This window comes from Halogranum gelatinilyticum (assembly GCF_900103715.1).
Classification (GTDB): domain Archaea; phylum Halobacteriota; class Halobacteria; order Halobacteriales; family Haloferacaceae; genus Halogranum; species Halogranum gelatinilyticum.
In genome coordinates this window covers 661,279-715,643 of the sequence record NZ_FNHL01000001.1, presented here as the reverse complement: position 1 = coordinate 715,643, position 54,365 = coordinate 661,279, and the positions used below count along the sequence as shown (strand labels likewise).

The following is a 54,365-nucleotide window of genomic DNA, read 5'->3' as shown; positions in this document are numbered from 1 at the left end:
AACGTCAGCTGCGAGATGCGCATCCCCGGCGTGAGCGCGACGGGGGCGGAGCCGAGATTCGAGAGTTCGAGGGTGATCTGCCCCTTGTAGCCGGGGTCACAGAGACCGGCCGTGGCGTGGACGACGACGGCCAGTCGGCCGAGCGAGGAGCGGCCCTCGACGTGGGCGACGAGGTCCGGCGGAATCTCGACGCGCTCTTCGGTCGTTCCGAGCACGAAGTCGCCGGGATGGAGGATGAACTCCTCGCCTTCTTCGACGACCGTCTCACGGATGTACTTCGAGACCTCGTCCTCGCGGTTGGGATGGATACAGGAGATGTTGGTCCGCTGGAACTCCAAGAACTCCGCGCCAAGGCGGAGGTCGATGCTGGACGGCTGGACCTGCATATCGATGTCCTCCAGGGGTTCGACGACGAGGTCACCCCGTTCGAGCCGCTTCAAGAGGTCGGTGTCCGACAGTATCATGTCCGAGGGAGGGAGGGGGAGGTGGTAAAAACTCCCGGTCACCCTCGGTACTCCCGCTCACCCCGCGAGTGTCAAGAGGAACGACACGGCTCCGACCAGCCCCGCACTGGCGAGTGCCGCGTCGAAGCTCACGTTCCGGGCGCGATGCAGGCCGTGCGTCCAGATGGAGACCTGCCACGCGGTGACGACGAGCGCGAGCACCACGAGCGGCAGCCGGTTCCCGAACGTCGTCAGCGTCGCCAGCCGCTCGACGGCCGCCTCGGGTTGGCTCGGCAGTGCGAGTCGCTGGATGCGGAAGACCGTGTACCCGACGCCAGCCACCGTCTGGACGACGAGTGGCGTCGCACCCCAGGCGGTCACGGCGAGCGTGTCGCCGAACGACCCCTCGCCGTCAGCGAGGGCGGTCAGGACGTGGAAGGTGACGGCCGTCCCGAGCCCGGCGAGCAGCCCGCCGACGAACACCCACGGCAACAGGCCGACGAACTCGTCCCAGACCAGTTCGCCGAGGTCGCGCTCGACCGTCTCGGGGACGTCGTCGCCGCAGCCGCTCGGGGTTGGCATATCGGTGAACATCTCGGCCTGCTGCTCGCAGACCCAGTCGGGGGAATGTGCGGGGTTGTCGACGGTGACGGTCACGTCGAGCGCGTCGACGAAGGCCCAGCCGACGAGGCCGGCTCCGGCGGTCGTGACGAGTGCGAGCAGGAGTCCGAGGACGAGCGCGCGGCCGACGTCGAGGTTCGGGACGCGCTCGTCGAAGAACGCACCGGGGTGGAGGAGGGGCGTACGGGGCACGCGTCGCCGTTCAAACGCCTCGGATAAGTGTCTTTTCGGCTCTCCGTCGGTTGCGATGACAGGAGATTTACCGCTCGACGGGCCACCTCGGGTATGAAACAGGCCATCGTCGCCCGCACGGACATCGGGATGGGGAAAGGAAAGCTCGCCGCGCAGGTCGCTCACGCGTCGCTGTCGGCCTACGAGGACACCGACGACCGGACGCGCAAGGAGTGGAAAGGCTCGGGCCAGAAGAAGGTCGTCCTGAAGGCCCAAGGCGAGAAGGAGCTGTTCAGACTCGCGGACCTCGCCGAGCGCGAGGGGCTGCCGAACGCCATCATCCGCGACGCCGGCCACACGCAGCTCGACCCCGGCACGGTGACCGCGCTGGCCATCGGTCCCGGCCCGGACAACATCGTCGACAAGGTGACCGGCGACCTCTCGTTGTATTAGGCCGTTTCGAGACCGTCAGTGTTCTCTTGAGTTGTGCCTGACAACACGGAGAACACCCCAAAAGCCCACGTGCTCTGAACTCCCGCCACTCGCCGCGCGCCTCGGTCACTTCGTTCCCTGCGGTGCTTCCGTCGCGGGGGTTCGTTCAGAGCACGTCCCCTTTCAGTCCCGCCCGCCACAGCCACATCCTCCCCAACCGATTCGCTCACTCGCTCCGCTCGTTCACTCATCCCTCGCGTGCGTGTCACGCGGCAACGCAAGAGCCTCCGGCTCTTGCTGGCATCCACTCGGTTCCCTCGCGGAGACACGGAGGCCGCGAAGCCACGCGCCACGGCGGTTGTGCAGCCGAGTGCATCCGAGCACCAACCCGAGAGTGGTGCGTTTATCCGCCTGCTGGCGAAACGACGGGTAATGACGAGCTTCGATCCGATGGAGGCCCGCCGCGATGCGTGAGGCCCACCCCATCGAGCGCGCGGTCGGGATGGACCACTACGTCAGCGACGCCGACGGCATCGGCGGGGTTCTGCGAGTGGACCCCGAGGACTTCCGCGTCACCGAGTTAGAGCGATTCGAGCCGAAGCCCATCGACGCCGACCCCGGCGACTTCGCCCATCTCGTCCTCCGGGTCACGCTGCGCGGCTGGGACACCAACGACTTCGTCCGTCAGCTGTCGAACCAGATGGACATCAGCCGCGAGCGCGTCTCGTGGGCTGGCACGAAGGACAAACACGCCGTGACGACCCAGCTGTTCACCGTCAAGCAGGGCGAGCCGGCGGCAGTTCCCGAGGTCAACAACGCCGACATCGAGATCATCGGCCGCGCGGGCCGCGGGCTCCAGTTCGGCGACCTCGCGGGCAACGCCTTCACCATCCGCGTCCACGACCCCGCCCATCCCGAGAACGCCGAGACCATCACCGACCAGCTGCACGAGTTCGCCGGCTCCGACGAGCACGTCGGCGTCCCGAACTTCTTCGGCCAGCAACGGTTCGGCAGCCGCCGTCCCGTCACGCACGAGGTCGGTCTCCACGTCGTCCGCGAGGAGTGGCGCGAGGCCGTCCTCGCTTACGCCGGCAACCCGAGCGACCAAGAGCCGGAGAGCACCCAGGCGGCCCGCAGATTCGTCGACGAGACCGCCGCGAGCGACGACCCAGACTGGCAGGCAGCATTGGAGGAGATGCCGAACCGCCTGCGCTACGAGCGGTCGATGCTCCACCGGCTGCACCAAGACGGCGACCAGAGCGACGAGGATTGGCGGCACGCACTCGAAGCCGTCCCCTCGAACCTCCAGCGGCTGTTCGTCAACGCCGCCCAATCCTACGTCTTCAACCGTATCCTGAGCGAGCGGCTGGAGCGCGGCCTGCCGTTCGGCAAGCCCGTCGAGGGCGACGTGGTCTGTTTCGCCGACCGCGACGCGCCCGAGGAGTTGGTCATGCCGGACATCGACCGCCTGCAGGAGGCGACGGGCCGCCGTGTCGACGTGATGGCGCGGCACTGCGAGCGCGGCCGGGCGTTCGTCACCGCGCCGCTCGTCGGTACGGAGACGGAGTTAGCGAGCGGCGAACAGGGCGAAATCGAGCGCGAGATATTAGACGAACTCGATCTCGAACCCGCGGACTTCGACTTGCCGGGGAACTTCGATTCGTCGGGGACGCGCCGGGCGATTCTACTGCGGACGGCGATGGACGTCGAGCGCGACCCGCTCTCGTTCTCCTTCGCGCTGCCGTCGGGTTCGTACGCGACGGCCGTGATGCGCGAGTATCTGAAGGCCGGGCCGCTGGACCTCTGAGGCTCAGTCGGCCACGGCGGTTCCGTCGGCTCGCTCGGCTTCGTCGGCCGGAGTGTCGTCGCGAGCGAGGAGCATCCCGGCCACCAAGAGTGGACTGCCGAGCAGCGGGAAGGCAACGCCCAGCACCCAGAGGAAGACGCCGGTGAGTCCGACACTCGGCGCGGTCACCGGAACCGCCGCCAGCGCGAGCGCGAGGAAGCCGACCGCGGCGGTGCCGACGGCCAGCAGCCGCTGTCGCCGAGCGAACGCGTGTCCCGCCGGAACGAGCGCGAAGACCGACAGGAGAACCGCGAACGTCGTCGGTACCGACACGAATCCGGGCTGAACACCCTGGAACAGGACCGCCCAGCCGACGCCGACGGCCGTCCCGAGGAGCGCGGCGGACACCGCTGCGGCGACTGTCACGCGGAAGCTCCGACCCAGTCGCAAACAGGCTACACCGAGCGTCCCGAGACCGAGACACAGCCCCAGTGCCGTCCCGGCCGAGGCACCGAACAGTCCGACCCCCGCGATGCCGACGAGTGCAGCGGCCGTGGTGACGACGCCCGCACCGACGAGGAGCGTCGGAACGGTGCCGCCCTCGGTTCCGAGTCGGTCGGCGGGCCACGAGAGGCTGGTCCCGACGGCCCCCACAGAGGCGGCGAACAGCCCACTCGACAAGAGGACGAACAGGCCGACGTTTCGGAGGAGCGTCGGTGCGACGAACCCGCCGACGGCGACGAGGCTCTGGAGGGGCGCGAGCGGAGCGTCGCGCGGGACGAACGTGACGAAGTGGCCCACGTCGCGCTCGTCGAGGCTGGTCAGCGTCATCGACCGACCGTCGTCGGCGACGGTCGACCCTGGAACCGACCAGCCGACGGCCATCCCCTCGGGCGCGACGACGGTCAGTTCGTCCGCGCCGAGACCGGCGAGCCGGAGATAGCCCTCGTGGTGGTTCGTGAACGCGGTCGAGCGGAGGACGCCCGTCGACCGTTCGGCGAAGCTGGGGTCGTGAAAGCGGGCGACGAGCGTGTCGCCGTCGACGGCGGACGACCGGAACCGGGTGTCTCGCACCGCGCCGTCGACGACGTCGTCCCGGAGCGTCGCGTTCGCCCGGAGCCGGTCCATCGCCGGGGAGTCGGCGTCGGCGACGCGGACCCGGACGACCCAGGTCGCGCTGGCGTTCTCGTGGACCCGAACCGTCGCGGTACTGCTCGCGGCCGTCAGGGCGAGACCGTGCTGGTCCACGCCGGACTCGACGGCGTCACCACAGCCACAGAGCGACTCCGGTGGCGGGGCGGCGGTGGCAGGGAGGACGCTCGTGGCGAGGAGGAGCGCGAGGGCGAGACCGATGACCGTGGGGAGGGACGGACGACGCGAGGAGACCATGTCCGAGGGTCACAGAGAGCGAACAAAGGCCTTGTGTCCGGTTGACAGGTCGCCCCCGGTAGCCCGAATAAACGGACTTATCCACGACGGCGGCAAGCACAGCATATGAACTGTCGGCGGTGTGAGGCCCCCTTGCGGAAGCCCGGAGACTACTGTCTCACCTGCAACACCGCCAACTGCGACGCGGTCGTCGTCGACTTCCGGCGGGACCGCGCGACGCTGACGATGCTCGACGAGGACGAGGTGGTCGGCGAGACGATCGTGACGACCCTCCCCGAACCGGACGAGGAGCGCGGCGGCGTCGAGCTCCGGAACTTCGCGGGCCGCGTCGCCGACGAGATTCAGCGCAAGCGGCCCGAGACGGTCTACGCTGCGGCCCGGCGCGACGCGAGCGAGGGCGGCGGGAGGCAGGGGACGAAGTACGACGCCCGCGACGCGCTGCGGGAGACCAAGGCCCAACTCCACCACGAGTTCTACCGCGTCACCGGCGACGACCCCGTCCACTCCGTCTTGGACCGTCGCGGCGAACGCTCGCTGGCGGTCGTCGAGACGCCGCCGCGCGAGAAGCTCGGCGGCACCCACAGCACGCTCATCGGCGGCCGGAAGGGCCGCAAGGCCATCGGCGTCGTCGCCGACCATCCGCACGTCAAGAAGATCATCCCCGGTCCCATCGACGCCGGCGGGAAGGGGTCGCGGACGGGGCTGCGGGCGAAGGTGACCCGCGCCGACGACAACGGCAACGTCCGGCTGCTCTTCCGCGACGGCTCCAGCGTCCAAGAGAACCGCGTCGTGACGACGGCGATGGACCGCGAGACGGGCGAGTGGGTCCGCGAAGACCTCAACGAAGCACTGTACGAGGCGGGGTTTCAAGGCGAGTGACGCTCGGGGGCGAGTCCCGAACGCAGCCGGCGGAGAAGCCGTGTGAACCGGCGGCAGGCGGCGGCCCGACTCGTAGCCTTTTTGTGTCCGCTAGCGGTAACTGCCAGTACTATGGCCGAAAAGAAGAAGGCACGAAAGACCGGCAGCTCCGGCCGATTCGGTGCCCGCTACGGACGTGTCGCCCGCAAGCGCGTCTCCGAGATCGAGAGCAACATGCGCAACGCCAAGCTCGAAGGCGACGACGTGAAACGCCTCGGTTCCGGTATCTGGATCAACCAGTCGACCGGCGAGAAGTTCACCGGCGGCGCCTACCGCCCCGAGACCCCCGGTGGTCGCACCGTCAAGCGGTCCATCCGCGCAGCGCTCTCGACCGACGAGGAATAAATGAGTTACAAGTGCTCCCGGTGCAAGCGCGACGTAGAACTTGACGAGTACGGCGGCGTCCGCTGTCCGTACTGTGGCCACCGTGTCCTCCTGAAGGAGCGCGGCGGCGGCATCAAGGAAGTCGACGTTAAGTAGCCGCGTGGAGCACCACGGCGCGCAGTCGGGCGACGCCCCGCACGCCCACACCGCTTCTCTCTCTTTCAGCTACCCCGACGAGCGACGCGCCCGTATCGTCGAGGCGAGCGTCGCCGTCGAGGTCGGCGACATCGACGACGCCCGCTCGCAGGCGACGGTCGCCCGCGACGGCGACACCGTCGAAGTGACGGTCAACGCCGCAGACCTCGTCGCCCTCCGCGCCGGTCTCAACTCGTGGACGCGGATGGTCGGCGTCGCCGAGGACGTCGCTGACGCCGCGGACCGCGTGACCGACGAGTCGACGAAATCGAAAGGCACGTAGCGGTCGCCTCGCTACGTCGACTATGGACCGACGTGCCTTCCTCACGACAGTCGCGGCCGGGAGCCTCGCGCTCGCTGGCTGTACCGGCAGCAGTTCGACGCCAGCATCGAGCGGCTCGGGGAGTTCTGGCGGCTCCGGCACCGACGACGCCTACGACGGCTGGTTCGAGGGCGTCGACAACTACGACGGCACCGTCGACCGCACGGGCGAGTCCGAGGTCGTCGTGAAGGTCGGCACCCAGGCCAACGGCGGCGGCTTCGGCTTCGGCCCGGCGGCCGTCGAGGTCAGCGTCGGCACGACCGTCGTCTGGGAGTGGACCGGCGCGGGCGGCAGCCACAACGTCGTCGCCGAGGACGGGAGCTTCGGCAGCCAGTATGCGTCCCAGCAGGGGGCGACCTTCGAGCACAGCTTCGAGGAGACCGGGACCTATCCCTACTACTGCCAGCCGCACATCAACCTCGGCATGAAGGGCGCAGTCCGCGTCGTCGAGTCGTAGCGCGCCGAACACGCCAGAATCTCGATATATCTCCCGACGAGACGGAATACGGGGCTTTTTCAGTCCGGACCACATCCCTGCTACCATGCAGGGTAACCTACCGCCGGACGCACAGGAGAAAATCGAGGAACTGCAGGATCTTCAGGAGACGGCACAGCAGCTGTCCGCCCAGAAGCAGCAGGCCGAGTCGACGCTGACCGAGTCCCAGAACGCCCTCGAGGCGCTCGAGGACATCGACGAGGACGCGACGATGTACCGCGAGATCGGCGAGCTCTTCGTCCAGACCGACTACGACGAGGCCTACGAGACCCTCGAAGACAAGGTCGACAGCCTCGAGGTCCGTGTCGAGCAGCTGGCGAAGCAGGAAGAGCGCGTTCAGGGCCAGTTCGAGGAGCTCCAGCAGGAGCTTCAGCAGATGCTCCAGGGCGGCGGAGCCCCGATGGGCCCCGGCGGCGCTGGCGGCGCGTAAGCAGGGAATGGCCGAACCAACCGACGAAGAGGTCGTCCAGACCGCGGCCGAGGCCGCGGAGGGCGTCATCTTCAAACACTACAAACAGTCCGAGGTCAAGGACTTCGACGTGACGGTGACGTTCGAGGACGGCGTGCTCGACGTCGACGTCTATCTGAACGCACCCGGCGACGACGTCGACCCCGACGCGGTGGTCGACGAAGCCGCCAAGACGGCCCAGGAGGCCGTCGACGAACTGTTCGAGGCGGCGTAACTTTCTCCGCCTCACTCGTCTCACCCGTTCGAGGCAAGGACTAAGCCCGCAGAGTGACAATCGTTACCGCATGTCAACCAAGCGTGGCTCCGGGACGACCCCGCTCGACCGACTCAAGACGCACTACGACGACGTCGACCTGACCTGTCCGAAATGTGGCTACGAGGACGCGGATGGCCACTGGCGCGTCCAGACCAGCGGCAAAGAGGTCCACTACCAGCATCTCTGTCCGAGCTGTGGCGCGAGCCGACGGCGGACAATCCGGCTCTAAGTGGATCTTCGACCGCCGAGTGACACTGTCGACGTGAGCGGCCGCGCTGGCCGCCCACTCACGCGAGGAAGAAGATGAGGACGCTGACGGCCATCGCCGAGAGGATGACCGCCGCGGCGAACGCCCCGCCCATCGAGACGGCCACGTTGGCGTGGCTGGCGAGCGTCTCGGTGCGGTCGTTGCCGAAGATGGTGACGGTCGTCTCCTCGACGGCCATCCCCGCCGAGACCGGTTCGCAGTCGTCGCGAGCCTCGCCGACGAGGTCGCAGACGAGGTCGACGAGTTCGTCGTGGTCGATGACGGCACCGACCTGGTTCTCCGCTTCCACCGTGTTGACGATGTGGGTGTCGGTCGTCATGACCTCCACGGCGTCGAGCGTCTGTGGCCGCGCCCCGTCGGCGGCGACGGCTCTCTCTCTCTCGGCCGTCTCGGCGTCCGCTTCTTCGGCCCCTTCGGTGAGCGTCGAGACGATGCGGTCGCGCAGCCCCGGCTCCATGTTGTTGCCGTCGACGAGCACGTAGCCCGTCGTCTGTCCGTCGACCTCGGTGACGGCGACGCGGATGCCGAGCGGGCCGATACCGTCGCGAGGAATCCAGTCGGTCTCGTCCCAGGCCGTCCCGAGCGAGAGCGCGCCGCGGTCGGCGTCGGCGAGTGCCTCGCCCGCGTGGCCGGCGGCTCGGATCATGTCGAACGAGCGTTGGCTGCCCGGCGTGACGTGGCCGAGGTCCGGCCCTTCCAGCCCGTTGTTGGAGTTGTGCGCGTCGACGAGGAGCACGTCGTCGAGACCGTGGGTTCGGGCCTCGGTTCCTGCAGCGAGACCGACCGCGTACTCCACGTCGTCGGCGAAGTTCGGGGCGTAGCTGTTGACGAGCACCGCGTCGTCGCCGAAGGCCTGGCCGAGCATCTTCGCCTCGCCGGACTCGGTGCGGACGCTCGTCGTCGCCTCCGCCGAGTATTCGATACGCTCGGCGGCGTCGTCGACGGCGTCGAGGATGGTGTCGACCTCGCGCTCGGTGACGAGGTTGAAGTCGTGGCCGGCGGTGGCGTGCGGCGGGAAGGCCATCCCCTCCGAGCGGCGGGCGACCCGCTCGGGGAAGTTGCCGCCGCCGATCTCGCCCATCGGGCCGGGGTGGATCATCGGCAGCACGAACCGCGCCTTCTCGGTCCCGTCGTCGCGCTGGAACGAGAGGACGGTCACGGGGACGATGGCCTCCTGGCCGAGCTGCTCGAAGAAGTCCTCCAGCTCGCGGGAGCCTTCGGCGATGTGGCCGATGAAGCCCCGGAGGAAGTCGAGCACGGAGACGCCGAGGCTGTTTCGCCACGGCCGGTCGACGACGTAGAGGAAGGCCCAGACGGCCGTCGCGTAGATGACGCACGTGACCGCGAGCAGGCCGAAGTGGCTCGGCTGGACCGCCGACAGCTCCGGCGGTGCCACACCCGAGCGGGCGAGATAGGGCATGAAGTAGGCGTTGAGCAGCGGCCCGCCGATTTCGAGAAAGCGCAGCGTCCCGCTGTAGACGAACAGCAGGGCCGCGGCGGCGACCGTCTGGATGCTGGCCGGGATGGCCGCGACGAGCAGCGAGGACTGCGAGACGGCCATGATGACCAGGAGGCGAAGGGCGAAGATGGAGGCGAGCGCGACGATCAGCGCGTTGAAGACGAACGTCTGGTCGAGCGGGAGGAAGACCGACGCGATGGCGGCGACGGTGACCACGGCGACGATGATGACCTCACAGGCGAGCGCGAGCAACGAAGAGCGGTTCGGGGTGAGCTTGCCGCCAACGAAGCGGTCGACGCCGCTCGTCCCGAAGGCGGCGATGACCGTCGGCACGCCGATGAAGAAGATTCCTTCCCAGGCGTCGCGGCCCAGGAGGAACAGCCCGGACCACGACCGCTCGGGGAGCCCGGACTCGAACGCGGCGACACCGGCCATCGCGGCGACGAGGAGGGCGAACGCGAGGCTGGTATACCATCGCGGTGCCCGGAAGATGAACCGCGACAGCCCAGCGAGATTGCTTTGCGTCGCTGTCATTGCGGCCAGGTTTCACGCGGGCGGGGTAAAACACTCGCGCTTCGTGTGTCGACGAAAACAGGTCCGAACCGGGGCGGAGAACAGGAGCCTTACCGGGGTTTGCGGGGCGTGTAGCCGCGTCTACTGCTCGCAGATGTCGATGAAGTTCTCGAAGACTTCCTCGCCCTGTTCGGTGTGGGCGACCTCGGGATGCCACTGGACGCCGTAGAGGCCGGCGTCGACGTTGCTCATCGCCTCGATGCCGCAGACGTCGCTCGTGGCGGTGTGGGTGAAGCCCTCGGGGAGTTCTTTGACTTCGTCGGCGTGGCTGGCCCAGACCCGCGTGTCGGGTGCGAGCGAGCCGATGAGCGGGTCGTCCTCGTCGAGGATCTCCACGTCGACGTCGGCGTAGCCGCCGTAGTCGCCCTCACCGACGCTGCCGCCGAGTTCCGTCGCGATGACCTGCAGGCCGAGACAGATACCGAGGACGGGGACGTCGAGCTCCAGATACTGCGCACAGCGGCCGATGCGGTCCATGTCGGGACCGCCGGAGAGGACGAGACCGTCGGCGTCGATCTCTTCGGGCGGGGTATCGTTGTCTACGATGTCGGTGTCGACCCCGAGGTCGCGGAGGGCGCGGCCTTCGAGGTGGGTGAACTGGCCGTGGTTGTCGATGACGACGATTCTGGTCATATCCCGCGTTGGATAGACGCGCCTAAAAGTCGTTCGAAGCGTGGTCGAGATGCGCATCCCCGTGCATCACGTCGGAGCAGTCACCGCGGCCGACCGGTGCAGCCACCGGCCGTCGACGCCGCCGCGTCAGCCGTCGTCGAACCGCTCGCGGGCCGACTGGAAGCCGAACTCCTCGGCCTCCTTGCTGCGGCGGTCCTCGCGGGCCGCGAGTGCCTCCACGTCGGGGCTGGCGTCGTCGTCGATACGGGCGAAGGAGTCGTGGACCTTCGCGTGACACCAGCGACACAGCGAGACGGTGATCTCGTGGCTGACCTCGTCGTCGTCGACAGCAGTGCCATACGAGAGATGGTGCTCTTCGAGCAGGGGGCGGGTCGACTCGTGGGCCATGCGGACCTCTTCGAGACCGCAGCGGATGCACTCGGTGCCGTCGGTGGTGGCGCGGTAGTGGGGACAGTCGCGCCACGTGCAGTCCTCACCACCGGCTATGCACTCGTAGTCCGCGGCGCGACGCTCGGCGGCGAACTCCGGGTCGTTACCGGCGTACTGGAGGGCGTAGCGACACCGGCCGTCGTTCGTCAGATGGTCGCACCGGCCCGCGACGTCGTAGGGGTCGTCCACGCCGACCGGGGTGCCGGTGGGCGTCTTCTCCATGGCGGGCGGTAGGGCCGGGGATGCTTCAAGTCTCCCGGTTCTTTTTGACCCTCCCCCTAGACTCCACAGCCATGCAACTCCGCCACGTCGCCGACGGCGACACACACGTCCTCGCCAGCGACGTCGAGGTCGCCGACGGCTTCCTCTCGCAGGCCCGCGGGCTGATGTTCCGCCGCTCGGTCCCCGACGACTACGCGCTGGCGTTCCCGTTCGGCTCGGTGGGGACACGCAGCCTCCACATGGTGTTCGTCCCCTTCGCCATCGACGCGGTGTGGGTCGTCGACGACGAAGTGCAGGCGAAAAAGCGGCTGTCGGCGTGGACCGGGGTGGGCTGGGCGGAGGCGGACACGGTCTACGAACTTCCCGCAGGCGCGGCCGACGACGTCGCTGTCGGCGACAAACTGGTGCTCGAAGGCAACGCGCGACGGTGAGCAGTGGACAGAACTGCCCACTGCCGGACGAAGATGACACCAAATTCTGTTCGAACCCGCTCTTTTATGCCACCCCACAGCATGGTACCGAGTACAATGTCGGAACACACACCGACAGACGAGGATAGAGTAAGTCGCCGCGAGGCGGCTGGCTGTGAAATTCTCCGAGTCAACTGATTCATCCACCGTGACCGAGTTATTCCGGGGTTCACCCGAGGTTCCCCTCACTTCTGACAGAAATGTACAGCTCTTCGATACGACGCTCCGCGACGGCGAGCAGGCCCCAGGTGTCTCGCTGACGCCCGCGGAGAAGGCCGACATCGCCCGCGCGCTCGACCGCGCGAACGTCGACGTCATCGAGGCCGGCAGCGCCTGCACCGGTGCTGGCGAGCGCGAGACCATCCGTCGCGTGACGGATCTCGGTCTCGACGCCAAGGTGACAAGTTTCGCCCGCGGCGTCCAGAACGACATCGACCTCGCACTCGACTGCGACGTCGACGGCGTCACCATCGTCGTGCCCGCCAGCGACCGCCACGTCGAGACGAAGGTCGGGACGACGAAGGACGACGTCGTCGCGAAGAGCCAAGAGCTCGTGGCCTACGCGAAGGACCACGGGCTCTGGGTGGAACTCCTCGGCGAGGACGGCTCCCGCGCCGACCTCGACTTCCTCGAACGGCTCGCCGAAGCTGGCTTCGAGGCCGGTGCGGACCGCTCGTGTTTCGCCGACACGGTCGGCCACACCAGCCCCGAACACACCTACGAGGCCGTCTCGCGGCTCGCCGCGCTCGGCCCGACAAGCACCCACACCCACGACGACCTCGGGCTGGCGATGACGAACGTCTACGCCAGCCTCGCCGCCGGGGCCGACATGGTTCACGGGACCATCAACGGCATCGGCGAACGCGCCGGCAACGTCGCACTCGAAGAGGTCGCCATCGCGCTGCACCACTGCTACGACATGGAGACGGCGAAGCTCGACGAGCTCTACGACCTCGCGCAGCTCGTCGCCCGCTCGACGGGTGTCGACCTCGCGCCCAACAAGGCCGTCGTCGGCCAGAACGCCTTCACCCACGAGAGCGGTATCCACACCGACGGTACCCTGAAAGACGACTCGATGTACGAGCCGTACCCGCCCGAGACGGTCGGCCGCGAGCGACGGCTCGTCCTCGGGAAACACGCCGGCCGTGCGGGTGTCAAGGCCGCACTGGAGGAACACGACGTCCACGTCGACGACGACGAGCTCTCGGCCGTCGTCGACCGCGTGAAGGCACTCGGCGACCGCGGCAAGCGCGTCACCGACGCCGACCTGCTCACCATCGCCGAGGAGGTCCAGGGCCGCGAACGCGAGCGTCGCGTCGAACTCAAGGACCTCACCGCCGCCAGCGGCGGTGGAACGCCGACCGCGAGCGTCCGACTCCTCGTCGACGGCGAGGAACGCGTCGCCTCAGGCACTGGCAGCGGTCCCGTCGACGCCTCCGTCGAGGCCGTCCGCGCCGCGCTCGGTGCGAGCGCGAACGCCCAGCTCGAATCGTACCACGTCGACGCCATCACCGGCGGGACGGACGCGATGGTGACGGTCGAGGTCGAGATGTCCCGCGGGGACCGCACGGTCACCGTGGCCGCCTCGGACTCCGACATCACCCGCGCCAGCGTCGTAGCGATGGTCGACGCACTCGACCGGCTCTTGGCCGCGGACCCGACCTCACCCGTCGCCGACGACTGACGCTTCGGACACGTTCTCTCCCTTCGCAGAAACCACTCTCTTCGTAGACCGTCACACGCGAGCGGCAGTGCTCCTCGGAGTCGAGCGGCCGAGAGACGCGTCGCTCGTCGGGATACCAACACACAAACACCGACACGCGGCCAGGTGTGCAAGGAAAGGGCCGCGTTCGGTGTGGTCCCGACACGTACACAGAGTTGGCCTAACGCAACGGTTGCACTGAAGTCGGAACACTAGCAAGGGATACGAACTCGATACTAAATCTATCGGCTCGCCCGCGGGGTCTCCTCGGGAACGCGACACGCCAGTGTTCATCGTTCGGCGGGCGACAGGATCAGGCGAACGCCGTGACCGTGCCGCCACTCGTGGCCGTGTAGACCGCGTCGCCGACGACGGCCGGACCATCGACGACCGGTTGGCCCGTCTTCTTCGACCACCGAACCGCACCGTTCGTCGGGTCGAGCGCGTAGACACGGGAGTCGGCCGAGCCGACGTAGAGGCTGTCGGCGGCGTGTGCCACTGCGGTCAACGGGGCGTCACCGACTCGCTCGGTCCACTCGACCCGGCCGGTCCCGGATTCGAGTTTGACCAGACTGTCGCCGCTGACGACGAACAGTCCGTCCGCACCGACGGTCACCGGCGTGGACACCGACCCCCCGAGGTCCGTCGTCCACTGGACCGCCCCCGTTGCCCGGTCGATGCCGACGACGTCGCCGTTGGTCACGCCGACGTAGACCGTGTCGCCCGCGACGGTGGGCGGTGCCGTCACCGTCGCGCCAGCCTCGTACTTCCAGACCTGCGCGCCGCGCGTGTTCAGGCCAGCGACGTTGCTGGCGGCGGCGACGAAGACGTACTCGCCGTCGGCCGCTGGCATCCGGATGTCGCCAAAGGGGAACAGTGCCGAACGGGCGACTTGGCTCCCGTCGGCGACGCTGAGGCCGTAGACCTTCGCGTCGGCCGCGCCGAAGTAGACGACGCCCTCGCCGACCGTGAGGCCGGTGACCGGGCCGCCGCCGACGGTCGACGACCACTCCGTCTCACCGGTCGCCGGAGAGAGTGCGTAGAGTCTGTCGGCGGCGACGAGGACCGTTCCATCCGTACAGGCGGGTGCACGGACGGTTCCCCCGAACGACCGCGACCACAGCCGCGCGCCGTCGGTCCGGCCGAGCGCGTGGAGTCCCGTCCGCGTGGCGACGAACAGTCGCTCACCGAACGTGACCGGTGGCGTCGTCGCACTCTCGCCGAGGGCGACCGTCCACCGAACGGTGCCAGTCGACGCGCCGACGTCGGTCGTCGAGCCCGTATTACCGGCCGTCCCGTAGACCTGACTCCACGCGGTGACGGTGGGCTGTTCGACCGTCTCGTCGGGCGTCTCGGTCGGGTCGGGTGTCGGCGTCGCGTCGGGCGTTGCTGTCGCCGTGGGCTGTGGGGTGGCCGTCGGGTCCCCGGTGGCGGGCACATCGGCGTCGACCGTTCCATCGTCACCGAGGCAGCCGGCGAGGCCGAGCAGGCCAACCCCGCCGACAGCTCTGACGATGTCTCTTCGAACGTATAATTTCGGCATAAGGTCTAATTAGGCGATATGTCGTCATAGCTGTTGTGCTGGCCAGTGACGGATGGTAGCGCGGCACTCGCAGCGGTCCTTTTCGTGGTCTCGTGGGGTCGCGGCCACGGACGAGGAGCGAGGAGTTGAAGCCGTCCGTGTTCCAAACACGGCTGTGAGCGACTACGTCGTCGACGTGAAACGCTCGGCTCGGCTCGCCAACGGGGCCGTCGGCCGAGCCATCTGCCGGGACGGGGCGCGCCGACGGTTCGACAGCCGCGCCGACGCGGAGGCATGGGCAGCAGAACTCTCGACGCGTGCGGAGGGCACGGTCTGGATTCGCGCGGCCGACCCCGCAGACCAGTCGCCCGCGGACGGCTATCTCGTCGCTCGCGCGGGCCAACCGCGACTCGACGGCGCGTACGACAAGCGGCGGCGTCGGCTCAATCCCCCCGGCTTCGACCAGTCCGGACTGGAGCGGTACGAACGCGACCCCTCATAGGTGGCCTGACCATACCGGCGATACGGTCGGCGTACCGTTCCGTTCAGCCGAGTTGCGAACCGTTCTACGAGGCCATATGCACCGGAGAGCGACCACGGAGCACCGAACGGTCCAGAACGAAATTGCCGCTTTATCCTCGTCGCCGACGTAGTACAGACGAAGAGCGATGAAGACGAGAGATGTGACGGCCGTGCTACTCGCGATGCTGCTCGCGACGGTGGGCGTCGCATCCGCCCTCCCGAATTCCGCTGTCAGCGGGACGCCCACGGACGGCGTCCCCGCAGAAGGTCCCGCGACGGAGCCGATGACTCCAGACGACAGATCCACCGACCGTCCGGATGAGACTCCGAACGCGAACACGCCAGCCTCCAACGACACAGCCCCCTCTGACACTCCAGACGCAGCCCCCGCTGACGCCCCCACCGCACAGCCCGAGACCGGCCCCGACGTACAACAGGCCCCCGAACACGTCACCCTCCCAGCGGCGGCCGCCCCCAACTCATCTGCCGGAACCACTGTCAGTGCCGCGAGCAACCCTCCGACCGACCGTCCAGCCCGCGGCCCCGACCACGAACTCCCGGAGTCGGTCCCCGAGAAGGTCCAGACCATCCATCTGACTATCGGTCAGTATCTCGACGACGCCGTGACCGGCAGGCAGGGCCACGCGGTCAGCGCGGTCGCCTCGGCCGACGCTGCCAATAGTGATCCTGCTGCCGACGACAGCGATGCCGACGGCGTTGGCGAGGCTACCGAGTCGGATTCGGACAGAGAATCAGCCAACAGCGTGGACGAAACCGTCGAGACGCGCGGTCCGGCGAGCCTCACGGAGCGGTTCCCGGACCACGTCGAGCAGGTCCACCAGGCAGTTCGCGACATCCTCGCGAGCCTGTTCGGTGGCGCGAACGACGAGTAACCCCGTTCGTTCTCCGAACAGCCGCCAGTCCCTCTTTTGAACTCTACTGCAGTCCGTCGGCGACCAAGTACGTCCGGTTCGCACGGCGTTCCAGTCGAACCGACGCCCCGCTGAGTTCGCTCCGCACGTAGTCGGTGACCGCTTTCGCGTCCATCTCGGTCACGTCGACTCGCCGGTTCGCCCGTGTCTCCTCCGCGTTCGTCGTCGAGATGTGAAGCACGTCCATACACGACTTTGCACAGGAACCGACTTGTAACTCATCCTAGTAGAGTGAAAGTGTAACCGCAAGACAGCGTCGGGGTGGTGTGCGACGACCGTCTGACGGTCGTGTGACTGCTGTCAGCGGTCGGACTCGGAACGTCGTACGAGCGATACAAGCGTCGCTCGTCGGGGTAGTTCTGGAAGAGGCACCGAGAGTGAGATTTGAACCACGGTCGCTCACTGGCGTTCGCTCCCTGCTTCAAATCTCACGTGGTCGTGTACAGCGAATCAGATGGTCCGAGCGATACAAGCGTCGCTCACGGGTTGGTGTCCGTGAGAAGCGCCGAGAGTGAGATTTGAACTCACGTGTCCGAATGGACAGTAGATTTCGAATCTACCGCCTTGGCCGGGCTAGGCTATCTCGGCTTCCACTCACAACTGCGCCGTGATACGTTTAATCGGTTTCGGTTTCTCGATGGCTTGAGAATGTCAACCCTGTAACGTGCAATCGGTTATCATAAGTGCGGGGGTAGTGTCCCTGCCCGCATGGACATCGCTGAGGCAAGCGACGCCTGCGACGACGTGTTCGAGACCGTCCGGAGCGCGGTCATCGCCGAGGACGAGTTCCTCGAGCGCGTCATGCTCGGCGTCCTCTCCCGTGGCCACGTCCTCCTCGAGGACGTCCCCGGCACGGGGAAGACGCTGACGGCTCGCAGCATCGCGACCGCACTCGGACTGTCGTTCTCCCGCATCCAGTTCACGCCCGACCTCCTGCCCTCCGACGTCACCGGAACCAACGTCTTCAACGAACAGGAGAGCACCTTCGAGTTCTCCCAAGGTCCCATCTTCGCGAACGTCGTGCTGGCGGACGAGATCAACCGCGCGCCGCCGAAGACCCAGGCCGCGCTGCTGGAAGCCATGGAAGAGGCACAGGTCACCGTCGACGGGACGACCTACCAGCTCCCCAAGCCCTTCTTCGTCATCGCGACGCAGAACCCCGTCGAGCAGGAGGGAACCTTCCCGCTGCCCGAGGCGCAGGTCGACCGCTTCATCGTCAAGACCGCCATCGGCTACCCCGACCTCGACGGCGAGGTCGAACTGCTCCGTCGCCGCGCAGGCCGAATCGACCGCAGTCCGTCGGTCGAATCGGTCTTGAGCGAGCAGGAAGTCCTCGACATCCGGCGCGCGCCCGAGTCGGTCCACGTCGACGACGACCTGCTGACCTACATGGCGGAACTCACCCAGGCGACCCGCCGGGACCGCCGCGTCGCCATCGGCGTCTCCCCCCGCGGGACCCAGCGGCTATTCGAGTCCGCCCGCGCACAGGCGGTGCTTCGCGGTCGTGAGTTCGTGACGCCCGACGACATCAAAGGAATCTGCCAGCCGGTCCTCGCACACCGACTGGTGCTCACCCCGGACGCGAAGGTCAACGACGTCTCGAAGGCCGACGTCGTCGACGACGTGCTGGCCGAAGTCGCCGTCCCGACGGTCGAGTGAGGGTCGGGCACGGAACGAATCACTCTCGTCGCCGAAGAACGGTCGGCGAAATCGCCGACGGCCCATTCAGGGCGACGTCGTATGTCGTGTCGCCTCGTCGTTCAGCGTCAGCGACGGGCTGACGACGGCACCGCAGCAGTCGAGGACGGCCTCGTCCGGGCCGACCGTGACGACCAGACCGGGCGTTCGGGTACAGTGTTGGTTGAATTCACACATGGCTTGGGAGCGCGAGCCAGCCCCGAGGCCTCGGTCGACGGCGACCGACGCTCTCACGTCAGCCACCCGGCGTGACGTGTGGATGACTCGCCTTCTCACTATGTTACTTTTAGAGCACAGGTGATAAAACTATTCGCCGCTTCGGCGGTGACAGAACGGTCAGCGACCGAGTGCCGAGACGAGGACGACCGCACCGAGCAGCAGGAAGACGAGTGCCGTCAGCGGCTGTCCGGCAGCGGCCGCGAGGTAGACCGCGTAGCCGACTGCGGCAGTGACACCGCCGACCGCGAGGCTCGCCGCCGCGTGGACGAGTTCGGTGTTACGCGTGCGAGCCGCCCGGCCGAGTTGCTGGCCGACGCTGATGGCGTTGTCGCCGACGTCCCACGCGACGACCGCCCCGACCGTCCCGAGCAGTAGCGGCTCGGCACTCGCACCGGAGGCACCCGCAAAGAGGACACCGGCGAAGAGCAGGCCGCCGCCGACGGTGACCGCACGGCGCGACGCGAGCAGCAAGCCGAGTCCGAGGACGACCAGTCCGGCCGCCCCGCCGAGCGCGCCGGTCGGCGCGCCGAACGCCGTGCCGACGACGCTGACGCCCGCCGCGACGACGGCGAGACCGCTGCTGACGATGGCGGGCGAACGGTCGATCTCGCGGGGTTCACGGGTCATGCGGACCACCGCCGTGTCGCGGTCGTGAGCGTCGTCGCCAGCGGCTCGTCGCCCCAGTCGACGACGCGGATCCCCGCCTGCCGGAGGCGACTGGCGCGGTTGCGGCGTTCGGCCGTCGCGAGCCGGTGGCCCGTGGTCTCCTCACCTGTCGGGTCCGGGCTGACGACCGTCACGAGATGGCCCGTCGCGTCGAGCCGGCGGGCGACCGAGACGGGGTAGTCGTCGGCCAACGGCGAGAAGAGGACGACCTGTGCGTCCGTCGGCAGCCGTCTGAGCAGCCGCCGCAGCCGAATCGAGGGGAAGAACTTCCCGTCGCCCGGCGTCGCCGCCAACGCCGGATGCGTCGCGAGCAGCTGTCGGGCACGGGCGCGGTGGTCGTTGCCCACACCGGGCGCGAGCCAGCACTCTTCGGCACTGAGCGCGGCGATGCCGACGCGGTCACCGCTGTCGAGCAGCGACGAGACGACCTGGCTGGCCGCGTCGACGCCGCGTTCGACCGCGTTCTCCTCGCCCTGGTCTCCCGCGAGATAGGCCTCCTGGCGGGCGTCGACGAGGGCGACGACCGTCGCCGCACGCTCCTCGCGGAACTCTAGGGTCGCGAGTTCGCCGCTTCGGGCCAGCCGCTTCCAGTCGACGCGGTTCAGCGGGTCGCCGTGTTTGTACTCCCGCGTCGAGTGGAACTCCAGCCCCGAGCCGCCGACGTTGGTCGCGATGCGGCCGGTGTACTGCGTCGTCAGCCCGCGCAACGGGATGTCGGCCGCGCTGTCGAGCCGGGGGAGACACCGCATCGTCGTCGCGGCGTCCACCGCCGAGACGCGCTCTCGCGACCCGCTGGCGTTGCGCGTGATGGCCTGCATCGGCTCCCACTCGTGTTCGCCGCGGACGGCCGTGACGGTGTAGCCGAACGACGCCCGCTTGCCCGGCCGGAGTGCCGCGCCGTGTCGCGGCGAGCCGTCGACGACGGCCAAGGCGGGCGGGACGCCGTCGACGAGTCGGAGGTCCGGCAGCGTCGACTCGCCGGTGTTCGTCACGGTCACGGTCACCCGAACCTCGTCGTCGCCGTCGGGCGTGTCGTCGCTCAGTTCGCGTTCGACCCGGAGGTCGGGAACCGGTGCCTCGCCGCTGCGGGCGTAGGCGACGTAGGCGATGCCGACGACCGCCGCGAGCAGGAGCCCGGGGCGACGGCCGAAGAGGATGGCGACGCCGACCGGGAGGAACGCGACCGCGGTCGCACCGACCCACCGGTTCGTGTCGAACGCCCGCCGGGACTCCACCGGCTGGTGCGAGTCGTCGGCCACGACGGTGTCACCCCCGTCGGCCGAGTCCCGACCGACCGAGTCCTCCTTCGAGTTCGTGGCGGATTCGCTCACCGGCGACCCTCCTGTACCGCGTGGATGGCGTCGACCGTGCGCGCGACCCGGAAGGCGAACCCGGACTCGCGGGTGAGCAGTCGCCGAAGCCGCAGCCGCAGCGGTGGCGACGGCACCGAATCGGAGAGGAGGCTGGCGGCGACCTGGTCGTCGGTCCACGCCCCACTCTCGATGCGTGCTCTCGCTTCCTCGGCCGTGCAGTGCTCGTAGGTGACGAGCGCGTCGACGGCGGCCCGGTGGAGCCGGTCGCGCACGTCGTGCCGTCTGGAGACGTTCCGGAGCGACCAGCCGGTGGTGTCGCCGAGGAGCCGGTCGAAGTCGTCACCGGGCGTGGGCACCCGATACCGCAGTTCGGGGTCGCCCGTCTCGGTCGCCTCGCCGTCGGTCCGCCTTCGGCCGCTCACGGCGCGAAGTCCCTGTGCGACCGCCAACAGGCCGACCAGCGTGACGAACGTGTAGCTCACGGAGAAGCCGAACGTCTCCCGTAGGGCGACGCTCACCAGCCCGAAGCCGACCGCGCCGAGCCCGACCGCGGTGACGACACGGCTCAGCCGACTCGCCGAGGCCGTGCTCATCGGTCACCTCCCGGGCCGCCGTCGTCGCCGTCGTCGGCAGTGGCGTCGCCAGCGGCGTCGGCCGGCCCGGCTCCGTTCTCGGCGTACGCCGACTCGATACGCCGGAGCGCGGCGAGCGCCCGCTGCTCGCGCTCGGCCGTCGCGTCGGCCCCACCGTAGCGGACGTCCTCGAAGAGACCCGTCAGCTCGTCGACGTCGTCGCGGGCCATCCCCGCGTCGATGGCGGCCGTCGCGAACTCTCCGGCCGTGCTCGACTGCGGATGGGCGACGTCCAGCGAGCGGGTCATCTCCGCCCACGCGCGGAACACCTCGTTCTCCACGTCGGCGTCGGCCTCGATCCGGTCGGCGGCCGCACCGGCCGCGCGGCCGACGGCGGCGATATCCGGTTCGGGCAGCTCCTCCGCGGCCGCCTCGGGCCGGGGTTCTTCCTCGTCGCCGGTCGCGATGAAGAGCGCGAGGACGCTGCCGACGACGGCGAGCAGGAGGACGACGCCGAGCAGCGCGGAGGGCGTCGACAGCGTCTCCCCGGCCTGATTCAGCCCGGTCGCGCCGCTCGCACCGGGGAAAAAGGAGGTGTTGTTGCCCGCTCCGGGGATGAGGGAGCTAGGTCGGTTCAACGCGGCACTCTGACAGCTCGTGAGCAGTGCGTGGACGATTCCGGTCGGGATGCCGGTCACGAACAGGATGGCGACGACGACGAGCAGCGAGCGCGACCGCCAGTAGACGAGCGTCGCGAGGAGCGCGAAGGTTGCGAGGAGACCGGCGATAGCTCCCTGCGAGGCGAGCCACGGCACACAGATCTGGATCGGGGCCCCGCCGCCGAGGGGGTCTCCCTGCAGTCCGACGTCCCGCTCGGACGACGAGTCACCGCCGAGACCCGAGTCGCTGGTCGGACCGCCGCCGAAGGCACCCCCCGACCCGACGTTCGTGGCGGTGTCGAGGGTGGCCGCCGAGAGCGAGAGGGCGACGACCGCCGCGAGCGCGAGGACCACTGTCAGGGCAGTCTTGCGGTTCACTTTCGAGTCACGCTACGAGGTAGCAAGAAACGAGGTAAAGACGTTTCGAGGCCGTCGTGGTGTTGGGAAGACAACAGAACGGTCGGGTCGACCGCGGATGCATGGCGTGACTCCCCCAGTCGCTGGTCCCATTGCCCGTCGTTTCTGAGTGCTGTGGAGAGATAATCCAACACTAGCAGGACAGAAATTTTAAACCTGAGAAGGACACGAGAACCAGCCATGTCAGCCACCGGACGCGAACCGAGTTCGTCGACGACGGTCCCGCCGCCGCTCCCGCCGGACGACGCCGACGCGTGGTACGCTCCCGACGTCCGTGCCCAGTACGAGGTTCATCCGAACGTCGTTGCCACCGTCCGAGAGACCGCAACGGGCTTCGCGTACAGAGTCCGCGAACCGGTCCTCGGCACCGCTGGTGCGGACGCGATGGCACGGGTCCGCGAGCATTTCAGTGCCGCCAGCGGCCGCCGACCGCTGACGCGCGAGGGAGCCGTCGAGCGCGCCGAATCCGGCTTCGCACCGAAGTACGAGCGCGTTCTCGACCGCCTGCTCGAGACCTCCGCGGCGACCCGCCGTCGCGTCGACTACCACGCGCTCTGCGAGTTGCGCATGCTCGGCGACCTGACGCCGCTCGCGCTCGACGGTCGAATCGACGTAGTCGACGCGGGCGGCGACGCGGCCGCCGAGCCGGGACACCGTCGCCTCGTCGTCCACACCGAGGATTACGCGCCTGCGACGACCGAGTTCGGTGCCGACGCCGAGTACGTCAGCAACGTCGCTGGCGAACGGCTGACGCGCTACACCGTCCCCTTCTGTGGCTTCGGCGTCGACGTCGCAGTCTACCGCCAGCACGTCCTCGGGAGCGACCAGTTCACGACGAAGTACGCCGTCCTCGAACCGGACCTGCTGCCCGGCGACGAGGAACTCATCGAGGAGTGCAAATCCCGCATCTGGGAGGCGAACGTCGAGCGCGTCGTCGAGGATCGCCGCGCGTTCGTCGGCGACCGGGCCGAACAGTTCCTCTCGCGGCGGCTGACGGCGCGGAACACCCGCGCGTGGCTCGACGCGGCCACGTTCCGTCTCAAGCGCGCGCTCGCCGAGTACGACCTCGCCGTCCCGCCCGTGAACAGCCGCTTCGCCGACGACCGACTGGACGATCTGGTCTACTACGTTCTCAGAGATTACGTCGGCGAGAGCATCCTGACCGTCCCCATCCGTGACCCACATCTCGAAGACATCGAGGCCAACCGCGTCGGCGAGCGCGTGAAAGTCGTCCCGCGCACCGACGTCGTCGGCGACGAACGTCGCGACGGCCGGGTGCCGACGAACCTCCGGTTCGACGAGGAGACGGCCTTCGTCAACGTCGTCACCCAACTCGCCGCCAGCGACGGCACGGAGTTGAACGCGACGACGCCCTCCGCGAAGGTCAACCTCGACCCGCCGACAGTCGACGAGACGATTCGGTGTGCGGTCGCACTTCCGGTCATCAGCGAGGGTGGGCCGCACGTCTCCATCCGCAAGCAGTCGCCGGAGGCGATGACGCCCGTCGACCTCGTCGACGCCGACGCGCTCTCGACCGAGTTGGTCACGCTGCTCTGGTTGCTCTACGAACACCACGGCGTCGTGCTCTTCTCCGGACCGACCGGCGTCGGCAAGACAACGTTGATGAACGCGCATATGCCCTTCATCCCCTACGACGACCGGCCCATCAGCATCGACGAAGGGTCTCGCGAGGTCGACCTGCCCCACGAGACGGGCGTGTCGCTGACGACCCGCGACCACGAGAACGAGTACAAGCGCGTCACGATGGCCGACCTGATGACCGAGACCAACTATCTGAACCCCGACGTCGAGGTCATCGCCGAGATCAACACGCCCGCGAGCTTCGAGACCTTCGCGGAGACGCTCAACACCGGCCACGGCGTCATCGGCACCACCCACGCCGAGGACATCGAGACGCTCGTCAACCGCGTCGTCGAACAGGGACTGCCCCCGTATCTGCTCCGCGAACTCGACCTCGTCGTCTTCCCGCGGAAGGTCGACGGCGAGCGGTACGTCGGCGAGGTGGTCGAACTCCTCTCACCCGAGGAGTACGAGACGGTCTCCGGCCGCTGTGGAGTCGTCGAGAAACAGGGCGTCGAAGTCTACTGGAACACCGTCGCGTGGCGCGATACGGCGGGCGAGTTCCACCTCGACTACGGCCATCCCCAACTGGGTGACGACAGCCGAACCGTCGACGTTCGGACCTTCGAGCGTCTCGCGAGTCGGACCGACCGCGACGTCGATGCCGTCGAAGCCGAGTTCCACCGCAAGCACCGGTACGTCCAGTATCTCGTCCGCGAGGGCGTGAGCGACGTGACGGCACTGTTCGAGTTCCTCGCAGACCTCCGAACCGACGAGGCCGCGACGGTCGAACGCGTCAGCCGACAGTTGGAGTTGGCCGAGCGACGACGCGAGACTGGTGCGGAGTCAGAAGCCGTCGCCGACGGTGGAGTCGGAAACGAGACCGTCGACGGCGATAGCCGCGCCGGGAGCGGCCGATGAGCCTCGGAAACTCGTCGACGACCGCGTCGACGAGCGATGCGGCCGATACGGCCGACTCGGCCGACTCGACGGCGGGCGCGGGGTCGCTCTCTGTCCCCGACCGGGCACTCTACGCGCTCTTCGCCCGCCACGCCGACGCCGACGGCCACGCCGCCGACCGACGACAGTACCGCGGGACGGACCTCCGGGTGAGCTTCGACGTCTATCTCGCCCGTGTCTACGGCGCGTCCTGGCTGGCCTTCGCCGCGCTGCTCGTTCCGACGTTTCTCGTCGCCGTCGCGGTCCCGGCGTCGACGCTGGCGGCGGTGGCCGACTTTCTCGAGACGGGCATTCCGGTCGTCTCGCAGGTCGGCGTGCCCGCGATGCCGCGTTCCTACGCCGCCGTCGGTCTCGCACTCGCCGTCGCCACCGCGGGAAAGTGGGCCGTCGTCCGTCTCGGCGGACTCCACCTGCGGTGGCTCGCGTCGGCCCGCCGGACCGACATCGAGCGGACCCTTCCGGGTGCGGTTCGCTATCTCCACGCGCTCTCGTCGGGTAGCGAGAGCCAGCGCGAGATGCTCCGGAAGGTCGCCGACAGCGACGCCTACGGTGAGACGGCCGTCTCGGTCCGGAAGGCACTCAACACGGCCGCGTTGACCGGGAGCGTCGGCGAGGGACTGCGCCGGGTCGCCCGCGACACGCCGTCGCGGGATATGCTCGCGCCGTTCCTGCTCAAGTTCCGCGAGCACGCCAACCAGGGGTCCGACGAACTCGCAAACTATCTTCGGATGGAGAGCCGGATGCTCGGCCACCGACAGGCACGGGCCAGAGAGCGTGCGGAGGGGTTTCTGGAACTCCTCGCGGAACTGTTCATCGTCCTCCTCGTCATGCCCTCGCTGCTCGTCATCGTCCTGACGGTGATGAGCGTGCTCGCCCCCGGCCTGTCGGCTCCCATCGTCACCCCGCTCGGGAGCCTCTCCGTACGGGCGGCCATCGTCTACGGGAGTGCCGTCTTCGTCCTCGTCGTCGGCGTCGGTGCGAGCGTCCTGGTCGCCGACCTGCGACCGGCCGACCAGTCGACGAGCTACCGTCGGCCCGCGGGTCTCGTCGAGACGCTGCGGACGGCGACGACCAACCCCGCGAGTGCCGCAGTCGTGCTCGCGGTACCTGCCGTCATCGCGGCGGCCGCCCTGTGGACGCTGGACTACCATCCCGTCGACGTCATCCTGCTCAGCTACGTGGCCTACGGGCTGCCGGTCGGTGTCGTCGCCGTCCACCGCGCCCGACTGGACGATGCGAAGGACAGAGAGATCGAGGACTTCGTCCACGCCGTCTCCGGCCACGTCAGTCTGGGGCGGCCGTTCCCCGAAGCGGTCGAACTCGTCGCCCGCGACGTCGACCTCGGCGCGCTCAACGCCGACGTCACCGACCTCGCGTTCAACCTGACGCTGACGACGCGGGAGGGCCTCGGCGGAGCGATGGCGGACGCGGACGACGGGACGGACGACGACGGAATGGGCGACGACGGCGACACGGATCTCCGCTCGGCCGCGTTGGACCGCTTCGTCGACCGTGTCGGGACGCCGCTCGCCGAACAGTCGATGGGATTGGTGACCGGCGCGCTCGACGCTGGCAGCGATACCGAAGCGGTCTTCGAGACGCTCCAGGCCGAAATCGCCAGACTCTACCACGAAAAACAGGCACTCCGGTCGAGCCTCTTGGTTTACGTCGCCGTCGGCTGGACGACGGCCCTCCTCGTCGTCGGCATCACCGTCGCCGTCAACGGCTACGTGCTCGACGGCTTCGCCCAGCTGTCGTCGCTCTCGGGGGGTTCGGGCTTCGCGTTCGACCCGACGGCAATCGACCCCGCGCGTGACCGCTTCCGGTTCTACGTGGTCACGCAGGCGACGATGCTCGCCTCCGGCTGGTTCGCGGGGATGGCGAGCCGTGGAAAGTACGAGGCGTTGCTCCACTCGAGCGCGCTCGTGACGGTCTGCTACGTCGTGTTCACGGGGGCGGGGATGGTATGAGCCGAGAAACCTCTCTCGACGGCGGGACCGAGCGCAGAGGCCAGTCCGCCGTCGTCGGCGTCGCCCTCCTGTTGGGACTGACGATGCTCAGTCTCGGCGTCCTCACTGCCAGCGTCGGTACCATCGTTCAGAGCAACGCCGCCACGGCCGACGCGGGCCGCGTCACCGCCGACTTCGAGAGCACGCTCGAGCCGGTCGAGGCGACCGGGCCGGGGAGGGGGACCGTCTCGTTCACCGACGGCACCCTCCGCCGCGTCGACCGCAGCGTCCGAGTCCTGAACGACTCGGGGGTCGTCGCCACCGAGTCCGTCGGTGGCCTCGTCTACGAGAACGCCGAGCACCGTGTCGCGTTCCTCTCCGGGGGCGTCGTCCGCGGGACCGGCGAGGGTGCACGGTTCGCTACGGAGCCGCCGGTCGTCGCCAGCGACGACGTGCTTGTCATCGGCGTCGCCCGGCTGAACGCGAGCGGCCCCGACGCCGTCAGCGGGTCTGAGACCAGCGTCACACTCCGGACGGACGTCAGCCACAGCCGCCGGACGCTGGGCAACGACAGCTACCGCGTCGCCGTCGAGACCGCGACGCCCGCCGCCTGGGAGTCGTACTTCCGGCGAGCGAACGCGACGACCAGTCGCCGGGATTTCGACGGTGACGGCGTCGACAGCGTCGTCGCGGACTTCGGCGAGGATAGGACCACGTATCTCGTGGTCCACGACCTCCGCGTGGAGGTGAACGGTGGCTGACGCGGGCGACCGCCGGTCGGACGTCGGCGGCGGTCTCCGTGCCGACCGCCGTGGCCTCTCGCCGGTCGTGGGGAAGACGCTCGAAATCGGCATCGTGCTCCTGTTCGTGAGCCTCGTCACCGTCGCGCTCTACGGTGGTATCGTCCCGGAGTACCGGACGGCGGCGGCCGACGAGGTCGGTGACAGAACGCTCGTCGCCGCCGCCGAGCGTATCGAAGTGGCCGTCCCGCCGGACGCAACGGGAGTCCACAGCGAGACGCGCGTAGACCTGCCGCGGACCATCCGCGACGAACAGTACCGACTGCGCGTCACGAACCGGACGCTCGTGCTCGACCATCCCGACGCGGCCGTGTCGGGACGGCTGCCGCTCGCCTTCCCCGACCGGGTGACGGACGTCTCCGGCGTCTGGGACAGCACCGACGACCTGCTCGTCGTCGTCGACGGCGGGGCGGACGTCAGCGTCCGGCTGGAGGTGGCCGGATGAGCGCGAGAGCGCAGGCGAACCTTCCCGTCCTCGCCGTCGCGCTCGTCCTCCTCACGACCGTGACGGCCGTGAGCGTCGCGCTCGCCGACGGGGCACTGATCGGCGCGGACCGCGACCCGATCGACAGGCGGGCCGCGAGCGCGGTCGCCGACAGACTCGTCGCCGCCGACAGTGCCGCGACCGAGCGTGCGAACGTCCTGAACGCGACCGCAGTCGAGCGTCTCGACGCGGGTCGGCTCGACGAACTCGCGCCAGCGGCGCGAAACGGCTCGGTCCGGGTCCGACTGGGTGACCGAACCCTGGTCGAACGCGGCGAGCCAGCGGCCGGTGTGACCGTCCGCCGGGTCGTCCTCGTCGCCGAACGGGAGGCGACGACGCGGAGCCTCGATCTCGCCGAGTCGACGACGCTGACCCTCCCGCGACGGACGTCGGAAGTCACCGTCGACGTCGACAGTGCGAACGGAACGACAGTCGAGACGGTCCGCGCGAACGACCGCGTCGTCCTCCACGACGACGAGGGAGTCGGTCAGGCGGGTGACGGCGAGTCGACCGTCGAAGTCTCTCGCTTCGAGACCACCCGGCTGGCGTTCACGACGACGCCGAACCCGCAGGGAACGGCGACGGTCACGTTCTATCCGACCGAGACGACGAAGGCGGTGTTGGAGGTGACCGTCGATGCGTGACAGTTGCGACGAGCGGGCCGACCGCGGGGAGCCGTCGGCCAACAGGGGTCAGCTCTCACTGTCGGCCATCGAGGCTGGCGTCGGCGTGGTCTTCGTCCTCGCAGTCGCCGCGGGCTTTGGGCTGGGATTGCCACAGCCAGAGACCGCCGAGACACAGCTCGACGCCTACGCGACCGACGCGACGACGGTGCTCTCGGGGGAACCGCCACGACACGCCGGGGCGACGCGGCTCTCGGAGGTGACGCGCTCGGAGGCGAGCTTCGACCGCGAACAGGACGCCCTGGACCGCCGCGTCGACCGGATCCTCCCGGCGAACCTGATGTACCGCGTCCGGACACCCCACGGTAGCGTCGGCTACGCGCGGCCGACCGGCGTCCCGGTGGGTGAGTCGACCGTGACGACGCTCTCCGGCGAAGTGACGATCTGGGTGTGGTACGCATGAGTTCGCAGAGCCGAGGCCAGCTGGTGCTCGTCGCGGCCGCCGTCGTCGCAATCGCGCTCGTGCCGATGGTGGCCGCGTATCTCCAGTTGGGCTACCACGCCGACGTCGAGGCGACCGGCGAACACCGCCATCCGGCCGAGGACGCCGAACGCGTCCTCGAACGGGCGGTCCACAACGCCTCCGTCGCCGCCACCGGCGAGTACGACTGGTCGGAGCGAGACCAGGCCGCCGACGAGATAAACGACACGCTCGCACCGTTCGTCGCGCAGGTCGAGGAGTCGCGGGTGGAGTCGGGTGTCGTCTACCGCGTCGACCGGAACGTCTCGGCGGCGACGACGTGGGCCGCGGCGAACTGCCCGACCGGCCCGAACCGCGAGTTCGGCGCGTGTGAGTCGGTGGGTGGCGTCGTCGTCCAGGAACGCGCCGGTGAGACGCAGCCGTTGGCGGTCGCGCTTGACGTGCGGGTCACGACCGACGAGACGACGACGCGGCTGACGTTCGTGTTCCGTAGCGTGGGACGCTAGGGCGTCTCGTCGCGTAAATTCCTCGAGACGGCCGTTCGCCACAGCCGACACGACGACCGCTCGCAGTTCATCACGCAGGCTGGCGATGATTGACGCTGACAGAGCGGGATACCAAGCGTTGAGCCACTCTCAACGGCTTATCTCTCTAAATTCTATAGAGTTGGCCTCGATATCCACATACAAGCTACTATACGGACTCTCGTCTGCCCACCACGCATATGTCTCTGAGAACTGGTCTGGGACAACAACTCGGATCCGATATCTTCCCGCTTCAGTTATTACTTCGCTATACGACTTCTTTTCATCTGGACTGAGACCAACTGTCTCTGAATAGAATGGATCGTCGAACCCGTCTGAATAGAACGGATTATCAAATCCGTGTGAAGACACCTCAACAGTCACCTGTTTGGCAGAACCCGTTGAATTATCTATGCTGAAATCGTGATTGTTGGGATTACTACTACAGCCAGAGAGGATTGGTAACGCGCCAAATGCGTATGTGACATAGTCCCGCCTGCGCATATTCGTATTGTCAGACCTTGAAATAATATGGCTGTTGGCTCAGGCATTTTATTGGACTGGTTTCAATACAACATTCGAGGGAACGGTCGAGTTCGGCACTCTGAACAGTGTGGGTAGAGATCAACGACGGCTGAGAACCATTGAATCACCGCCAGCGGATGCTGCAACTCATCGGTCGTCTGCTACTGGTGTGATGTTGCAGTCGGAGTCGCTGATCTGAGCGAGGAAAAGTTAGTTCTCCCATGGCGAAAAACGATAAGCAGTACCAACGCAAGCAGCATCCCGATGAACACCTGTCCACCGATGTCGGATTCAATCGCGGGAAACGCCCACAGCGACCAATTGAACGAAGCGTGGAGCAAAATCATCGGGGCGAGACTCCCGCCAGTGTTCTGAAAGACCCACGTCATAACGACAGCCAGGAGCGTGATCGTAATCATGAATCCTACGAGGGGGCGTTGGTAGTACATCGTCATCGACGGCATGTAGAACCACGGCAAATGCCAGACGCCCCAGACGAGTCCCAGCACGAGACTCCCTGCGAGGGCACCAAACCGTTCGATCAGCGGTTCGAGTGCGTACCCACGCCACCCTAACTCCTCTTGAAGCGGCCCACCAAGAAACAGAATGTAGACGAACGCGATTGGGAGCGCATACACCTCACCCGCCCACGGAAGTGTCGGTTCGATTCCCCAGACGACGGCAACACCGAGTGCGCCGATTGCGAGCACTGGGAACAGCACTCCCGCCAGAACAAGCCACCCTCGGGAAACCGACAGATCGATAACACGCTTGAGGAGCCGGACGACACCGTCCCGCCCACCGTGGAGATACACGAGGAGCAGTGCAGACACGGTGGGACCGAACGCTCCGACCTCCGGCAACACGGCGATTCCGACGATCAGGTCGTCTATCACCGCACTGCCCGTCTCGGCACCCGAGGACACGATGACCTTCGGGAGCCACAACGCCCACGAGAACACGAATGTAAGCGAAAAGAAACCCACGAGCAATTTGGTGGCGTTGCTCGGGCGTTCGTCGGCAACTGGTGAGGCGGTCATCGGATGGCATTGTATAACGCGTAGCTGTAACAAGAACGTTCGGACGGTCTCGGTTCGCCGCTTCAGGTCGCTAGATAAGCGGGTTCCGTGGGAGAGACGCACTGTGCACGTCGTACGCTCGCAGAATTGTCTGTCAGGAATATAGTTTCACCAACCAGCAGTCCGGTTACCTGCCCAAAGGCTATTCACGAAAGGTATGGATAACACAGGATTTCAACAACGCCGTTGAGATGTCGAAGCGTCTGCCGCGTCTGTGGCTCAGTCGAAGTTGAACCCGCTCGGCGGTGTCGCGTCGCCCGCGACGATGTCCTCCAGCGTCTCTCGGGGGAGCGTGTCGACGATGGCGTCGGGCATCCCCTCGGGCAGCCGGCTCCGGAGTTCCGCCAGCGACAGCCCCGAGAGGTCGGTTCCGGTCGGTCGGCCGCTTCGGCCCGACCCGTCGGCGCGGGCAGGTCGTTCGGCTCCGTCAGTCCGGTCTGTCCGGTCGGTTCGGTTGACGTCGACCTCCTCGCCGGTGTTGAGCCGGGCGAGTGCGGCGTCGAGGTCGTTTGCGGTCTCGGACTGCTCGCGGATGTTCTCGGAGATACGCGCAATCTCGGTCGCGACGTCGTCGGCACCGGCCGCCGCCTCGTCGACCAGATGCGACAGTTCGCTGCTCGTCGCGGCCTGCTCGTCCGTGGCGGTGGCGACCTCCTCGATACCCGCGGAGGTCTCGGACACCGCGTCGACGATGGCGTCGAGGCTGCCGAGCGAGGATTCGACGCTGTCGACACCCTCGTCGATGCGGTCGTCGGCGGTATCGAGGCTGTCGGCGGTGTCGTCGATGTGGTCCGTGACGACGTCGATGACCTCCTCGACGCGCTTGGCCTGCTGTTTCGACTCGTTGGCGAGGTTCTTGACCTCCTCGGCGACGACGGCGAAGCCGGCACCGGCCTCGCCCGCCCGCGCCGCCTCGATGGAGGCGTTCAGCGCGAGGAGGTTGGTCTGTTCGGCGATGTCGTCGATGACCTCGACGATCTCCTCGATCTCGTCGACGGCGTCGACGAGTCCCTCGACGTCGTCGGTGATGTCCTCGCGGGCGTCGTCGATGCGGTGGATGCTGTCGATGGCGTCACTGGCTGACTCCCGGCCCGTCGTGGCCAGTTCCTCGGCCCGGTCACTCGTCTGGGCGACCTGCTCGGCCGTCGCAGCGACCTCCTCGACCGTCGCGCTCATGTTCGCGAGTTCGTCGGAGACCTCCTGCATCCGCGCGGACTGCTCGCTGCCGAGTTGGTCGATGGAGTCGGTGCTCTCGGCGGCCTCGGTCGTGGAAATCTGCAACGAGTCGACCGTGTCGGCGACGGTGTCGCGGAGCGCGCGGGAGCGTTCGATCTCGGTCCGCATCTCGTCGGAGTACGAGTGGAGATACGTGTCGTTGACGACCTGCATATCGAGGTTCAGCCCGCGGATAGCTGCCTTCGCGTTGTCGAAGCCGTCTTCGACGGCGGCGGCGACCTCCTCGCGCCGCTCGTCGGTGGCTCCCTCGGTCGCCGCGGCGACCGTCAGCTCGCAGATAGCGTCGAGAAAGAGCGTGTTGATGTTGCCGAACATCCCGCCGAAGTAGTGCAGCGGCATATCGATGCGGTCGTGGAGCATCCCGATGCGGGTCCGGCGGGCGAAGTGGTCCGCATCGTAGGACCCGCCTGTGAACGTCCGGAGATAGCCAGCGACGATGGCCTCCAGTTGCTCGTCGGTGACCGGCGAGCGGTCGAACACTTCCGTCGTCCGGTCGTGTGCGTGCACCTTGTCCATGAACGCGCCGGTGAGGCTGTCCATTCGCCCTTCGACGGCGTCACCCATCGCTTCGAGTCGTGCCGCGTCCTCGCCGGTGAAGCCGACGAACTCCTTGCGCCACGCGACTTCGTCGACTGTCAACCCGATCTCCGCTGCCAGTTGCTTCGCGGACCGCTCGGTTCCGCCCGCTCGGCCTTGCACACCAGATGCCATTGGCCACGCTGCACGCGGATAGTGTAAAGACTTGTGCCCCTGATTACAACATCTGATAACCACACGTGAATATTTCCGGTAACTCCCCGACGCTGGTGTCGGACCGTCTCACACGCGACCACCGAACCCAGCCGGAACGTCTCACACGGTAGCCAGCGAATCCACACCGAAATCCGCTGGTACGGAAACCAATAGGTGTGCCCGGTCCTGAGCGGCGGTATGGTCACACTCCAAGCGACGGCTTCGCTGTCGGTGCCCGCGCTCATCCTCGCCGGGATCGCCGCCGCCGTGGTGGCGACGCTCGCGATGGACGCCGTGATGGCCCGCATCGACGAGGGCGAGACGCCGCCGTACATCGCCAGCGGCGTGCTCACCGAGACGCATCCCGACGACGCCCCCGACCGCCTCGCGTCGGTGGTCCACTACGTCGCTGGCGCGCTGACGGGACCGCTGTTCGTCTGGCTCGTGCTCGTCGCCCAGGCACTCGTCGGGCCGGGCGCGCTCGCCGTCGTCGCGGCGACCGTCGTCTGCTATCCGCTGATGGTGGGCTTCTTCGCGCTCGTCGTCCTCCCGCGGTCGCAGGGGTTGGCCCGACAGCGACTCCGGGCGATTCGCCGCGCGTGGACCGTCGAGGCCGCCGTCTACCTGCTCGTGCTCGCCCCGCTCGTCGGCGTCGCTGCCGCGGTGTTGTAGTCTCCGAACCGGCCGGTGTCGCAGACGGCGAGGAGTTTTAACCCCCGAGCGAAATTCCCGAGGAGATGAATCTCCCGCTCGAACTGGTCTCCATCGTCGGTCTGGTCGCCGTCGGCTGGGTCGTCAACCGGTCGCTCGCGGTCGTCTCGGCGTACGAACAGGTCGTCGTCACCGACGGCGGTGAGGTGGCCGACGTCCTCGAACCCGGCATCAACTTCGTCCGCCCGTTCGGTCGCGGACGGACCCACTACGATATGCGCCAGCAGACGCTCACGATGGGCGAGCGGGTCACCACGGCCGACGGCGACGAGCGATCCGTCAAGACGACGCTACGGTTCCGCGTCGACGACGTCCGCCGGCTCCACGAGACGGCTCCGGACTACCAGGACCGACTGGTCGACGTCCTCCGCCGGGAACTACACAGCAGCGTCGGCCGCGCGGACGGGGCGACGCTCGCGGACGACCCGGCGGCAGTCGCCGACCGGCTGGCCGAGCGAGTGAGCCGAGAGGTCGAGTCGTGGGGGCTGGCCGTCGAGAGTGCGGAGCTACACGAGTAACCGTCGGCGACGAACGCGCTGTCGGCGAACGCGTCGTCACCACGTTCGACGTGGAACGCCGCGGCTCACACCGCAGCCAACCGTTCGCGTTCGTCGCGAAGCAGCCGTTCCCAGAGCCCGAACAGCGCGCTGTCCAGCCCGTAGACGGCGTCGATGTCGCGGACCCACGCGTCGTCGGTGAACAGCAGTTCCTGAAACCGCCGGACGTCGTCGGACAGTTCCTCGCGGTGGCCGGTATAGTACGTGATCGTCTCCGCACGGGTTCGCTCGACGAGCGACGCGGGGACCGCGATACCGGACTCGCGGGCGACGTGGTCGTACCACTCCAGATGGAGCAGGGCGTCGGCGAAGACGAACTGGTCGACGAAGCCGTCGACGTAGCAGAGTGCGGACCGGCCGTCGACGTAGACGTCGCGCGGGCGGCTGAACCGCGGGACCGAGACGTGGTCGAGACCGTCTGCGTACTCGCGTGCGACGCTCCGGAGTTTCGTCTCGGCGAGTTGGTTGAACGGCGCGAGTGCGAGTTCGTACCACAGCGGCATCCACTCGCAGTACGGGTCGCAGAAGACGGCGTCGGCGAGGAGGTCGGCAGCGACGGAGCGGGCGAGGTCGGGAGGGAGGTCGGTGTCGCCCGCGCGCATCGCGGCGGTCGCTTCCTGGTATTCGGACTCGAAGGACCCCGTCTCGAAGTCCATCCCCTCCGAGACGGTGAGGACGTACTCCGCGCCGATGCGGTACCAGTCGGCGAAGTCGGCGGGCGAGGTGAGCGAGAGCAGCGAGAGGACTGTCACGGACGGGCCTTCGGACCGGAGCGGGTTGTCGCTGTCGCTGTCGCGGTCAGCCGGGAATGTCAGTCGTCGTCGCCGGTCGTCCCCGAGTCCCGTCCACGGGGGTCGCTGCCGAGCGACGTCGCCCCCGACGCACGCGGGCCGAGCGGCTTGCCGTGCAGCAGGTCGCCGAAGACGACGTTGGCGAACTGCGCGACGAGGACGGCCGAGAGCGGGCCGAGGAAGAGGCCGTACCAGCCGAACAGCGCGGTCCCGAGGACGTACGAGAAGAGCACCAGCCCGCGGTGGAGCGTCTGTCCGGAGACGACCGGGCGGAGCACCGCCTGCGGGAGGAAATCGAGGACGACGAAACAGACCACGAGGAAGGCGACGGGGAACCAGCCGAGTCCCGAGGCGTCCGTCCGGGCCGCCTGTAGCCCGAGCCACGCTGCGACGGGGACGTAGACGACCTTGCCGACGACGAGCGGGATGAACGTCGCGAGGCCGGTAAGGACGGCGAGGAGCGTCGGGAACGGCACCGTCAGCGGCGACGGCGCGAGATAGCCGAAGCCGTTGTAGACGACGACGGAGACGACCGTGACGAGCAGGACGGTGAGGACGTTGCCGAAGTAGACCGTCTCGAGGTCGCGGTCGACAGCCGAGAGATAGGCGTAGGCGGCGGTGTGTTCGTCGCCGACTTCGGCACGGAACCACCGCTCCAACCGGTCGCCGTCGCGAAAGAGGAAGAACGCGAACGTCAGCGAGAGCGTGAGATGCAGTAATCCAGTACCGACGGTTCCCAGCGTGGTGAGAACGGTGTTGACGCCGGTCTGGAGCCGGGCGAGTTCGTCGAGGCTCTCGACGAAGGTCGTCGGCCGACCGACGAGCGTCGACAGCGACCGCGGGTCGCCCGGCACTCGCGAGAGGACGAAGTCGACCATCGTCGCGCCCGCGACGGCACTGAACTCTTGGAAGGCGACGAACGCGGTGTAGCCGAGCAGTCCGAGGACGGGCAAAACGAGACAGAGCAGTGTGAGCGACGCGGCGACGCCGTCGCCGAAGCGGTCTTCGAGCCGTATGTGGATGGGCCTCGCACCGTAGTAGACGAACAGCCCGAAGACGAACGTGCCGACGAACGAGTACAGAAACAGCCCGAGGATGCCGAAGAGCACCGCCGCGACGGCCCACCAGCCGAGGCGTCTCCGCCCGATGCCGAACGGCAGCCGCTCGTCCATGGCCGAAGTGAGGTGGGCCACCGTCTTTTAGCTACTGCCCGGCCGAACCGTGTGCCCGGAGTGGGGTGCCCCGTGGATGGATGACAGTGCCTCCTGAGTAGAGTAGATGCCCGGTCCGGTCGAACCGAGTGTTCGGAGGGGTGGCAGGCGAGTCAGTCCCACGTCACCCACGCGAGCACGGCGAGCGCGAGCGTTTCGAGGACGTGGAGCGTGAGCATCGCCTGCCACGCGACAGCGGGGACTGCCGTCGAAAACCACACCGAGAGCGTCGGGTCTACCTGGTAGTAGTAGAGCGCGAAGGCGTTCTCGGCGAGGAGGAACGTCGCGAACGTCGCCAGCCCGAGGGTGTGTTTCGAGCGGAACTTGACGAAGTTCCGCAGCCACACGGTCCCCAGTCCGAGGAGGACGAGGACGTTTACGGCGGCGGCGACGCGTGCCACGTCGACCCAGCGGTCCATCTACTGCTCGACGATGAACTGCCCGGCGACGTCCTGCACCTCCGCCATCGTCATCGGCTCGTCGACCGCCACCGGGAACGGCGACTCGACGTTGAGTTCGTTGAGGAAGCTGGCGTGCCGCGCCTCGACGCTGTGGATGCCGATGGCGGCCGAGAAGACCGCGTCGGCCGAGACGGAGGGTGCGGCACCCTTGTACGCGGCGACACCGGTGTTCTCCAAGGCCTGCGCGACGCCGAGGAACTCGGAGGCCGTCTCGTAGCCGAAGTCGTATTCGGCCTCCTCGACGGGCGTCCCGCCCAGCTGTTCGACCGTATCCGCGATGGCCGAGACGTGGGCGGCCTCGTGCTCACCGGCCATCGCGAGGTGGCCGGGAACCTTCATCTTCAGCGCGTCGTCGTAGTCCGAGAGCACCGAGGCGTTCATCAGCTCGTCGTCGGAGAACGTCTCCAGCCCCTCGCGGTAGAAGGCGTTCTCCAGATGTTCGAGCGTCAGCGCGTAGTTCAGGACGTCGACGTCGCTGGTGCCGTCGTCGGCCTTGCGGTCGGGCGTCGGGACCTCCATGTCGTCGCTGCGGGTGATGGCACTCGCGTCGACCTCCGAGGTGATGAAGCCGCCCGCGATGTCGAGGACCTCCTGCACCGAGCTGGCCTCGTCGACGGCGTTCGGGAAGGGAGCGTCGTCGTTGACGAGGTTGAGGAACGCGGCGTGACGCGCCTCGACACTGTGGATGCCCGCGGCGGCCGCGAGGATGTCGTTGTTGACGACCTTCGGCGCGGCACCCGCGTAGGCGGCGACGCCGGTGTTCTCGAGGGCCTGTGCCGTCGCGAGGAACTCCGAGGGAGTCCCGTAGCCGAAGTCGTACTCGGCCTCCGCGACGGGCGTCCCGCCGAGTTGTTCGATGGTGTCCGAAATCGCCGCGACGTGGGCGGCCTCGTGCTCGCCGGCGACGCGGAGATACTCGGGGACGTCCATCCGGACGGTCTCGCCGAACTTCGAGAGGCTGTCTGCGCCCATCAGCTCGTCGTCGGAGAACTCGTTCAGCCCCTCGCGGTAGAAGGCGTTCTCCAGATGTTCGAGCGTCAGCGCGTAGTTGAGAATCGGGACGTCGGGGTTGCCCATCGGCTCGGGCGTCGCCGTCGGCTCCTCGGTCGGTGCCATCGTCGGCTCGTCCGTCTCCGTCATCGTCGGCTCCATCGTCCCCTCGTCGCTCGGGCTGCTGCCGGCACAGCCTGCGAGGGCGGTGCCGCCGATGACCCCCAGGGTGGCGAGGATCTTCCGGCGAGAGGTGCGGGTGGCGGAGCCGCTCGGGCCGCGCTGGTTGGTCGGATGCTGGTCGGTTCGGTCGTCGCGGTCGGCGTCGGAAGTGTTCCGGCTCATCTGTCTTCATCCACTGGAACGGCGGTGCCCTACATGAGCGATTTCCGAACTGTCTCCGACGTGTCTCCGAGGTGGCACCGAACTCGGGGCGAACTCTCTCCAAACTCTCTCCAAAATCGGACTGTTCGGGTCGCGCCGGTCCGGTTGGTGACGAGCACGAACGTTCGGCAGTCGTCCGCCGAGCGCGCCCGAACGGAAACGACCGCCTCGCAGAACAGTCTAGCTATCCAACTGGTCGTCCAGTCCCCACTCCTCGGCGCGCTGTTCGGCCTCGGCGCGGGCCTCCTCGCGGATGGCCTGTATCTTCTCGTCGTCGGCGAGGAAGGCCTCGACCGCGCTCTGGTCGTCCGCGTCGCCGTCCGCGAGTCGCGCCTCCGGCGCGGCCGACCGCGTCCGGGCGGCGAGGTCGGCGTCGGCGGCGAGTTCCTCGGCGGGCATCCCCGGCGGGACCCGCAGGTCGGGCGTGTCGTGGACGTCGGCGAGCGTGCTGGCAGGCAGTTCGTACAGCTCCGCGCGGTACGGGCCGGGGACCGCGAGATCGCCGAGCGCGTCGGGACCGCCGCGCTCGGAGTGCGCATCGTAGGCGAGGACGGGCACGCCGGTCTCGAAGGTGAGGACGGCCCGGCGGTCGCCGTCGAGCAAGAGTGCGTCCTGTGGTTGGAGCACCGCATAACCTGTCAGCTCCCGCTCTAAGGCCGTCACCAGCGCGACGCCGGGGTCCTCGACGACCCGCGAGCGGACGAGCGTTCCCTCGGGGAGTCGGAACCCGGTCCCGAGGCTGTCTGCCCCGACCGTCATGGCGTCTCGGGGACGACCGCGCTGCGGAAGCGGTCGGCGACGTCCTCCTCGTCACCCGAACGGACGTCGATGGCGGCGGCGGCCTCGCGGTAGGCGTCGGCGGCGACGGAGTCCGGGGCGTGTGCGAGCAGCGGTTCGCCCGCCCGGCGCGCGCCGCGGACGACGTCGCTGTCGGGGACCGTCGCCAGCGTCTCGCCGCCGAAGTAGCGTTCGGCCTGGTCCGTGACCTTCCCGATACGCTCGTCGTCGTGGACCTTGTTGAACAGGACGCCCGCGGTGTCGGTCCCGTAGGACTGGGCGTACTCCTGCACCTTCAGCCCGTCCGAGAGCGACGGGATGGTCGGCTGGAGGACGACCACCACCCTGTCGGCCAGCACGACCGGCAGGACGGCACTCTTCGAGCCGAGGGCGGCTGGCGAGTCGAGCAGGACGACGTCGGTGTCGGCGGCGAGGTCGGCGACGACGTCTTTCAACCTCCCTGGGTCGGCGGCCTCGAAGGCGGCGAGGCTCGTCCCGCAGGGGACGACCGACATCCCGAAGCGGTCGTAGACGGCCTCGTTCACGGAAGTTCCCGTCTCCTCGACCAGCAGGTCGTGAAGGGTGACTTCGACGTCGTCGAGACCGGCGTGAAAGAGGAGGTTCGCCATCCCCGTGTCGGCGTCGATGACAGTCACGTCGTGGTCGGCCGCGAGTGCCATGCCGAGCGCGAGGGTCGTCGTCGTCTTGCCCGTCCCGCCCTTGCCGCTCGCGACCGCGAACGCCTCGACCATGAAACTTCGTTGGACCCTCGGCGTGTTTAAAACTTGGGCTATTCGAGTGGAAAAATCAGCAATAGCGCGAAGCGACAGCCCGAAGCGATAACCGACCTGTCGCCGTAGCTGGCGCATGACCCGTCCAGAGCCCCCCAAGTCGTCACGGAAACTGACGCTCGTGGCCGGCCTCGTCGTGCTGCTCGTCGCCCTGCTCGTCGTTGCCGCGTTCGTCGTCGGCCAGCGCGACCGCCAGCCCGAGCTGGAGCCGCCGTTCTGACCTCCATCGGGTCGGCTTGCCGACCACGGAGAAACCGGCAATCGGTGTGCTAGCACGCTCCACAATACTTTCCTCCCGTCCACCCACAGGTCCACGAGATGACGGAGACGAACGGGACGGCGAGCCACGCCGTCCGTATCTGTACGGGAGCGCGGTCGCGCTCGCAAGCTCGCCGACTCGTGGCGGCCGCACGCGACGAGGCGACGACGGCGACGGTCCACGAGGTCGGACCGGCCGGTATCGGCGACCTCGCCCCGCTGGTCCTCGTGACGGCCGACGGCGAGACAGCCTTCCACGCCGGCGTGTCCGAGGACGACGTCCGAGCCCTGGTCCGCGCGCTCGAAGCCGACGACCTCAGGATTGCCGAGGCCCACGCGGTCGTCGCCCACGACCCGGACACGGCGACGCTCCCGGTCCCCGACGAGGGACCGCTCGCGGTCGGCCGTCGGCGCGTCCTCGCACGCGCGGGCTGGTCCGTCCCTGACGAGGTCGGCGACGACGAACGGTTCGCGGCCGACGTCGTCGGCGACGACCCCGAAGCGGCGGACGAGCGCGTCCGGACGACCGGGCTGCTCGGCCGGGGTCGCGGCGACGCCAGCACCGACGAGCCGGTCGTCGAGGAGTGGGACCGCGCCCGTGAGACGATGGAATCAGGAAGCGACCCGGTGCTCGTGGTCAACGCCAACGAGGCCGACGAGCGCGACCGGACCGACAGCCTCCTGCTCGAATCGGACCCGGTGAGCGTCGTCGACGGCGCGCTCGCGGTCGCCGACCTGCTCGACGTCGCGGACGTCGTGTTCTACACGCGGGAGGGCGACGAACTGGCCCGCGAGCGACTCGACGCCGCCGTCGACGCAGTCTGCGGCCACCTTTCGCCGCCGAAGCGGCCGCAGGTCGTCGCCGGTCCCGACCGCTACGTCGCGGGGGAGATGACGATGGCCCTGGAGTCACTGGAGGGCAACGACCGGCTGGAGGCCCGCCTGCGGCCGCCGACGCCCGCCCAACACGGTCTCTACGGCCGGCCGACGCTGATTCACACGCCGCGGACGCTGGCACAGCTCCGACGGCTGTGGCTCCACCCCGACGACTTCGACGCCGACGACGCCGACCCCGGGACGCGGCTCGTGACGGTCTCCGGCGATGTGGCTGCCCCTGCGACAGTCGAACTGTCGACGAGCGGGTCGCTGGCGGCAGTTCGCGGGACGGTGACGCTCGACGGGCCGTTCAAGATGGCCTGTGTCGGCGGCCAGTTCGGCGGTCTCACACGGTCGCTCGACCATCCGCCGAACGCGCCCGCCCTGTCGGGTGCCGACCTCGGCACCCACGGCGCGGTCGAACTACTGGACGACTCGCGGTGCGCCGTCGCGACGGCGGGCACGCGCGCGCGGTTCGCCGAGGAGGAGAACTGCGGCCGCTGTGTCCCCTGCCGGGAGGGGTCGGTCCAGCTGACCGACCTCCTGCGGGCGGTCTACGGCGGCGACTACCGGAGCGGGACGATTCGGGAGTTGGCCCGCGTCATGCGGACGACGAGCACCTGCGACTTCGGGCAGGCCGCGGCGCGGCCGGTCACGACGGCGATGGACGCCTTCGAGACGGAGTTCCGCGCCCACGCCGAGGGCCGGTGTCCCAGCGGCGAGTGTGAAGCAGTGAACCGAGCCGGGCGGCGCGGCGAAGAGCGCGAGACGGGCGAGGTGAGCCAGCCATGAGCACCGACGAAAGAACGGACACGACCAGCGACGACGCACCGCTTCCCAGAATCCCTGACGTCGACGACCCCCGTCCCAGCACGCCGCTGACGGAAGATTTCAACACCGGGACGGCCAACGACCCCACGGTCGGGACGCGTGGCGAGGAGATGACCCACGTCACCGTCGACGGCCAGCCCGTCGCCGTCCCACCGGGGTCGACGCTCCTCGACGCGATGGAGACCGTCGACGTCGCCAGCGAGGTTCCCGCACTCTGCCATTACGACCGCGACACCGACCAGGGCGACAAGGTCGGCCCGCGCAGCGAGTGTCGGACGTGCATGGTCGAAACCGACGAACACGGTCTCGTCCCGTCGTGCAGTTTCCCCGCGGAGGACGGCCTGACCGTCCGCACCGACGCCGAGGACGCCGCCGAAGCCAGAGACGTGAACCTCGATCTCGTCCTCTCGAACCACAACCTGCGCTGTACCACCTGCGGGAAGAACGGCCGCTGTGAACTGCAGGACACTGCCATCGACAACGGCGTCGAGGAGCCGCGGTACGGCGTCTTCGAGGAGCGCGACGAGTACGAACCGCTCGACGCGTCGTCGTCAGTCATCCAAATCGACCGCAACAAATGCATCCTCTGTAACCGCTGTGTCGAGGCCTGCAACGACGTGCAGGTCGAAGGCGTCCTCCGCATCGAAGGCTCCGGCTCGGACACGCGAATCGGCTTCCAGTCGGACGTCGACACGATGCAGGAGTCGACCTGCGTCTCCTGCGGCCACTGTGCGACGGTCTGTCCGACCGGCTCGCTCGTCGAGAGCGACCTCGCCGAGAGCGCGACGATTCCGTTCCCCGGCTTCAACCAGAAGAACTCCATCGGCACCGTCGTCCAAGGAGAGCGGGCGGAACGGGCGGACACGAAGCCGACGGACGCGGCCGACTCCACCGATCCCGCGGACCCCGCCGAGCTGTCGGGCGTCGCGCGCTTCATGGCGAAAGCCAAGCGGCGCGCGCAGTCGACGGCGAAACATCTCGGCGACGAGATGCTGAAACAGGCCGAACACGCCAGCGAGGCGGTCGCCTCGAAGACCCTCTCGACCGGCCAGCTGTTCGACACGGCGACGCTCGTCGCCGACGCCCGGCTCGGCAAGGTCACGAAGGCCGAGACAACCTGCAACTACTGTGCGGTCGGCTGTCGGTTCGAGCTGTATGGCAAGGACGGCAGCGTCCTCGGCGTCCGACCCGCGGACCCCGAAGCGACGCCCGCAAACGACTTCTCGACCTGCGTGAAGGGGAAGTTCGGCTACGACTTCGTCGACAGCGACGACCGGCTGACAACGCCACTGATTCGGGAAGATGATGGGAGTGGTGACTTCCGGGAGGCGACGTGGGAGGAGGCCTACGACCGCATCTACGAAGAACTGAGTGCGATTCAGGAGAAGAGTGGCAACGACGCCGTCGCCGTCACCTCCTCCTCGAAATGTACCAACGAGGAGAACTTCCTGAACCAGAAGTTCGCGCGCCAGGTCCTCGGGACGCCACACGTCGACAACTGCGCACGGCTCTGTCACTCCTCGACCGTGACGGGTCTCCAGCAGACCGTCGGCTACGGCGCGATGACGAACCGCATCAACGAGGACATCGGCGAAACCGACTGCTACCTCATCACGGGCTCGAACACGACTGAGGGTCATCCGGTCCTCGCGACGCGCATCAAGCAGAACGTGCGTGACGGAGCCGATTTGTTCGTCTTCGAGCCGCGGGAGATCGGTCTCGCCGAGCACGCGACGCAGTACACCCGGACGAAGCCCGGCTCGGACATCGCGTGGCTCAACGGGATGGTTCGCCACATCATCGCCGAGGACCTCCACGACGAGGAGTTCATCGAGGAGCGCACGAAGCACTTCGAGGAACTGAAGGAGAAGGTCGAACCGTTTACGCCCGAGAAGGTCGAGGAACTCGCGGGCGTGCCACCAGCGGAGTTGAAGAACGCCGCCGAGACCATCGCCACGGCCGACACCTGCATCTTCGGCTGGGCGATGGGGATGACCCAGCACGCTCACGGGACGCGCAACGTCCTCGCCATCACCAATCTCGCGCTCGTGACGGGGAATCTCGGCAAGCCCGGCGCGGGCCTGTCGCCCTTCCGCGGGCAGAACAACGTGCAGGGCGGCGGCGGCGACATGGGACCCGCCCCGCACAACCTCCCCGGCTACCAGGACCCGACCGACGACGACGTGGCAGACAAGTTCGCCGAGGTGTGGGGCGAACGGCCGCCGCAGGAGATCGGCCTCAGACTGCCGGAACAGTACGAGGCGATGCTCGACGGCGAAATCAGGGGAATGTTCATCATGGGTGAGAACCCGGTGCTCTCGGAGCCGGACATTCGCGAGGCGCGTCACGCGATTCAGGAGTTGGACTTCCTCGCGGTGCAGGACATCTTCCTGACCGAGACGGCCGAATACGCCGACGTCGTGCTCCCGGCCGCCTCGAACGCCGAGAAGTACGGCACCTTCACCAACACCGAACGGCGCGTCCAACTCGTCCGGCCCGCGGTCGAACCGCCGGGGGTCGCGAAGACCGACCTACGCATCCTCACGGACCTCGCCGAACGCTTCGGCTACGACTGGGACTACAGCTCCGCGGCGGACGTGATGGACGAAATCGCCCAACTGGTTCCCATCTACAGCGGCATCAGCTACGACCGCCTGGAGTCGACGCCCGCGGGTCTCCAGTGGCCCTGTACCGACGCCGAGGACCCGGGAACGCCCTTCCTCTACGAGGACGAGTTCAACTTCTCGGACGGGCTCGCGCGGTTCGTCCCCGCGGACTACGCAGGACCCGCAGAGCTGCCCGACGAGGAGTTCCCCCTGATGCTCACCTCCGGCCGGGTGCTCTACCACTGGCACACGGGAACGATGACCCGCCGGACGCAGGTGTCGATGGACCACGTTCCCGAATCGTTCGTCACTATCCACCCCGACATGGCCGAGCAGTTGGGCGTGACTGACGGGGAGTACGTCCGCGTCGTCTCCCGCCGCGGCGACATCGTCGTCCGCGCGGAGGTCGAAGACGTCTCGGACCCCGGCGTGGTCTTCATCCCGATGCACTTCGCGGAGGGAGCCATCAACGAACTCACCCAGCACGAACTCGATCCCGACTCCTACATCCCGGAGTACAAGGTGTCGAGCGTCCGTATCGAACCGCTCGGCTCGGACGCCGAAGCCGACGAGTTGACGAGTCGGCCCCGGACCCGTGGTGACGGCGAGTTGGACGAAGGCACCGCAGACGACTGAAGCAGAGACAGAGGCTACTTCTCTTCCCCGGCTGAACCCCCGACAATGCGCTCTGCAGTCATCGTCGCTGGCGGCCGCTCGACCCGCTTCGGCGACGCCGACAAGGCCGTCGCCGACCTCGCGGGCGTCCCCATGGTTCGCCGCGTCGCCGATCGAATAGCACCCGTCGTCGACGAACTCGTCGTGAACTGCCGCGCCGACCAGCAGAAGGCCATCGAGACCGCGCTGGCCGACTTCCCGCTCCCCCTTACATTCGCGCTGGACCCCGAGACCGACGAGGGACCGATGGCCGGCATCGGCACCGGCCTCGCCGCCTGTGACGGCGAGTACGCCGCCGTCGTCGCCTGCGATATGCCCTTCGTCGACGCCGCCGTCGTGGCGTATCTGTTCGAGCGCGCCGAATCCGAGGACGTCGACGCCGCGGTGCCCAAACTGGAGGACGGCTGGTACCAGACGACGCAGGCGGTCTACCGCGCCGACGCGATGGCCGCGGCGTGTGAGGCCGCGCTCGCTCGTGGTGAGCGGAAGGTTCTCGCGCCGCTGGAAGAACTGGAGTGGGTCGTCGTCAGCGAGGCAGAGGTGGCCGAGCACGGCAACCTCGGAACATTCGAGAACCTCAATACTCGCGAGGAGTTTGAGGCAGCGCGGGAGGGGTTCTAAGTCGACGAGAGTATGCAGAAAGCATTTACTCGGCGGGTCTGAGTAGTCAGTTGACAGACACGATGGCACTGCCCTCTACTTCCAACCTCCGACTGGCCGGTCTCCTCGTCGCACTGTTGCTCGTCGCCAGCGGCTTCTACCCCGGTGCGTTCTGGTCGCCGTACAGCAACGACCACTACGAGTTCACCGTCGCTCCGGAGTCCTCGGAGATGTACGAGGAGTATACGGAGTATTACGACCCGGAGGTCCTCCAGTACGAGGACCTCTCGCCGACGGCACAGGAGTTCATCGAACGAGCGAAGGCCGGCGAACCGGAGGGCAACGGCTGGGGGCGGAGCTACGAACCCACTGTCTGCCACGAGTTCCTCCTCGTCTGTGACGAGGTCCCCAGAGAGGAGCTGCCCGAGGAGTTCGGCTATGGATTCAGTCTCAGTGAGCGAGAAGCCCTCCACGTCATCGAGGAGGACGGCGAGCGGTATCTCCTCGAAACCGGGACGGTGGAGAGTGCGTTCTTCGGTCCCGTCCCGATAGGGTTCATCGTCGGTTGGCTGACGGTGATCCCGCTCGGCTTGTTCGTCGGAATCGTCACACAACGCTCGGAGCGTGACCGACTCCGCTGGGGGCTCGTCATCGGCGGCCTCGTCGTCGCCGTCCTCGGCCTGCTCGCACCCTATCTTGAGATGTTCCTCGGCGTGTCGGCGGTGACGCTCGGCCTCGTGTGTCTGGTCGCGGCGTGGGTCAGTATCGTCGTCTACGGCTGTTACAGCCTCGCGCAGTGGGTCTCCGACTGGAAAGCGCGTCGCGCTCGCACATCGTAGCCCGCCGACTACGCCACCACGTCGACCAACGGCTCGTCGGTGTTCATCCGCGCCAGCACCACACGAGACACGTCGACGCGCTCGTGAATCCCCGCGGCGATCTCGCGACCGACAGCCTCCAGTTCCGCGTCGTCGACCATGTTTATCAGAGGCACCACCGTCGCCCGCGGCGGGACCTTCTTGCGACCGCCCTGCTTGCTCGCCACGACCTCGGCGACGTCGTCCGCGCCGATGGTGTCGCCGACGTCGAGTCCCGTCACGGCCGCGACGCGCTCGGGGCGGTGAACGTACTCGTCCGACAGAGGCTTTCCGACGACCTTCGCGCTCGCAATCGGAATCACGGTGTCGGCCATCGCGGGGATGCGCGGTTCGTGTTCGTCCGGTGCCTTGAGCCACCGGGTGCGCGCGCCGTCGGCCTTGACGAAGACCGCGTCGGCGTGGCCGCTGGCGCGCATCGCGGTCACGAGTGCCGGGTCGTAGCCGCGGTAGCGGTCCTCGCGTTCCTGTTCGGGGACGACGCCGAGCGGCCAGTCGGCGTTCGCTCGCATCGCTTCGACCGGCGCGTCGGTGACGGCGACGCGGGCGACCTCCTCGTCGAAGATGGGGATGCGGACCGTCGCGGTGACGACGCCGCGCTCGACCCGGTTCGCGAGCGAGTAGAGCGTCGTCTTCTTGCCGCCCGCGCCGACGACGCAGACCATCCCCTTCTCCGCGGCGAGTGCTTCGACGATGTTCATGGCTTCTGCACTCACTCGACCGCGAAAAAGGGTGTGTTAGACATCCGGAACGTTCTATTCAGAAACAGGTTGTCGAAAGCGTGCTGAATAGAGCGCGCGTCTGTGTCAGTATCCGCTCGGTTGACAGAAGATATTTCCTTTCCCGAAGCGAGGAACCGATATGAAGCGCCGTGCCCTCCTTGCACTTTCAGGAACCACAATCACAGCTCTCGCAGGTTGTGTCGATGACTTTCGACGTGAGTCGCAAACTGCCACACCAAGCTTTGATTTTGCTGGCGTTATCGTAGAATCCCTTCCAACTGCCGAGCAATACCAACCACTTGACGTCACCGTTACTGTAGAGCAAAACGGTAACGTGAGGTATCACGACAGCCACACAGTAGAAGAGATCGTGTACGGCGAGGCAGTTCGCGTGACGAAAGATTGGATGAGTGAGCGAGTTCCGTACCGAGTCACCATCTCCACCCCTGTTCATGAGTCGACAGCGTACTCCACGGGGAGACTGGACAATGAAGACAAGCGGGGGAAATACTCAGACGCCTCTCTATTTTTCCGGTTTCAGTTGACAGCGAACACCATACTCTTCCGACCAACCCCTGTGAAATAGCTCCAGTACCTGCAAGAAATCACGTTCTTATTGCAGATAACCGCGCAACTCCCAGGGCTACTCGGAAGATACTCGTGCTGCATACACCCTCTAAGTCTTGCACGCCGCTTGTGACAAGAAATGGGTCGGTTTCTGTGGCCGTGCTGAATACAGCGCGCAAGTTGGTTACATCGGATCACTTTCAGAGCTATTTGGTGATTCCTCACTGTTACGCTTCCAGCGAAGCCTCGGGCAAGCGACTTCCGGAACGATTCGGATCTGGCCGTTCACCGAATGGTACCACCAGAGTAGCAAACCGATACCGATAGCTGCCCCGAAAATCCGAATGACAACTGCCTCAGCCGGAAGGACAAGCGCTTCCGCAACCGTTGTTGGTGACATCACTTGGACGAGCGTCGCCTGTTGCGGGGCTGATCCACCGATCATTCCGGCGAAGTTCACACCAAAGTGAATGCCGATTGGAACAGCGAGATCACCGCTGAGGACGTATGCAACACCGAGGAGAACAGCCAGCCCACCAGCCATAAGGCCGAACACTTCTCCCCGGGTAGAGTGAGTAAGATAAAAGAATAGTGAAGCAATCACCACAGCGACGCCGGCGGCCACGCTTCGTGGTATGGATGGAAATCCATCCAGTCCTTCGAGGACGTTCGTGATGATGTATCCTCGGACGAGGAATTCTTCTGCGACGACGATGACGAGTTGTGAGATCGCAGTACCAAGTACGAGGAGTATCCAAACAGCAGGCCCCCCGGTCATCTGGATGCCACCTATTTCGTAGAATCCGACAACTGCTCCGACAGCGATGCTAAGACTGGTGATTCCGATCCCGAGCGCAAGTCCCCCCGTGAACGAGAGCCACACGCCAGATCTGAAGTTGAGGCCCAAATCGGTGAGTATTCGTCGGTCAAGGACCAGCGAGACGAGTATCACACCGAGGATAATCCCCGCTGCTTGGGGGACTCCACCAATCAACGTGTTCACGGTCTCGGTGATAGGGCCGTCTCCTCCGAGAACCGAGGGTTGGATGGTCCTGCCAGTATTGGCAAGGGTGAGCACCAGTACGATTCCCACGACAAGACGTATGGGGGCTCTGGGCCGGCGTTCGTTGTCGTTCCACAGCAGTCGGAGCGGCAGCCATAATTGCCCGTTCTTGTTCCGGAGTTTCGCTGACATTGAACGAGGACCTTCTGACAATTGTGTCAGACAGTATGATTAAATTTGTGGACGATCTCTATCGCTCAGTTCGCTGCTTTAACGACGAAATTGAGGACAACAGACTGCTGAATACACCCTCTAAGTCTTGCACGCCACTCCTGACTGCGTTCGGTGAGGTCTCTGAGATCGTGCTGAGCTCAGCGCGCAAATCCAGCACGAGCGGTCGCGATTCCGGGACGTGTTCGGAGCGGTCGGGAGAAGCGAAGGCAGTACCGAAGACGTGACTGCCTCTCTAATCCGCACTGAATGCCCACGCGATCAGATTCGGAATAGGGTTATCGAGACGCGATGTCTCTCTTGAACCATGAATCCGATATTCTTCGACGCTCGCAACGAGTTCCGCACCTGGTTGGAAGCGAACCACGACACGGCCGAGGAGCTATGGGTCGGTTACTACAAGGTCGACGCCGAGCGAGACGGTATCGACTACGGCGAGTCCGTCGAGGAAGCGCTCTGCTTCGGGTGGGTCGACGGCCTGATCAGGGGCATCGACGACGAGACGTACACGCGTCGCTTCACGCCCAGAAGACCCGACAGCAAGTGGTCCAAGGCGAACAAAGAGCGGGTCGAAGCGATGATCGCGGTGGGGAAGATGACCCCGGCTGGAATGAAACTCGTCGAAGCGGCGAAGGAGTCGGGCGAGTGGGCGGCTGCCTATCGACTCGCCGACGACCACGAACTCCCGGCCGAACTCGAGGCGGCACTACGTGAGAACGAGACTGCCTGGGAGAACTTCCAGAACTTCTCGAACACTGACCAGCACGCGTTCATCGCGGCTGTCGAGGAGGCAAAGACGGACGAGACGAAGCAAAAGCGCGTCGAGCGAGCGGTTTCCCTTGCGGCGCGAGACCTTCGAGCGTACGACGAGAACAACAAGCGGCGGCTATAGTGTGGTCTTACGTTATGGCTTCAGAGCAGCTAACAGGACTGACTCTGGAGATGGCATCTGATGTATGTAGTATATCTACTCAGGCGTCGCTACTGATGTGAGGATTGTAATGTCTACAAAACGCGTGGCAGCCGAAGATGACGTCAGAGCGGCATCCGACCAGTTCTATAGTGCACTGGAAGCGATGGCGAACGGCGATGCCAGTTCCATGGCGGACATCTGGTCGCACGAGGATGACGTGACGACCATGCACCCCATCGGTGGGCGAGAGGAGGGCTGGGAGGCCGTCTCCGGGTCCTTTGCGGGAGTCGCATCGGCGAGTACGGACGGCACGGTCACCCGGTCGGACCAGGCCATCCGCGTTATCGGCAACAGTGCGTACGAACTCTGCACCGAGTCAGTATCGTGGACGTTTGCGGGTGAACCGATGGCTCTGGAGGGTCGGACGACCAACGTCTACCGGAAGAAAGGCGGCAGGTGGAAGATCGTCCATCACCACGCCGACCTCCACGCCGAGTTCGCCGAGAAAGTGGCGAACATGGGTGCCTGAGCGAGCGACGAACGGACGGCCCCACTGACCGATGGCTGTCCACCTACCGAATAGACATCTCGGATTCATTTTCACGTCGCGACGGAGCCGCCACCGAAGAGAGCGACCGCGCTGCGTTCATTCTCTCAGTTCAGCACGCTTGCTCTATCAGACTCAATCGGTTTCCACAGCACCTGTGTGTCCCGACTCGACGTCAAGGCCGAGCGGGCGGAGGTCGACGTTGTCGGCGACGAGCCCCGCCGCACGGTCGTAGGGTGAGGCTGCCCGGTCGCCGTCGACCGTGGGCCGCGCACGACCCGCTGCCGCGAATGTCGCGTCGACGAAGGCGTCACGGGCGACGCGGTTCTCGAACAGCCCGTGGAGATACGTGCCGAGCACGTCGCCAGCGGCCGCGCCGAGTGCGGCCGACCCGTCCTCGCCCTCGCCGCGGGCGAACGGCGTTTCGACGGCTCCCGTCGGCCGCGTCTCGCCAGCGTGAATTTCGTAGCCCGAGACGTCGCCCGCGGCACCAGCCAGCGGTCCGGTCCCATCGAGTCGCCACGTCGCCTCCGAGACGCGCTTGTCCGGAGAGAAGGCCGTCTCGACCGGGAGCAGACCGAAGCCCGCGACGGCACCGTCACTGCCGACGCTCTCGACGGCGGCGTTCGTGATCCGCTCGCCAAGCAGTTGGTAGCCGCCGCAGAGACCGACGACCGGCCCGTCGAAGTCGCGGACTGCCTCGTGGAGACCAGCCTCGCGACAGGCCAGCAGGTCGTCGACGGTGTTCTTCGTCCCGGGGAGGACCACCGCGTCGGCGTTGGTGAGGTCGTCGTCGAGCGGGACGTAGGCGACCCGGACGCCCGGTTCGGCCGCGAGCGGGTCGAGGTCCGTGAAGTTCGAGATGCGCGGTAAGCGCGGGACGGCCACGGTCACGCTCTCGTCGTCCGAGACGCCATCGTCGTCTCCGACGACGGACCGCTCGCCGACCGGGGGCAGCGACACGCTGTCCTCGGCGGGCAGACCGGGGTCGTCGTAGGGAATCACGCCGAGGATGGGCACGCCGGTGCGTTCCTCGAAGGCGTCGAGACCGGACTGAAGCAGTGAGACGTCGCCGCGGAACTTGGTGATCACGACGCCGACGACCTGCCCGCGGAGGTCGTCGGGCAGGAGTTCGAGCGTGCCGACGAGGCTGGCGAAGACGCCGCCGCGTTCGATGTCGGCGACGAGGAGGATGTCGGCACCACTCCGCGGCTCCGCCGCTCCGTCGCGGTCCGCCGACCCTTGGCCGGCGAACCGCGCTGTCTCGACGTTCGCGAGGTCCCGGTCGTGGAGGTTGATCTCGGCGATAGAGCCGGCACCTTCGGCGACGACGACGTCGTGGTCTCGGGCCAGCCGGCCGTGGGCCGCGACCGCCGCGTCGCGGGCGTCGTGCCAGTGGTCGTCGTAGTAGTTGCCCGCGGCGAAGTGGCCGACTGCGACGCCGTCGACGACGAGCTGTGACTCGCCGTCGCCGCGGGGTTTGAGCAGGACGGGGTTGTGGTCCGTGGTCGGTCGGACGCGGGCGGCGCGCGCCTGGGTGTACTGCGAGACGCCGACTTCGCCGAAGGCGGGCGCGTCGTCGCCATCGGCCTCGTGGAGGGCGGCGGGCCGCGGCACCGCTCGGGCGTTGTTGCTCATGTTCTGGGCTTTGAACGGCGCGACCGAGACACCCCGGTCGGCGAGATAGCGACAGAGACCGGCGGCGACGGTGCTCTTGCCGACGTGGCTGGCGGTGCCGGCGACGAGGAGCGTCCGGGGCATCGCTCAGTACTCGGTTCCCTTCCGGGCGCGCTGGCCCGTCTCGAAGGGATGCTTCTCCATCTTGACCTGCGTGATGAGGTCGGCGACGTCGTCGAGATACTCCGGTCGATCGTGACTCCCGGTCAGGACGAGTTCGAGGTTCTCGGGTTTCGACTCGACGAAATCCACGACGGCGGACTCGTCGAGCAGCCCCATCGACACGGCGTACAGGAGCTCGTCGACGACGAGCAGATGGACGCCGTCTTCGGGGTCGCCGTCGAGTGGGAGTGGTTCGGAGAGGTCGGCCTCGCCCGCGGCGGCGACGAGTTCTTTCGCGCGCTCGAAGCCAGCCTCGGCCTGCGTGGCGTGGTCGGCCTCGTCACTGCCGTCGCGCATCCCGGCCCAGCCGTAGTGGCCGAGGTTCTCGTAGGAGATACCTGGAACCGCAGCGATGGCATTGTACTCGCCGCGGACGTCCTCGACGCTGTCCGCACCGCCCTTCATCAGCTGGAGGACGTGGACGCGGAAGCCGTGGCCCGCGGCGCGGAAGGCCATGCCGAGCGCGGCGGTCGTCTTACCCTTGCCACCGCCCCACCACGCCTGCACGAGCCCGAACTCGTCGGGCGCGGCGGCTTCGATGGCGCGGGCGTCCGGTTTGCGGCCCTTGCCTGGAGTGTTGCGTCGGACGTCGTCGGCGGCAGTCGCCGTCGACGTGGTCGCTTCAGTCGGTTCGGTCGGTTCGGTCGGTGCGTCGTCAGTCGTCTCGGTGGTCTCGGGTTCGTTGTTGCTCATGAGTGATCAGTCGTCCAGTCGAGATACAGCGCGGCACTCCACGAGAAACGGTCGCTCCCGCGGCCCGCGCCGGTCTCGGGGTTGAAGTATTCGCGGAATCCCTCGCGGTCGAGGAGTTCCAAGCTGTCCTGCTCAATTCGGTCGGCCGTCTCCGTCGCGCCGTAGCGTCGCAGTCCGTCGACGAGCAGCCAGTTGACGTTCATCCAGACCGGCCCGCGCCAGTAGCGGTCGTAGTCCATGTCGGGACCGACGTAGGACGGACAGCCGTAGTCGTAGCGGAGGAAGTTCTCGCGCAGGTTCGTCCGCAGGCTCGCGAACTGCTCGTTCGTCGGCACCTCGCCGAAGACGCTCGTCAGGCCCGCCACGGAGTTCACTCGCAATTTCCGGTCGTTGACACGGTCGTAGGAGACGAACGTCCCCAACTCCTCGTCCCAGAGCCGCTCGCGCATCCCGGCGCGGCTGTGTTCGGCCTGTCGCCGCCACTCGTTCGCTTTCGATTCGTCGCCCGCGGCGGCGTAGAGCGCGGCGAGGTCGTCACACGCCCGGACGAAGATGCTGTTCGTCAGGACGTCCTCGACGAGGAACGGACACGCCTCGCGGAGCGCGGCTTCGTCCCAGTCGAGTGCCTTCCCCTGGCGGACGAGCGCGACGTAGCGGTCGTAGTCCCAGTCCGTCGGCCGCTGGTCGGAGAGTTCGTCGGACTTGCGGTCCTCGCGGACGTAGTCCAGGTCGTCGGTGATGTCTTCGGGGTCGAAGGAGTCGAGCACCGAGAGCCACGCCGGCGAGTCGTCCATCCCGGTCGCCCACGGATGGCGGACGTAGACGGTGTCGCCGTCGAACGAGCGTTCGTCGACCCACCACGAGAGATGGCGGTCGAGCAGGGGCAGGAGTTCGTCGCGGAACGCGTCGTCGCCGGTGGTCTCGTAGACGTGGCGGGCGGCGGGCACCACTACCGGCGGCTGGGTGATACCGCTGGTCTGTACGTCGCCGTTGCCGGCCTCCCACTCGTCGGGACCGGGGAAGTAGCCCTCGGCGTCGGCCCAGAAGGCGATCTGTGGAGCCATCCCGTTGTCCCACATCGCCGACAGCAGCGTCCGGAGTTCGCGCTTTGCGGCCTCGGGGTCGACGCCAGCGAGGCCGACAGCGATGAACGCCGAGTCCCAGTTCCACTGGTAGGGGTAGAGCGTCGCCGAAGGGATGGTGTAACCGTCGTGGCGGTTCTCTCGGAGCACGCTGACGGCCTCGTCGCGTCGGTCGGTCATGCCAGCATCTCCCACGTAGCGGGAGTTCGGGTTTTCGGTCCGCCCATCACCCTCCCTCCGCAGCCGCCACGAACCGGTCGAACGCACCGCTCGCGGCGTGGACGTGGGCGTACGTTCCGAGC

General features: G+C 67.3%; 60 protein-coding genes and 1 tRNA gene (2 of these 61 only partly in view). 32 read left to right on the top strand and 29 right to left on the bottom strand.

What is annotated here, in order from left to right; genetic code table 11:
• Positions 1–464: the 5' portion of a dCTP deaminase gene (dcd, locus tag BLR57_RS03690; RefSeq protein WP_089694243.1), read on the bottom strand. It extends 142 nt beyond the left edge of the window; the window shows 464 of its 606 coding nt (coding positions 1–464); its start codon is at positions 462–464; its stop codon lies off the left edge, out of view.
• 57 nt (positions 465–521) lie between these two features.
• Entirely contained in the window at positions 522–1,256 is a 735-nt protein-coding gene (locus tag BLR57_RS03685) for a Yip1 family protein (RefSeq protein WP_170830551.1), read from the bottom strand.
• Positions 1,257–1,349: 93 nt separating this feature from the next.
• Here BLR57_RS03685 and pth2 point away from each other — a divergent pair, with 93 nt between their 5' ends.
• Positions 1,350–1,688, top strand: coding sequence for a peptidyl-tRNA hydrolase Pth2 (pth2, locus tag BLR57_RS03680; RefSeq protein WP_089694239.1), 339 nt, complete (start codon positions 1,350–1,352; stop codon positions 1,686–1,688).
• Positions 1,689–2,133: 445 nt separating this feature from the next.
• Positions 2,134–3,474 (top strand): tRNA pseudouridine(13) synthase TruD, encoded by a 1,341-nt coding sequence (truD, locus tag BLR57_RS03675; protein WP_089694238.1) that lies wholly within the window; start codon positions 2,134–2,136, stop codon positions 3,472–3,474.
• Between the two features lie 3 nt (positions 3,475–3,477).
• Here truD and BLR57_RS03670 read toward each other — a convergent pair whose 3' ends face one another.
• On the bottom strand, positions 3,478–4,842 hold the full coding sequence (locus BLR57_RS03670; RefSeq protein WP_089694236.1) for a hypothetical protein: 1,365 nt from the start codon (positions 4,840–4,842) through the stop codon (positions 3,478–3,480).
• Between the two features lie 105 nt (positions 4,843–4,947).
• Here BLR57_RS03670 and BLR57_RS03665 point away from each other — a divergent pair, with 105 nt between their 5' ends.
• The 8 genes from BLR57_RS03665 (at position 4,948) to BLR57_RS03630 (ending at position 8,051) form a co-directional block, all read left to right on the top strand.
• Positions 4,948–5,721 carry a DUF2103 domain-containing protein gene (locus tag BLR57_RS03665; RefSeq protein ID WP_089694234.1) on the top strand — a complete coding sequence of 258 codons (774 nt, stop codon included), beginning with the start codon at positions 4,948–4,950 and terminating at the stop codon, positions 5,719–5,721.
• Positions 5,722–5,832: 111 nt separating this feature from the next.
• Positions 5,833–6,105 carry an eL43 family ribosomal protein gene (locus tag BLR57_RS03660; RefSeq protein WP_089694232.1) on the top strand — a complete coding sequence of 91 codons (273 nt, stop codon included), beginning with the start codon at positions 5,833–5,835 and terminating at the stop codon, positions 6,103–6,105.
• Positions 6,106–6,240 (top strand): DNA-directed RNA polymerase subunit P, encoded by a 135-nt coding sequence (locus tag BLR57_RS03655; protein ID WP_009366488.1) that lies wholly within the window; start codon positions 6,106–6,108, stop codon positions 6,238–6,240.
• Positions 6,241–6,244: 4 nt separating this feature from the next.
• Entirely contained in the window at positions 6,245–6,562 is a 318-nt protein-coding gene (locus BLR57_RS03650; protein ID WP_089694231.1) for a KEOPS complex subunit Pcc1, read from the top strand.
• Positions 6,563–6,584: 22 nt separating this feature from the next.
• A complete protein-coding gene (locus tag BLR57_RS03645; protein ID WP_089694229.1) occupies positions 6,585–7,058 on the top strand; it encodes a halocyanin domain-containing protein in 474 nt (157 codons plus the stop codon).
• An 85-nt stretch (positions 7,059–7,143) separates the two neighbouring features.
• A complete protein-coding gene (locus BLR57_RS03640; RefSeq protein WP_089694227.1) occupies positions 7,144–7,527 on the top strand; it encodes a prefoldin subunit beta in 384 nt (127 codons plus the stop codon).
• Positions 7,528–7,534: 7 nt separating this feature from the next.
• On the top strand, positions 7,535–7,780 hold the full coding sequence (locus tag BLR57_RS03635) for a DUF3194 domain-containing protein (protein ID WP_089694225.1): 246 nt from the start codon (positions 7,535–7,537) through the stop codon (positions 7,778–7,780).
• Positions 7,781–7,850: 70 nt separating this feature from the next.
• Positions 7,851–8,051, top strand: a complete 201-nt coding sequence (locus BLR57_RS03630; protein ID WP_089694224.1) for an HVO_0649 family zinc finger protein — start codon at positions 7,851–7,853, stop codon at positions 8,049–8,051.
• Between the two features lie 58 nt (positions 8,052–8,109).
• On the opposite strand, the gene BLR57_RS03625 is transcribed toward BLR57_RS03630, so the two are convergent.
• The 3 genes from BLR57_RS03625 to BLR57_RS03615 all read right to left on the bottom strand — a co-directional run bounded on the left by BLR57_RS03625 (position 8,110) and on the right by BLR57_RS03615 (position 11,406).
• Complete coding sequence (locus BLR57_RS03625) at positions 8,110–10,083, bottom strand: DUF2070 family protein (protein ID WP_089694222.1); 1,974 nt, start codon at positions 10,081–10,083, stop codon at positions 8,110–8,112.
• Positions 10,084–10,203: 120 nt separating this feature from the next.
• A complete protein-coding gene (locus tag BLR57_RS03620) occupies positions 10,204–10,755 on the bottom strand; it encodes a GMP synthase subunit A (protein WP_089694220.1) in 552 nt (183 codons plus the stop codon).
• Between the two features lie 126 nt (positions 10,756–10,881).
• Entirely contained in the window at positions 10,882–11,406 is a 525-nt protein-coding gene (locus BLR57_RS03615; RefSeq protein ID WP_089694218.1) for a DUF7097 family protein, read from the bottom strand.
• Between the two features lie 71 nt (positions 11,407–11,477).
• Here BLR57_RS03615 and BLR57_RS03610 point away from each other — a divergent pair, with 71 nt between their 5' ends.
• Positions 11,478–11,837, top strand: a complete 360-nt coding sequence (locus BLR57_RS03610) for a DUF192 domain-containing protein (RefSeq protein ID WP_089694217.1) — start codon at positions 11,478–11,480, stop codon at positions 11,835–11,837.
• Positions 11,838–12,024: 187 nt separating this feature from the next.
• Entirely contained in the window at positions 12,025–13,560 is a 1,536-nt protein-coding gene (locus BLR57_RS03605) for a (R)-citramalate synthase (RefSeq protein WP_089694215.1), read from the top strand.
• A 331-nt stretch (positions 13,561–13,891) separates the two neighbouring features.
• Here BLR57_RS03605 and BLR57_RS03600 read toward each other — a convergent pair whose 3' ends face one another.
• The gene (locus tag BLR57_RS03600) at positions 13,892–15,121 is read right to left on the bottom strand and encodes an outer membrane protein assembly factor BamB family protein (protein ID WP_089694213.1); all 1,230 of its coding nucleotides are present in this window, start codon (positions 15,119–15,121) and stop codon (positions 13,892–13,894) included.
• A gap of 154 nt (positions 15,122–15,275) precedes the next feature.
• On the opposite strand from BLR57_RS03600, the gene BLR57_RS03595 reads away from it, so the two are divergent.
• Complete coding sequence (locus tag BLR57_RS03595; RefSeq protein ID WP_089694210.1) at positions 15,276–15,602, top strand: DUF8081 domain-containing protein; 327 nt, start codon at positions 15,276–15,278, stop codon at positions 15,600–15,602.
• Between the two features lie 166 nt (positions 15,603–15,768).
• Complete coding sequence (locus tag BLR57_RS03590) at positions 15,769–16,515, top strand: superantigen-like protein SSL4 (RefSeq protein ID WP_089694208.1); 747 nt, start codon at positions 15,769–15,771, stop codon at positions 16,513–16,515.
• Between the two features lie 43 nt (positions 16,516–16,558).
• Here BLR57_RS03590 and BLR57_RS03585 read toward each other — a convergent pair whose 3' ends face one another.
• Both BLR57_RS03585 and BLR57_RS03580 read right to left on the bottom strand, forming a co-directional pair.
• The gene (locus BLR57_RS03585; protein WP_089694206.1) at positions 16,559–16,741 is read right to left on the bottom strand and encodes a hypothetical protein; all 183 of its coding nucleotides are present in this window, start codon (positions 16,739–16,741) and stop codon (positions 16,559–16,561) included.
• Positions 16,742–17,057: 316 nt separating this feature from the next.
• Positions 17,058–17,142: transfer RNA gene (locus BLR57_RS03580), tRNA-Ser, on the bottom strand.
• Between the two features lie 120 nt (positions 17,143–17,262).
• Here BLR57_RS03580 and BLR57_RS03575 point away from each other — a divergent pair.
• Positions 17,263–18,213, top strand: coding sequence for an AAA family ATPase (locus BLR57_RS03575; protein WP_089694204.1), 951 nt, complete (start codon positions 17,263–17,265; stop codon positions 18,211–18,213).
• Between the two features lie 66 nt (positions 18,214–18,279).
• Here the strand turns inward: BLR57_RS03575 and BLR57_RS03570 are convergent, their stop codons facing one another.
• Genes BLR57_RS03570 through BLR57_RS03550 form a run of 5 tightly spaced genes read right to left on the bottom strand, consistent with a single transcriptional unit; the run spans position 18,280 to position 22,059 of the window.
• On the bottom strand, positions 18,280–18,528 hold the full coding sequence (locus BLR57_RS03570; RefSeq protein WP_139173273.1) for a hypothetical protein: 249 nt from the start codon (positions 18,526–18,528) through the stop codon (positions 18,280–18,282).
• Positions 18,529–18,588: 60 nt separating this feature from the next.
• Positions 18,589–19,098, bottom strand: a complete 510-nt coding sequence (locus tag BLR57_RS03565) for a DUF7519 family protein (RefSeq protein ID WP_089694200.1) — start codon at positions 19,096–19,098, stop codon at positions 18,589–18,591.
• Positions 19,095–20,468, bottom strand: coding sequence for a DUF58 domain-containing protein (locus BLR57_RS03560; RefSeq protein ID WP_244509896.1), 1,374 nt, complete (start codon positions 20,466–20,468; stop codon positions 19,095–19,097). The genes BLR57_RS03565 and BLR57_RS03560 overlap by 4 nt, the downstream gene beginning before the upstream one ends.
• Entirely contained in the window at positions 20,465–21,043 is a 579-nt protein-coding gene (locus tag BLR57_RS03555; RefSeq protein ID WP_089694198.1) for a DUF7269 family protein, read from the bottom strand. Before BLR57_RS03555 ends, BLR57_RS03560 begins: the two co-directional genes overlap by 4 nt.
• On the bottom strand, positions 21,040–22,059 hold the full coding sequence (locus tag BLR57_RS03550; RefSeq protein ID WP_089694196.1) for a DUF4129 domain-containing protein: 1,020 nt from the start codon (positions 22,057–22,059) through the stop codon (positions 21,040–21,042). The genes BLR57_RS03555 and BLR57_RS03550 overlap by 4 nt, the downstream gene beginning before the upstream one ends.
• A 219-nt stretch (positions 22,060–22,278) precedes the next feature.
• On the opposite strand from BLR57_RS03550, the gene BLR57_RS03545 reads away from it, so the two are divergent.
• The 7 genes from BLR57_RS03545 to BLR57_RS03515 are packed head-to-tail and all read left to right on the top strand — an operon-like array spanning position 22,279 to position 29,482.
• Complete coding sequence (locus tag BLR57_RS03545; protein WP_089694194.1) at positions 22,279–24,600, top strand: type II/IV secretion system ATPase subunit; 2,322 nt, start codon at positions 22,279–22,281, stop codon at positions 24,598–24,600.
• A complete protein-coding gene (locus BLR57_RS03540; protein ID WP_089694193.1) occupies positions 24,597–26,609 on the top strand; it encodes a type II secretion system F family protein in 2,013 nt (670 codons plus the stop codon). The genes BLR57_RS03545 and BLR57_RS03540 overlap by 4 nt, the downstream gene beginning before the upstream one ends.
• Positions 26,606–27,349, top strand: a complete 744-nt coding sequence (locus BLR57_RS03535; protein ID WP_089694191.1) for a DUF7289 family protein — start codon at positions 26,606–26,608, stop codon at positions 27,347–27,349. The genes BLR57_RS03540 and BLR57_RS03535 overlap by 4 nt, the downstream gene beginning before the upstream one ends.
• Positions 27,342–27,833, top strand: a complete 492-nt coding sequence (locus BLR57_RS03530) for a DUF7266 family protein (RefSeq protein WP_089694189.1) — start codon at positions 27,342–27,344, stop codon at positions 27,831–27,833. Before BLR57_RS03535 ends, BLR57_RS03530 begins: the two co-directional genes overlap by 8 nt.
• The gene (locus tag BLR57_RS03525) at positions 27,830–28,516 is read left to right on the top strand and encodes a DUF7263 family protein (protein ID WP_089694187.1); all 687 of its coding nucleotides are present in this window, start codon (positions 27,830–27,832) and stop codon (positions 28,514–28,516) included. The genes BLR57_RS03530 and BLR57_RS03525 overlap by 4 nt, the downstream gene beginning before the upstream one ends.
• Positions 28,509–28,958, top strand: coding sequence for a DUF7262 family protein (locus BLR57_RS03520; RefSeq protein ID WP_089694185.1), 450 nt, complete (start codon positions 28,509–28,511; stop codon positions 28,956–28,958). Before BLR57_RS03525 ends, BLR57_RS03520 begins: the two co-directional genes overlap by 8 nt.
• Positions 28,955–29,482: a DUF7261 family protein gene (locus tag BLR57_RS03515; protein WP_089694183.1), complete on the top strand. Its 528-nt coding sequence runs from the start codon at positions 28,955–28,957 to the stop codon at positions 29,480–29,482. Before BLR57_RS03520 ends, BLR57_RS03515 begins: the two co-directional genes overlap by 4 nt.
• A gap of 129 nt (positions 29,483–29,611) precedes the next feature.
• Here BLR57_RS03515 and BLR57_RS18845 read toward each other — a convergent pair whose 3' ends face one another.
• The 3 genes from BLR57_RS18845 to BLR57_RS03505 form a co-directional block, all read right to left on the bottom strand.
• Positions 29,612–30,004 (bottom strand): Ig-like domain-containing protein, encoded by a 393-nt coding sequence (locus BLR57_RS18845; protein WP_139173272.1) that lies wholly within the window; start codon positions 30,002–30,004, stop codon positions 29,612–29,614.
• A 182-nt stretch (positions 30,005–30,186) separates the two neighbouring features.
• The gene (locus BLR57_RS03510; RefSeq protein WP_089694181.1) at positions 30,187–31,065 is read right to left on the bottom strand and encodes a CPBP family intramembrane glutamic endopeptidase; all 879 of its coding nucleotides are present in this window, start codon (positions 31,063–31,065) and stop codon (positions 30,187–30,189) included.
• A 258-nt stretch (positions 31,066–31,323) separates the two neighbouring features.
• On the bottom strand, positions 31,324–33,051 hold the full coding sequence (locus BLR57_RS03505; protein WP_089694179.1) for a globin-coupled sensor protein: 1,728 nt from the start codon (positions 33,049–33,051) through the stop codon (positions 31,324–31,326).
• A 219-nt stretch (positions 33,052–33,270) separates the two neighbouring features.
• On the opposite strand from BLR57_RS03505, the gene BLR57_RS03500 reads away from it, so the two are divergent.
• Together BLR57_RS03500 and BLR57_RS03495 are read left to right on the top strand one after the other, a co-directional pair.
• Positions 33,271–33,744, top strand: coding sequence for a hypothetical protein (locus BLR57_RS03500; protein ID WP_244509894.1), 474 nt, complete (start codon positions 33,271–33,273; stop codon positions 33,742–33,744).
• Between the two features lie 65 nt (positions 33,745–33,809).
• Entirely contained in the window at positions 33,810–34,301 is a 492-nt protein-coding gene (locus BLR57_RS03495) for an SPFH domain-containing protein (protein ID WP_089694177.1), read from the top strand.
• A gap of 65 nt (positions 34,302–34,366) precedes the next feature.
• On the opposite strand, the gene BLR57_RS03490 is transcribed toward BLR57_RS03495, so the two are convergent.
• From BLR57_RS03490 to BLR57_RS03465, 6 genes are all read right to left on the bottom strand, one after another.
• Positions 34,367–35,092: a DUF8116 family protein gene (locus tag BLR57_RS03490; protein WP_089694175.1), complete on the bottom strand. Its 726-nt coding sequence runs from the start codon at positions 35,090–35,092 to the stop codon at positions 34,367–34,369.
• Positions 35,093–35,151: 59 nt separating this feature from the next.
• A complete protein-coding gene (locus BLR57_RS03485) occupies positions 35,152–36,303 on the bottom strand; it encodes an AI-2E family transporter (protein ID WP_089694173.1) in 1,152 nt (383 codons plus the stop codon).
• Between the two features lie 152 nt (positions 36,304–36,455).
• Entirely contained in the window at positions 36,456–36,761 is a 306-nt protein-coding gene (locus BLR57_RS03480) for a DUF8036 family membrane protein (protein ID WP_089694171.1), read from the bottom strand.
• On the bottom strand, positions 36,762–38,138 hold the full coding sequence (locus BLR57_RS03475) for a ferritin-like domain-containing protein (RefSeq protein ID WP_089694170.1): 1,377 nt from the start codon (positions 38,136–38,138) through the stop codon (positions 36,762–36,764).
• A gap of 219 nt (positions 38,139–38,357) precedes the next feature.
• A complete protein-coding gene (locus tag BLR57_RS03470) occupies positions 38,358–38,936 on the bottom strand; it encodes a DUF8054 family protein (RefSeq protein ID WP_089694168.1) in 579 nt (192 codons plus the stop codon).
• Positions 38,933–39,706: a nucleotide-binding protein gene (locus BLR57_RS03465; RefSeq protein WP_089694165.1), complete on the bottom strand. Its 774-nt coding sequence runs from the start codon at positions 39,704–39,706 to the stop codon at positions 38,933–38,935. Before BLR57_RS03465 ends, BLR57_RS03470 begins: the two co-directional genes overlap by 4 nt.
• A gap of 115 nt (positions 39,707–39,821) precedes the next feature.
• On the opposite strand from BLR57_RS03465, the gene BLR57_RS19225 reads away from it, so the two are divergent.
• The 5 genes from BLR57_RS19225 to BLR57_RS03445 all read left to right on the top strand — a co-directional run bounded on the left by BLR57_RS19225 (position 39,822) and on the right by BLR57_RS03445 (position 46,430).
• A complete protein-coding gene (locus tag BLR57_RS19225) occupies positions 39,822–39,965 on the top strand; it encodes a hypothetical protein (protein ID WP_170830550.1) in 144 nt (47 codons plus the stop codon).
• Between the two features lie 98 nt (positions 39,966–40,063).
• Positions 40,064–41,671, top strand: coding sequence for an NADH-ubiquinone oxidoreductase-F iron-sulfur binding region domain-containing protein (locus tag BLR57_RS03460; protein WP_089694163.1), 1,608 nt, complete (start codon positions 40,064–40,066; stop codon positions 41,669–41,671).
• Positions 41,668–44,952, top strand: a complete 3,285-nt coding sequence (fdhF, locus tag BLR57_RS03455) for a formate dehydrogenase subunit alpha (RefSeq protein WP_089694162.1) — start codon at positions 41,668–41,670, stop codon at positions 44,950–44,952. Before BLR57_RS03460 ends, fdhF begins: the two co-directional genes overlap by 4 nt.
• Positions 44,953–44,997: 45 nt before the next feature.
• Positions 44,998–45,612: a molybdenum cofactor guanylyltransferase gene (gene mobA / locus BLR57_RS03450; RefSeq protein ID WP_089694159.1), complete on the top strand. Its 615-nt coding sequence runs from the start codon at positions 44,998–45,000 to the stop codon at positions 45,610–45,612.
• Between the two features lie 62 nt (positions 45,613–45,674).
• Positions 45,675–46,430 carry an MFS transporter gene (locus BLR57_RS03445; protein WP_089694157.1) on the top strand — a complete coding sequence of 252 codons (756 nt, stop codon included), beginning with the start codon at positions 45,675–45,677 and terminating at the stop codon, positions 46,428–46,430.
• 8 nt (positions 46,431–46,438) lie between these two features.
• Here BLR57_RS03445 and yqeC read toward each other — a convergent pair whose 3' ends face one another.
• Positions 46,439–47,167 (bottom strand): selenium cofactor biosynthesis protein YqeC, encoded by a 729-nt coding sequence (yqeC, locus tag BLR57_RS03440; RefSeq protein WP_089694155.1) that lies wholly within the window; start codon positions 47,165–47,167, stop codon positions 46,439–46,441.
• 160 nt (positions 47,168–47,327) lie between these two features.
• On the opposite strand from yqeC, the gene BLR57_RS18840 reads away from it, so the two are divergent.
• Positions 47,328–47,774 carry a hypothetical protein gene (locus tag BLR57_RS18840; protein WP_139173271.1) on the top strand — a complete coding sequence of 149 codons (447 nt, stop codon included), beginning with the start codon at positions 47,328–47,330 and terminating at the stop codon, positions 47,772–47,774.
• Positions 47,775–47,939: 165 nt separating this feature from the next.
• On the opposite strand, the gene BLR57_RS03435 is transcribed toward BLR57_RS18840, so the two are convergent.
• Entirely contained in the window at positions 47,940–48,950 is a 1,011-nt protein-coding gene (locus BLR57_RS03435; RefSeq protein WP_089694153.1) for a CPBP family intramembrane glutamic endopeptidase, read from the bottom strand.
• Positions 48,951–49,296: 346 nt separating this feature from the next.
• Between BLR57_RS03435 and BLR57_RS03430 the strand changes: the two genes are divergently transcribed.
• Positions 49,297–49,881, top strand: coding sequence for a YdeI/OmpD-associated family protein (locus BLR57_RS03430; RefSeq protein ID WP_170830549.1), 585 nt, complete (start codon positions 49,297–49,299; stop codon positions 49,879–49,881).
• A gap of 109 nt (positions 49,882–49,990) precedes the next feature.
• On the top strand, positions 49,991–50,431 hold the full coding sequence (locus tag BLR57_RS03425; RefSeq protein ID WP_089694151.1) for a YybH family protein: 441 nt from the start codon (positions 49,991–49,993) through the stop codon (positions 50,429–50,431).
• Between the two features lie 153 nt (positions 50,432–50,584).
• Here BLR57_RS03425 and BLR57_RS03420 read toward each other — a convergent pair whose 3' ends face one another.
• The 4 genes in view from BLR57_RS03420 to BLR57_RS03405 are tightly spaced (at most 46 nt apart) and all read right to left on the bottom strand, a layout consistent with a single transcriptional unit that may run on beyond the window.
• Positions 50,585–52,210 (bottom strand): cobyric acid synthase, encoded by a 1,626-nt coding sequence (locus BLR57_RS03420; protein ID WP_089694149.1) that lies wholly within the window; start codon positions 52,208–52,210, stop codon positions 50,585–50,587.
• A 3-nt stretch (positions 52,211–52,213) separates the two neighbouring features.
• On the bottom strand, positions 52,214–52,981 hold the full coding sequence (locus tag BLR57_RS03415) for a cob(I)yrinic acid a,c-diamide adenosyltransferase (protein WP_089694146.1): 768 nt from the start codon (positions 52,979–52,981) through the stop codon (positions 52,214–52,216).
• A complete protein-coding gene (locus tag BLR57_RS03410) occupies positions 52,978–54,243 on the bottom strand; it encodes an amylo-alpha-1,6-glucosidase (RefSeq protein WP_089694144.1) in 1,266 nt (421 codons plus the stop codon). The genes BLR57_RS03415 and BLR57_RS03410 overlap by 4 nt, the downstream gene beginning before the upstream one ends.
• A 46-nt stretch (positions 54,244–54,289) precedes the next feature.
• Positions 54,290–54,365, bottom strand: the 3' portion of a protein-coding gene (locus BLR57_RS03405) for a cobyrinic acid a,c-diamide synthase (RefSeq protein ID WP_089694142.1). The gene runs 1,283 nt beyond the window's last position; the window shows 76 of its 1,359 coding nt (coding positions 1,284–1,359); its start codon lies off the right edge, out of view — the gene reads right to left on this strand; it ends in the stop codon at positions 54,290–54,292.

Excerpts from the sequence above, each read along its gene's own strand:
- pth2 (WP_089694239.1), top strand. The coding sequence starts at position 1,350 with ATGAAACAGGCCATCGTCGCCCGCACGGACATCGGGATGGGGAAAGGA.
- truD (WP_089694238.1), top strand. The coding sequence starts at position 2,134 with ATGCGTGAGGCCCACCCCATCGAGCGCGCGGTCGGGATGGACCACTAC.
- BLR57_RS03670 (WP_089694236.1), bottom strand. The coding sequence starts at position 4,842 with ATGGTCTCCTCGCGTCGTCCGTCCCTCCCCACGGTCATCGGTCTCGCC.
- BLR57_RS03665 (WP_089694234.1), top strand. The coding sequence starts at position 4,948 with ATGAACTGTCGGCGGTGTGAGGCCCCCTTGCGGAAGCCCGGAGACTAC.
- BLR57_RS03660 (WP_089694232.1), top strand. The coding sequence starts at position 5,833 with ATGGCCGAAAAGAAGAAGGCACGAAAGACCGGCAGCTCCGGCCGATTC.
- BLR57_RS03655 (WP_009366488.1), top strand. The coding sequence starts at position 6,106 with ATGAGTTACAAGTGCTCCCGGTGCAAGCGCGACGTAGAACTTGACGAG.
- BLR57_RS03645 (WP_089694229.1), top strand. The coding sequence starts at position 6,585 with ATGGACCGACGTGCCTTCCTCACGACAGTCGCGGCCGGGAGCCTCGCG.
- BLR57_RS03640 (WP_089694227.1), top strand. The coding sequence starts at position 7,144 with ATGCAGGGTAACCTACCGCCGGACGCACAGGAGAAAATCGAGGAACTG.
- BLR57_RS03635 (WP_089694225.1), top strand. The coding sequence starts at position 7,535 with ATGGCCGAACCAACCGACGAAGAGGTCGTCCAGACCGCGGCCGAGGCC.
- BLR57_RS03630 (WP_089694224.1), top strand. The coding sequence starts at position 7,851 with ATGTCAACCAAGCGTGGCTCCGGGACGACCCCGCTCGACCGACTCAAG.
- BLR57_RS03625 (WP_089694222.1), bottom strand. The coding sequence starts at position 10,083 with ATGACAGCGACGCAAAGCAATCTCGCTGGGCTGTCGCGGTTCATCTTC.
- BLR57_RS03620 (WP_089694220.1), bottom strand. The coding sequence starts at position 10,755 with ATGACCAGAATCGTCGTCATCGACAACCACGGCCAGTTCACCCACCTC.
- BLR57_RS03615 (WP_089694218.1), bottom strand. The coding sequence starts at position 11,406 with ATGGAGAAGACGCCCACCGGCACCCCGGTCGGCGTGGACGACCCCTAC.
- BLR57_RS03610 (WP_089694217.1), top strand. The coding sequence starts at position 11,478 with ATGCAACTCCGCCACGTCGCCGACGGCGACACACACGTCCTCGCCAGC.
- BLR57_RS03600 (WP_089694213.1), bottom strand. The coding sequence starts at position 15,121 with ATGCCGAAATTATACGTTCGAAGAGACATCGTCAGAGCTGTCGGCGGG.
- BLR57_RS03590 (WP_089694208.1), top strand. The coding sequence starts at position 15,769 with ATGAAGACGAGAGATGTGACGGCCGTGCTACTCGCGATGCTGCTCGCG.
- BLR57_RS03585 (WP_089694206.1), bottom strand. The coding sequence starts at position 16,741 with ATGGACGTGCTTCACATCTCGACGACGAACGCGGAGGAGACACGGGCG.
- BLR57_RS03575 (WP_089694204.1), top strand. The coding sequence starts at position 17,263 with ATGGACATCGCTGAGGCAAGCGACGCCTGCGACGACGTGTTCGAGACC.
- BLR57_RS03565 (WP_089694200.1), bottom strand. The coding sequence starts at position 19,098 with ATGACCCGTGAACCCCGCGAGATCGACCGTTCGCCCGCCATCGTCAGC.
- BLR57_RS03555 (WP_089694198.1), bottom strand. The coding sequence starts at position 21,043 with ATGAGCACGGCCTCGGCGAGTCGGCTGAGCCGTGTCGTCACCGCGGTC.
- BLR57_RS03545 (WP_089694194.1), top strand. The coding sequence starts at position 22,279 with ATGTCAGCCACCGGACGCGAACCGAGTTCGTCGACGACGGTCCCGCCG.
- BLR57_RS03540 (WP_089694193.1), top strand. The coding sequence starts at position 24,597 with ATGAGCCTCGGAAACTCGTCGACGACCGCGTCGACGAGCGATGCGGCC.
- BLR57_RS03535 (WP_089694191.1), top strand. The coding sequence starts at position 26,606 with ATGAGCCGAGAAACCTCTCTCGACGGCGGGACCGAGCGCAGAGGCCAG.
- BLR57_RS03525 (WP_089694187.1), top strand. The coding sequence starts at position 27,830 with ATGAGCGCGAGAGCGCAGGCGAACCTTCCCGTCCTCGCCGTCGCGCTC.
- BLR57_RS03520 (WP_089694185.1), top strand. The coding sequence starts at position 28,509 with ATGCGTGACAGTTGCGACGAGCGGGCCGACCGCGGGGAGCCGTCGGCC.
- BLR57_RS03515 (WP_089694183.1), top strand. The coding sequence starts at position 28,955 with ATGAGTTCGCAGAGCCGAGGCCAGCTGGTGCTCGTCGCGGCCGCCGTC.
- BLR57_RS18845 (WP_139173272.1), bottom strand. The coding sequence starts at position 30,004 with ATGCGCAGGCGGGACTATGTCACATACGCATTTGGCGCGTTACCAATC.
- BLR57_RS03510 (WP_089694181.1), bottom strand. The coding sequence starts at position 31,065 with ATGACCGCCTCACCAGTTGCCGACGAACGCCCGAGCAACGCCACCAAA.
- BLR57_RS03505 (WP_089694179.1), bottom strand. The coding sequence starts at position 33,051 with ATGGCATCTGGTGTGCAAGGCCGAGCGGGCGGAACCGAGCGGTCCGCG.
- BLR57_RS03500 (WP_244509894.1), top strand. The coding sequence starts at position 33,271 with ATGGTCACACTCCAAGCGACGGCTTCGCTGTCGGTGCCCGCGCTCATC.
- BLR57_RS03495 (WP_089694177.1), top strand. The coding sequence starts at position 33,810 with ATGAATCTCCCGCTCGAACTGGTCTCCATCGTCGGTCTGGTCGCCGTC.
- BLR57_RS03485 (WP_089694173.1), bottom strand. The coding sequence starts at position 36,303 with ATGGACGAGCGGCTGCCGTTCGGCATCGGGCGGAGACGCCTCGGCTGG.
- BLR57_RS03480 (WP_089694171.1), bottom strand. The coding sequence starts at position 36,761 with ATGGACCGCTGGGTCGACGTGGCACGCGTCGCCGCCGCCGTAAACGTC.
- BLR57_RS03475 (WP_089694170.1), bottom strand. The coding sequence starts at position 38,138 with ATGAGCCGGAACACTTCCGACGCCGACCGCGACGACCGAACCGACCAG.
- BLR57_RS03470 (WP_089694168.1), bottom strand. The coding sequence starts at position 38,936 with ATGACGGTCGGGGCAGACAGCCTCGGGACCGGGTTCCGACTCCCCGAG.
- BLR57_RS03465 (WP_089694165.1), bottom strand. The coding sequence starts at position 39,706 with ATGGTCGAGGCGTTCGCGGTCGCGAGCGGCAAGGGCGGGACGGGCAAG.
- BLR57_RS19225 (WP_170830550.1), top strand. The coding sequence starts at position 39,822 with ATGACCCGTCCAGAGCCCCCCAAGTCGTCACGGAAACTGACGCTCGTG.
- BLR57_RS03460 (WP_089694163.1), top strand. The coding sequence starts at position 40,064 with ATGACGGAGACGAACGGGACGGCGAGCCACGCCGTCCGTATCTGTACG.
- fdhF (WP_089694162.1), top strand. The coding sequence starts at position 41,668 with ATGAGCACCGACGAAAGAACGGACACGACCAGCGACGACGCACCGCTT.
- mobA (WP_089694159.1), top strand. The coding sequence starts at position 44,998 with ATGCGCTCTGCAGTCATCGTCGCTGGCGGCCGCTCGACCCGCTTCGGC.
- BLR57_RS03445 (WP_089694157.1), top strand. The coding sequence starts at position 45,675 with ATGGCACTGCCCTCTACTTCCAACCTCCGACTGGCCGGTCTCCTCGTC.
- yqeC (WP_089694155.1), bottom strand. The coding sequence starts at position 47,167 with ATGAACATCGTCGAAGCACTCGCCGCGGAGAAGGGGATGGTCTGCGTC.
- BLR57_RS18840 (WP_139173271.1), top strand. The coding sequence starts at position 47,328 with ATGAAGCGCCGTGCCCTCCTTGCACTTTCAGGAACCACAATCACAGCT.
- BLR57_RS03435 (WP_089694153.1), bottom strand. The coding sequence starts at position 48,950 with ATGTCAGCGAAACTCCGGAACAAGAACGGGCAATTATGGCTGCCGCTC.
- BLR57_RS03430 (WP_170830549.1), top strand. The coding sequence starts at position 49,297 with ATGAATCCGATATTCTTCGACGCTCGCAACGAGTTCCGCACCTGGTTG.
- BLR57_RS03425 (WP_089694151.1), top strand. The coding sequence starts at position 49,991 with ATGTCTACAAAACGCGTGGCAGCCGAAGATGACGTCAGAGCGGCATCC.
- BLR57_RS03420 (WP_089694149.1), bottom strand. The coding sequence starts at position 52,210 with ATGCCCCGGACGCTCCTCGTCGCCGGCACCGCCAGCCACGTCGGCAAG.
- BLR57_RS03415 (WP_089694146.1), bottom strand. The coding sequence starts at position 52,981 with ATGAGCAACAACGAACCCGAGACCACCGAGACGACTGACGACGCACCG.
- BLR57_RS03410 (WP_089694144.1), bottom strand. The coding sequence starts at position 54,243 with ATGACCGACCGACGCGACGAGGCCGTCAGCGTGCTCCGAGAGAACCGC.